The sequence below is a fragment of the Streptomyces albicerus genome (assembly GCF_008905045.1).
Taxonomy (GTDB): Bacteria; Actinomycetota; Actinomycetes; order Streptomycetales; family Streptomycetaceae; genus Streptomyces; species Streptomyces albicerus.
In genome coordinates this window covers 1-51,756 of the sequence record NZ_VWMY01000045.1, presented here as the reverse complement: position 1 = coordinate 51,756, position 51,756 = coordinate 1, and the positions used below count along the sequence as shown (strand labels likewise).

Below are 51,756 nucleotides of genomic sequence, written 5' to 3'. Positions count from 1 at the left end.
GGGGCCCCCCCCCCCCCCCCCCGGGACGGGAATGGGTAGGGGCGGCGGGGGCGAAACCCCCAAGCCTCACCCCCGCACCGCCCTCCCCACCTCCGCCCGCAACGCCACGAACTCCGGCAACCCCCGCGTCCCGATCTGATCCCGCTTACCCGGCAGGGCAACGGGCAGATCGAGCACCACCCGCGCCCCGGGCCCGGCCGAGAGAACGACCACCCGGTCCCCCACGTAAACGCTTTCGTCGATGTCGTGGGTGACGAACACGATCGTCGTCCCCTCCGCCCGGTGCACGTCGAGGAGGAGATCCTCGAGGTCCTCCCGGGTCTGCGCGTCGAGGGAGCCGAACGGCTCGTCCATGAGGAGGAGGGAGGGCCGGCACACCAGAGCGCGGGCGATGGCGACACGTTGCTGCATGCCACCGGAGAGTTGCCAGGGATGCCGGCGCCCCGCGCCGTGAAGGCCCACCTGTTCCAGCATGCGTTCGGCTTCGGAGCGCCGCTCGGCCCGCCCGAGGCCCCGTCGCCGCAGGGGAAGGGCGACGTTCTCCCGGACGGACAGCCAGGGGAAGAGAGACCGTCCGTAGTCCTGGAAGACCACGGCGAGCCGGTCCGGCACGCCGGTGACGGGCTCCCCGTCGATGCTGACGGCCCCCTCGCGCGTGGGCAGCAGCCCCGCGATCGTCCGCAACAGCGTCGACTTCCCGCACCCGGACGGCCCGACGACGCACAGGAGTTGACCGTCGGGCACGGTGAGGGTGATGTCGCGCAGGACGGGATGGTCGCCGTACCGCTGGCCGAGCGAGTCGAGACGGAGCATGCGAGGCGGTCACCTGTCCCCGGAGTCGGGCGGGCGTGCGGCGTCACCGTCGGCGACACGGACGTGGAGCAGGAAGGGGCCGTCGCGGTCGCCGTGCCCGGCGAGGGCATGGTCGAGGGCGGCGGGAAGTCCGGCGGGCCGCTCCACGTACGCCGACGGGCAGCCGAAACCCGCCGCCACCCCGGCGAAGTCGATGTCGCCGATGTCCGTGCCGGGTACGGGCGCGATGTCGATGCGGCGGCCGAGGGCGCGTACGGCGGCGTATCCGCCGTTGTCGAGGACGACGTACGTGACGGGCGCCCGGTGTCGCGCGGCGCTCCACAGGGCCTGCACGGAGTACAGCGCCGAGCCGTCGCCGACCACGCACACCACCCGCCGCCGGTCGGCCAGCGCGCGTCCGACGGCCAGCGGCAGCCCCCAGCCGAGCGCCCCGCTGCCGGTGGTGAGGAACCCGCCCGCCGATTCGATCCGCACGCGCGCGTGCAGCGCGTCGCGATGGCTGGGCGCCTCCTCGACGAGGACGCGTTCCCGGGGCAGCCGTTCCTGGAGCAGGTCGAGCACCAGCTCCGGCGTGATCGTGCCGTCGTCGGGAGCGCGCGGGGGGATGGGAGCGGGGCGCGCGGACGGCGGTTTGCGGTCCGACTCCCCCACCAGTGCGGCGAGTTGACCGACCGCCGGCTTCAGGGTCGTGACGATGCTCGTGCCCGTGGGCAGCCAAGCCGCCTGGCCCGGATCGCAGTCGAGGTGGAAGAGCTCGGTGCGGGCGGGCAGCGGCGGGCTCTCCGTGTGGAAGTGGTACGTGAACAAGGGCGCCCCCAGGGCGACCACCACGTCGTACGCCTCCAGGCAGGCCACCAGCCGGTCGGCCGCCGGCGGCAGGAAGCCCTGGAAGAGCGGATGCGACTCGGGGAAGCCGGAGCGCCCGGACATCGGGCTGATCCAGACGGCGGCGCGGGTGCGTTCGGCGAGGGCGCGGACCTCGGCCGACGCGCACTCGTCGTCGACTCCGGGGCCGACCACCAGCGCGGGCCGCTCGCAGCCGTCGAGGCGTGCCGCGAGGGCGGACAGGGCGCCCGCGTCCGCGGTGAACGAGCTGTGCACCGCGCGCGGCTCGACCGGCGCGGCCGGCCGGTCCCAGTCGTCCTCGGGCACGGAGACGAAGACGGGGCCACGGGGAGGGGCCATGGCAAGGCGGTGGGCTTCGGCGAGCACGGCGGGTACGTCGGCGGCGCGGTCCGGCTGGCGGCTCGACTTCACGTACGGGCGCGGGAACTGGACCGGGTCGTCGGCTCCGAGGAACGGCCTCAGCTGGGTCAGGGAGCGCGACTGCTGGCCGGCCAGGACGACGAGGGGTACGCGGTCGCGGTACGCGTTGAAGACGGCGCCCAGGGCGTGGCCTACGCCGCCCGCCGAGTGGAGGCTGACGAGGGCCGCGCGGCCGGTGCCCAATGCGTGTCCTGCGGCCATGCCGACGGCTACGGATTCCTGTAGTCCCAACACATAGGTGAAGTCGTCGGGCCAGTCGCGGAACATCCGTAACTCCGTGGAGCCCGGGTTGCCGAAGACGGTGGTCATGCCGGTGTCGCGGCACAGCCGGATGACGGCTTCCAGGACCGTTTCCGTCATGTGGGCCTCCCTCGGCCGAGCAGTCGCTTCTCGACCGCCAGCAGGCCGGTGTTGAGTACGTATCCGAGTGCGCCGAGCAGCACCAGCACGGCCCATACCGTGAGCAGGTCGGAGCGCGACTGGGCGTCGGTGAGTGTGAAGCCGATGCCGTTGGCCGTGCCGGGCAGCAGCTCCGAGAAGACCATGAGGATGAGCGAGAGCGAAAGGCTCAGGCGCAGGCCCGCGAAGATGCGCGGCAGGGCGGAGGGCAGGAGCAGGAGCCAGAGTCGTTCGGTCGTGGTCAGACGAAGTACGGCGGCGACTTCGAGGCGTAGGGGGTCGATGTTGCGGGCGCCTTCCGCCGTGTTGATCAGTACGGGCCAGATCGCGCTGAAGACGATCGACGCGAGTTGCATCTGGGTGCCGAAGTCGAAGATCACGACGAAGACCGGGACCAGGGCCGGGGGTGGGATGGCTCGGGCGAACTGCAGGACCGGGTTGCAGAGGGCGTAGGCGCGGCGGGAGCGGCCGAGGGCTGTGCCCAGCGCGATGCCAGTGGCCGCGGCCAGGGCGAAGCCGGTGGCCATGCGGGCGAGGCTGGGGAGGATGTTGTCAGTGGCTTCGGGGGTGAGGAAGGCGTGGGTGGCCGGTCCGGAGAACCACAAGTCGTGGGTGTGGCGGGCGATTTCGGCGGGTGGCGGGAAATAGACGCTGTCGTGGGTGCGGGTGGTGAGCTGCCAGGCGGCCACCGCTGCCGCGAGCACGGTCCAGCGGAGGAGTGCGCCGCGCGCCGGCGTCGCCCTGCGGGATTCGCCCCCGCCGCCCCTACCCGTCCCATCCTCGGGGGCTCCGCCCCCGAACCCCCGTATCGGCCTGAACGGCCTCGTCCTCAAACGCCGGACGGGCTTGAGGTCCCCCACCCACCTCATCGCCGCCCCCGATGTTCCGGCGTCCACGGGAACAACCGCCGCTCGCCCCACACCAGCACACTGTTGATGACCAGCCCCAGCAGGCCGGCCCACACCACCCCCGCCAGTACATCCCGCGTGCCGTCCGTCGCCAGGCCGGACTGGGCGATGAAGATGCCGAGGCCCTCGCCGAAACCGGCCAGGATCTCGGTGGCGACGGCGAGGATGAGGGCGATGGCGGCGGAGATGCGGAGGCCGGCGGCGATGAAGGGGGCGGTGGCGGGGAGTTCGACGCGGACGAGTACCGAGAGGCGGCCGAAGCCGAAGGCGCGCAGGGTGTCCTTGGCGAGTGGGTCGGTCTCGCCGAGGCCGTAGATGGTGTTGAAGAGGATCGGCCAGACGGACGCGTACGTGATCAGCGCGACCTTCGTCTCCGTCCCCGAACCCAGCAGCAGCGAGACCAGGGGGATCAGCGCCACGGACGGCAGGGGGCGGAGGAACTCGACGATCGCTCTCACGGCCTCGTCGACCAGCGGAACGCTGCCGAGCAGCAGACCCACGGGGACGGCGATCGCGCACGCGAGGCCGAGGCCGAGGGCCCACACGCGCACCGTGGCGCCGACACCCTCCAGGAAGACCGAGTCGCCCGCCAACTCCACCGCGCGCGCCAGGACTTCGGAGGCGGGCGGCAGATAGCTGCGACGCACCAGACCGGCCCGGCTGACCGCCTCGCACAGTCCGAAGGCGAGCAGCACTCCGAGCCCACCGAGCAGCAGCTCCTGCCGACGCCTCACAAGAGCCACCTCAACAGGAGCCACCTCGCACAAGCAACCTCACGCATGACACTTCTGACACTTCAGAAACGGCCGCCCCGCCGGGACTCCCTCACTTGACCAGCAACGTCGCCGGATCGATCGCCTTCTTCAACAGGCCCTGCTCCTTCATGAGTTCGGTGAGACGGCTCAGCTGGGACACGTCCGTGGTCGTCGGATAGGCCGGCAGCCGGATCGACTCGGCCTGGTCCGCGGTCACCTTCGTGTACTTGGGCAACTCCTCACGTACGGCGGTCTGGTCCTCCGTGGCGATCTTCGCGGCCGCGGCGATCGCCCGCTGGAAGGCCGCGGCCGTCTTCGGGTTCTCGGCGGCGAATCCGCGGGTGGTGACGTACCCGCTGATCGGTATGGACTGGACGGGTGAGGATCCGCCGTCGATGAGCACGCGCGCGTTCAGCTCGTTCTGTAGGGCGCTGTTGAAGGGCTCGGCCGCGTGCACGGCGTCGACCTGTCCCTTCTCCAGGGCGGGTCCCATCTGCGGGAAGGCGATCTGCCGGTACTCGGGCCGCCCGACATTCCGTTCGTCGAGGACCGCGTTGAGGGTCAGTGACTGGATGTTGTTGAGGATGTTGACGGCGACCTTCTTGCCCTCGAGGTCGGCGACGGTCTTGATGTCCGAGTCCTCGGGCACGAGTACGTCCATCATGTGCGGCGCGACGCGGGCCCCCTCGGCGAGGATGCGGAGGTCCAGGGTGCCCTTCTCGTGTGCCTGGAGGAAGGTGACGTAGTTCGCGCTCGCGATCACGTCGACCTGGCCCTTCGACAGGGCGGGCAGTGCCTGGATGCTCTGCTGGACGGGCTGGATGCGGACGTCCAGGCCCTCCTTCTCGAACAGGCCCCGGTCCTGCGCGATGTAGAGCGTCGCGTCGTCCGCCAGCGGGAGCGCGGCGACGGTGACGCTCGACCTCTCCGGTCCTTGGCCCCCGTCGTTGCCGGAACCGGAGTCGTCGGAGTCGTCGCCGCAGGCCGTCAAGGCCATCACCAGCGCCACCGCGATGGCGATCAACTGTCCCGTACGGAAACGGACTCGGCGCGTCAGCATGCGCGCATGATGGCCCTCACCTTGACGTGATCACTACACACTTATGCGCCGTTCCCGCGGCCGTTGGAAAAATGCGAAAGCACATTCGCGGCCACAGGACAGGCCACCGGACATCCCCCGGATGCCGCAGCTCTCCCCGCACGCCCTTGCCGCCCCGCCCCGGCAGGGCCACCTTGGTCGCATGACCTCCTTCGTGCTCCCCCATGAAGTGCACGGCGACGGCGCCCACCAGGTGTTCGCGGTGCACGGCTGGTTCGCCGACCGGTCCGCGTACGCGCCGGTGCTGCCCGATCTCGACCGCGAGACGTTCCGGTACGCCCTGGTGGATCTGCGCGGGTACGGGGAGGCCAAGGACGCCGTCGGCGCGTACACGACCTCCGAGGCGGCGGCCGATCTGGTCGAGCTGGCGGACCGGCTCGGCTGGGAGCGGTTCTCGCTGATCGGCCACTCCATGGGCGCCGGTGTGATTCAGCGGGTGCTGGCGCTCGTCCCGCACCGGGTGCGCAGGCTGGTCGGGATCTCGCCGGTGCCGGCCTCCGGGCTGCCGCTGCCCGCGGACCAGTGGGAGCTGTTCGCGGACGCGGCGCACAGGCCGGAGAACCGCCGCGCCATCATCGACTTCACCACCGGCGGCCTCCGCCCCGCGGCCTGGCTCGACCGGATGGTGTCCCGCTCCCTGGAGGTCAGCGACCCGAAGGCGTTCCGAGCCTGGCTCGACTCCTGGGCCGGCGAGGACTTCCACTCCGATGTCGAGGGGGCGACGGTGCCCGCGCTCGCCGTGACGGGCGGGCTCGATCCCGCCCTGTCGGCGGCCCTGATGGAGGAGACCTGGATGCGCTGGTACCCGCGCGGCGAACTCTCCGTGCTGCCCACGGCCGGGCACTACGCGATGGACGAGGCCCCGCTCGACCTGATCCGGATCGTGGAGCACTTCCTGCGCGAGGACAGGGCGACGACGGACGAGGGCGCGGCGGGGTGAGCCCACGAGCGACGCCACCGCCCGCCCCGGAACCCGTCCCTGAGTCCGTCCCGGAGCCCGTCCCCGACGTCTTCGACCCCCGCGAGTACGCCGTCGGAGTCCCCCACGCCTCGTATCGCGTCCTCCGCGACCACCACCCCGTGGCCTGGCAGCACGAACACGCGGTGCTCGGCTGGCCCGCGGGACCCGGCTTCTGGGCGGTCACCCGGCACGCCGACGTCGTCCGGGTCCTGAAGGACTCGGCGGCCTATTCCTCGTATCTCGGCGCGACCCAGATCAGGGATCCGGACCCCGACGACCTGCCGTTCATCCGTCGCATGATGCTCAATCAGGATCCGCCGGGACACGGCAGGCTGAGGCGGCTCGTCAGCCGCGCCTTCACCCCGCGACGCGTCGACCGCTTCGCTTCGACCGCCCGCGAACGGGCTCGCTCGCTCTTCGAGCAGGCGTTGGCAACTGCCCATAAGAACAACGGGACTTGTGACCTCGTCGCCGACGTGACCGACGACTACGCCCTGCTCAACCTCGCGGATCTGCTCGGCGTGCCGGAGGGCGACCGCGGGCTGCTGCTGCACTGGACCCAGCGCGTCATCGGCTACCAGGATCCGGACGAGGCGGGTCCGCCCGTGGTCGACGCCGCGGGCCGGCCGGTCAATCCGCGCTCACCGGCGGCGCTGCGGGACATGTTCGCTTACGCCCGCGAGCTGGCCGACCACAAGCGGCGGCAGCCCGGCGACGACGTCATGACCGCGCTCGCGGCCGACGGCGAACTCACCACCGCCGAACTGGAGATGTTCTTCTTCCTGCTCACGGTCGCGGGCAACGACACGGTACGCAGCGCGGCTCCCGGCGGACTGCTGGCACTGGCCGAGCATCCGAAGTCGTACGCCCAACTACGTGCAGGGGACGTCGGCTTGGACTCGGCGGTCGAGGAGCTCCTGCGGTGGCACCCGCCGGTGCTCACCTTCCGCCGTACGGCCGCGCGTGACACCGAGCTGGCCGGGGTGCCGATCCGCGCCGGGGACAAGGTGGTCGTCTTCCACGCCTCGGCCAACCACGACGAGCGGGTCTTCGCCGAGCCGCACCGGCTCGACCTGGCGCGTACGCCGAATCCGCACGTGGCCTTCGGGGACGGACCGCATGTCTGCCTGGGCGCGCACTTCGCCCGGTTGCAGCTGCGGATGCTGTACGAGGAGGCGCTGCGCGCGCTGCCCGCGCCGCCGTGTGTCGCGGAGCCTCCCCGGCGACTTGTCTCCAACTTCATCAATGGCTTGAAGTCGTTGCCCCTGCGGGTGGCCTGAGTCTCCCGGTTCTCCTGGGTCCGGCGGGGCACGGGTTGACGGCCCTTGAACAACAACTTAGGTTTGCCTTACCTAAGTAGTCTTCGCCTCCGAAAGGCCAACTACCCATGAGATCCGCCCTGTTCGGCCGCGTCACTCGCCGTGCCACCCGTATCGCCGCCGTCGGCGCCACCGCCGCCGCGCTGACGGTCGGGCTCGCCACCTCCGCCTCGGCCGCCACCGCCACGCGGTCCGTGACGGTGAGCGGGACGACGTACAACCTGTCGCTGATGGCCCCCGACAGCCTGTCGGCCGCCGGGCAGAACATCACCGTCTCCGGCAGCGGCTACAACACGGCGCAGGGCGTCTACGTCAGCCTGTGCGTGATCCCCGACGGCGTCGTGCCCGGGGACCCCTCGACGTACACCTCCCGGCCGACCCCCTGCCTGGGCGGCGCGGACCAGTCGGGCACGACGGGCGCCTCCCACTGGGTGTCGAACCTCGGCGGCGGCACGGTCGCGAACAGCTCCCCCTACGGCTCCGGCGGCTCCTTCGACGTCAGCATCCACGTGAACCCGAACATCGCCTCCGGCCAGGTCTGCGGCACGGACGTCGACTGCGCCATCGTGACGCGCGCCGACCACATGGCGAGCGGCAACCGCTCGTACGACGTCTACCTCCCGGTCACCTTCTCGTGACCGCGCCCTTCAGAACCCGGGGGCGGAGCGATGTGCTCCGCCCCCGGGCGGCGGTCGCCCTGGCCGGGATGACGGCGGTCGTCCTGACGGCCGTCGTCGTCAGCACGCCCGCCGCCGGCGCCGACGACCCGCCCGGGACGGACGCGTACGAGCAGACGGCCCGCCTCACGATCGTCGGCAAACCGCTCGATCTGCTGCTGCACCCCGAGTCGGGGAAGCTGTACGTCGGGTCCGACACCGTCGCCGGTACGACGGGCGGGAGTCTGGCCGGCGTCTACGTCGTCGACCCGGCGTCCGGAGGCGTACTGACCTGGGTGCGCAACTCGCCCGGCAGCACGGGGCAGTCCACCCAGCTCCCGGCCAAGCGCTTCGCCGGATCGCTGCCCGGCGACGGCGCGCACTATCTGGTCGGACTGCGCGGGATCGCCGGCGCGAAGGACGGGGATGCGGCGGGGCGCGGCGGCTGGCTCACCGGTACGTCGATCACGCAGGCCAAGTCCGGCGTGAAGGCCGGCACGGTCGTCGTCGTACGCGGGACGAAACTGGAGGAGGTCGCCGTCGGCGAGACGGCGGTGACCGTGGAGCGCTCCCTCACGCTGCCGGCCGCCGGCGGACCGCTCGCCGTGGACACGGCCGCCGGGCAGATCTGGGTCGCCGACAACGCCAACAGCCTGCTGCGCAGGGTCGATTCGGCCGGGTTCGCGCTGGACGGCAAGGAGATCCCGCTCGGCTCCGGCGCCGCGGTGTCCTTCCTGGAGTGGGACATCGAGCACGGGGTGCTGTGGGCGGGGCGCGGCAGCGTGCTGGAGGCGTACGACCTCGCTTCCGGCAAACTCGCCGCCACCTTCGAGGCGAAGCCAGGGGACTCCATCGCCGATGTCGCCTTCGACCCGCGGTCCGACCAGGCGTTCGCGGTGTGGCAGGACTTCGGCAATCCGCCGGAGGAGGGGGACGGGGTCGGGCAGCTCTCTGTGTACGACACGGCGACGCTCAAGGACTTGGACAAGGGTGCCGAACTGCCAGGCAACAACGGCCAGTTGGGCAACTCGTCGGTCGCGGTGACGCCGGGCGGCGGTTCGGTGTTCGTCGCGAGCCCGTCGGATGCCTCGCTCACCGTGTTCCGGGCTCCGGTACCGCCGTCGCCCTCCGCCTCGCCGTCGGCTTCGCCGTCCGAGTCGGCGTCACCGTCACCCTCGCTGTCGGCCTCGCCGACCCCTTCCGGGGGAACACCGGACCCGTCGCCCAGCGACACCGGTCCGGGTGGCGACCCGACCGACCCCGGCACGACGGTCCCCGTCGACGGCCCGACCGCCGACGGGGACGGCGCCGGCAGCACGGGCGGCGGCGCGCAGACCACGACCGGTGGCGGCTCGGTGACCACCACCGGCGACGGTTCGCTCGCCTCGACCGGCGCCGGCGTGCTCCTTCCCGCCGCGGCCGGCACCGCAGCGCTGCTCGCCTCCGGCACCGCCGCGGTGCTGTGGCGCCGCCGACGGGCGACGACGTAGGCGGAGCAGCGGACCACGAAGCAGGCGGGGCAGGCGGGGCACGCGCCTCAGAAGGCCGACAGTCACAAAAGGGCCCAACAAGGGCCCGTATCAGTGCTGTTGGGTCTTCTGGGGCGTCGCCTCGCTCGGCCGTACGACGACGTATCCCTCGCCCTGGAGCATCAACTGCACCGCCTCGCCGGAGCCGCCGCGGATCATCGAGCCGATGGACTGCGAACGGTGGAGTGAGGTCTGGAGGTTGGCCGTCCAGCCGACGATGGCGTCCGTGTCGACGTACACCGGCCACTGCGGTGAGACCGGGATGACCAGCGGGTTGCCCTCGCAGACGAGGCCGAGCCTGCCCTGTCCGGTGAAGACGCTGTTGAACAGTCCGCCGCCGGTGATGCCCGCGCCCTTCACCGTCTTGATCTCGTACTTCAGCGAGGCGTCGAAGCACAGGACGTTGCGGCCGTTGACCGTGAAGACGTCGCCGGGGTCGATGTCGACGATGAAGCAGTTCTGCGCCTCGTTCGCGAACCAGGCCTCCCCCTGTCCGCGTACCGCCATGAGCGGCAGCCCCTCGCCGGTGACGGCCCGTTTGAGCATGCCGCCGACGCCCTGGCCCTTGCGTTCGAACTGGAGATTGCCGCGGTAGGCGATCATCGCGCCCTGCCGGGCGAGCATCTCGCCGTTGACCGCGTACTTGATCGACTTGGCGTTCTGCACGCTCATGCCCACCGTGGCGGCCGGCTGCACCATGTACTCGCTGGAAAACAGATCACCCTTCATGCGGGCATCCTGTCCCGGACGCGCGGGTTCCACCATCCGGCGACGGGATGAAAGGCATGCGCCGAAGGTAGGCGTCCGCGGAACGAAAGGCGGGGCGGTGCAACGAAAGGCGGGGCGGCCGACGCCCGCTCGCGTCGACCGCCCTGCCGGGGCCTTTCGGCCCCACCCTGTGGGGGGTGGTTTTCTCAGCCGTCACCCTGTGGGGGACGGACTCTCAGCCGTCACCCTGTGGGGGGTGGGCTCTCAGTCGTCGTTCAACGGTCCTCAGAAGGTCAGCTTCCAGCTGTTGATCCTGCCGGTGTCCGCGGAGGCCACGTCCTGGACGCGCAGCTTCCACGTGCCGTTGGCGGTCTCGCTGGAGGCGTTCACCGTGTAGGTGGTGCTGACGTTGTCCGCCGAGTCCGAGGTGCTGGAGGACTTGAGGCGGTAGGCCGTGCCGTCCGGGGCGATCAGGTCGATCACCAGGTCACCGCGGTAGGTGTGGGTGATGTCGACGCCGACCTGAAGGGCCGAGGGAGCGTTGCCGCTGCGGCCGGTGACGGCGATCGAGGACTCGACGGCCGAGCCGGCGTCCGGGATCGAGACGGCGGTGGTGCTGGTGAAGGTGGTGCCCCCCGTGGAGCCGTCGGTCCCGCTCACCGCCTGCACCGTCTTGGCCGCGTCCGCCAGACCCGCACCACAGCCGCCCGAGCAGGCGCCGGGCAGAGCACGCGAGTTGGTCTTGATCGCGGACTCGATCTGGGCCGGGGTGAGCGAGGACTTCGCCGACTTGGCCAGCGCCGCGAGGCCCGCGATGTGCGGGGCGGCCATGCTGGTGCCCTGGTAGTAGGCGTACGACTCCGAAGCCGGGCCCTGCGTACCGGAGTTGAGCGTGGACAGGATGCCGTTGGCGGTGCCGGTGCTGGTCTGGCCGCCCGGGGCCGCGATGTCCACGACCGAACCGAAGTTGGAGTACGAGGCCTTGGCGCCGGTGCGGCTCAGCGCGGCGACGGAGATGACGTTGTTGCAGCTCGCCGGCGAGTAGTTGGCCGCGTTGGCGTTGCTGTTGCCCGCCGCGACGACGACTGTGGTGCCGCGGTTCACGGCGTTGTTGATCGCGGTCTGGGTGGCGGAGGTGCAGGCGCCGCCACCGCCCAGGCTCATGTTGATGACCTTGGCGACGTTGGTGTTCGCGGGGACGCCGGAGACGGTGCCGCCGGACGCCCAGGTGATGGCGTCGATGATGTCGGAGTCGTAGCCGCCGCACTTGCCGAGGACGCGCACCGGGGAGATCTTCGCGTTGTACGCGATGCCGGCGACGCCCTTGCTGTTGTTGGTGGCGGCGGCGATGGTGCCCGCGACGTGGGTGCCGTGCCAGGAGGAGCTCTGGCCTGCTGCCTGGCCGCACTCGCCGGCCGCGTACCAGTCGCCCGGGTCGGCCGGGTTGCTGTCGCGGCCGTTGCCGTCGACGGAGACCGCGGTGTCGGCGATGAAGTCGTAGCCGCCGACGATGTTGGCGGCGAGGTCGGAGTGGGTGACGTAGCCGGTGTCGATCACGGCGACGGTCACGCCGGTGCCGGTCGCGGTGTCCCAGGCACCGGGCACGCGCATGCCCGCGGTGGACTCGAAGAGGTCCCACTGCTTGCTGTACTCGGTGTCGTTCGGGTCTGCCAGCGGCTTGTTGAGGCGGTCCGGCACGACGTAGGCGACCTGAGGGTCTGCCTGGTACTCGGCGACGACGTCGGAGACGTCGGCCTTGCTGAGCTGCTCGCCCAGGTCGACCAGCGCGGCACCGGTGCCGAGGCGGCGCTCGAAGTCGAGGTTCTCGCCCGCCTCCTTGCCCTTGGCCTCGGCGTCGGCGGCGGCGGCCGAGTTCGACTTGGCCTCGGTGGCGCCCGACTTGTAGCCGACGATCAGCCGCTCGGCCGGGGCGGCCACGGCAGCGGCGGCGGTCTTCGCGGTCTGCTCGGCGGGGACCTCGGCGGTGGCGGGTCCGGCCAGCGCGAGGGACGTGGCGGTCCCGGCCAGCAGCGTCGCGGAGATCGCGGCGACGGATATCAGCTTCCGTCTCGCGGGTCGTTGAGTACGCAAGAGAGTGCCTTTCGTGGCCGGCTCCGGGCAGCGCGAAGCGGCGGTGCGGAGCAGCGGTTCGATTCGCTTCTTCGTCGAAGCGGCGGGGGGTGCACGTGGTGCGATCGAGAAGGCGCCGGGGCCGGCCATGCGCGAGCGACCATTCAGGGGTTACCTGTGGTTCAGCTGTGGCTCGAACAATAGGCGGAGCCCAGATCGCTCGGATACGGGGAAAACCCTCGATCCATGGCCGAGAACCCCCTATAGGGACTGGCCAGTTGGCGAGAGAGGACCCTTTCCGGGCGTTCGCCCCGTCTCACCGGGGAGGGAGTGCCGCCCACCGCATGACCGCATGCCCGCGCGACGGCGGCCCGGTGCGGGCGGCCTCGTGCGCGGGCGTCAAGCGCGGGCGTCGGGGTGCGGGCGTCGGGGTGCGGGCGTCAGGCTTCGACGGCCGTGAGGAACTGCGTGGCGGCGAGTTCGGCGTAGAGCGGGTCGGCGGCCACGAGTTCGCGATGGGTGCCGACGGCCCGTACCTCGCCCGCGTCCATGACGACGATGCGGTCCGCCATGGTGACCGTGGACAGCCGGTGGGCCACGACCAGCACCGTGGTGGTGCGGGCGACATCGGCCACGGTGTCGCGCAGTGCGGCTTCGTTGACCGCGTCGAGCTGGCTGGTGGCCTCGTCGAGCAGCAGTAGCCGGGGCCGTCTGAGCAGGGCGCGGGCGATGGCGACGCGCTGGCGCTCGCCGCCGGAGAGCTTGGTGCCGCGGTGGCCGACCAGCGTGTCCAGGCCCTTCGGCAACCGGTCGACGAGACCATCGAGACGGGTGGTCTTCAGAGCGCGGAGCAGATCGCCCTCGTCGGCGTCGGGATTGCCGAGCAGGAGGTTGTCGCGGAGGCTGCCGGAGAGGACGGGCGCGTCCTGCTCCACGTAGCCGATGGCGGACCGGAGCCCGTTCACATCCCAGTCGGTGAGGTCGCGGCCGTCCAGCGTGATGGTCCCCTCGTCGGGGTCGTAGAACCGCTCGATGAGCGAGAAGACGGTGGTCTTGCCGGCGCCGGACGGCCCGACGAAGGCGGTCATGCCGCGCGGCGGGACGGCGAAGGTCACACCGTGGTGGATGTACGGCAGGTCGTCGGCGTACCGGAAACGGACGCCCTCGAAGGCGATCGAGGCGGGTTCGGCGCCCGGCAGGGGCAGTGGCGCAGGCTCGGCCACCGGTTCGGCGGGCAGCCGCCGTGCCTCCTCGATGCGGGCCAGCGCAGCCGAGCCGGTCTGGTACTGGGCGACGGCTCCGACGACCTGCTGGATCGGTGCCATCAAGTAGAAGACGTACAGGAGGAAGGCGACCAGCGTGCCGATGTCGACGGCGCCGGTCGCGACCCGCGCGCCGCCCACGGCGAGCACGGTGATGAACGCGACCTGCATCGACAACCCGGCCGTGTTCCCGGCCAGCGCCGACCACTTGGCGGCCCGTACGCTCTGCCGCCACGATTCCTCGGCCGCCGCGTGCACCGCCTTCTCCTCGCGGTGCTCGGCCCCGGACGCCTTGATGGTCCGCAGCGCGCCGAGGGTGCGCTCCAGCGAGGCGCCCATCGCCCCGACGGCGTCCTGCGCCCGCCGGCTGGCCCGGTTGATGCGCGGCACGATCACCCCGATCACCGTGCCCGCGCCCAGGACCACGCCCAGGGTGACGGACAGCAGCACCGGATCGACCAGCCCCATCATCACGAGCGTGGCCACCAGCGTGAGTCCGCCCGTGCCGAGACCGACCAGCGAATCGGTGGTGACCTCCCGCAACAGCGTGGTGTCCGATGTGATCCGGGCCATCAGATCCCCGGGCTCGCTCCGGTCGACGGCGGCGATCCGCAGCCGCAGCAGATGCGACACCAGCCCTCGCCGCGCCCCGAGGACGACGGACTCGGCGGTGTATCGCAGCACGTACGAACCCAGCGCCCCGACCGCCGCGTTGACGACCACCAGCCCCGACATGGCCAGCAACGCGCCGGTGATGGCCCGGTCGTGCCCCAGGTCGTCGATCAGCGACCTGGCCACCAACGGCAGCGCGAGCCCCGCCGCCCCGGTCACCAGCGACAGCACGGCCCCGAGCAGCAGCGTCCACCGATACGGACGGACGTACGCGAGCAGCAGCCGCCACGGCGGCGCGGACGGTGAGTCGGACGGTTCGGGCTGCGGCACGGTGTTCCCCCCTTGCGCGTTCGGCTCCCGTCCCGCTCTCGGCCGAAGTGGGAGGAAGCCGATGTCGATGAAGTATCGCCGATGCCACTGACAACGCCGCAGGGGATTTCGGCGGTGGTCCCAGCCCGTGGACTTACGGTCGGACATCGAGGCCTGGGACTGTAGATCCCTGGACCTGTGGACGAGGTGTGTGGATGAGGACTGTGGATGTCGGAATTCTCCGGTAGGACTGGGGCCGCGTTCGTCGCGGGCGGAACCGGCGGTATCGGCGCGGCGATCGTACGGATGCTGGCCGAGCGGGGCAGCGATGTGGCGTTCTCGTATCGCGCCAATCAGATTGCCGCCGACGCTCTCGTAGGTGAGGTCAAGGGGCACGGGCGCCAAGTGGTCGCGCTGCGGCTCGACTTGAGCGACGAGTCGGCCACAGCGACGGCCGTGTCCGAGGCCGCCTCGGCGTTCGGCGGTCTCCATACGCTCGTGTACGCGGCGGGTCCGCACGTACCGATGGTGCATCTGAGCAAGGTCACGCCGAGCCAGTACCGTGCCCAACTCGACGCGGACGCCGGGGCGTTCTTCAACCTGGTCCATCCCGCGCTGCCGATCCTGCGCGAGAGCCGCGGCAACATCGTCGCCGTCACCACCGTGGCCACCCGCCGCTACCCGGTCCGCGACGGCCTTTCGTCCGGTACGAAGGGCGCGGTCGAGGCGGTCGCGCGGGCACTGGCTGCCGAGGAGGGGCGGTACGGCGTCCGCGTGAACTGCGTGGCGCCCGGCATGCTGAACGACGGCATCGCCGCCCGCCTGATCGACACCGGGGAACTGGACGAGGCGGCCCTTGAGATCACCCGGCGCAATATTCCGATGCGCCGGTTCGGCCACGCGACGGACATCGCCGAGGCAGCCGCGTTCCTGGCCTCGGACCGGGCCGGGTTCATCACCGGTCAGGCGCTGGGGGTGGACGGCGGATACAGCGTCTGATGTCCCGGAGATGCCACGGCTCACTCGGGGTCAGCGACCGCGCCGAGCGTCACGCGGCGTGCCCGGTCGGGGTGTCGCTCGGCACCAGGAACATCGCCCCATCCCGTGATGGTGAACCGTTCTACTAATGAGCGCAGTCCCCGAAGAACCAGCGTGGCGCCGGCGCGCCGTCGAGCGATCCACCCGTGCCGCGAAGCTGCGTGCGGAGCAACGCGTGCAGCGCTTCCTGGACTCGGCGCAGGAGCTCATCGCCGAGAAGGGCACGACGGACTTCACCGTCCAGGAGGTCGTCGACCGCTCCAAGCAGTCACTGCGCAGCTTCTACCAGCACTTCGACGGGAAGCATGAGCTGCTGCTCGCCCTGTTCGAGGACGCGCTCTCCAAATCGGCGACCGAGATCCACGAAGCCGCCTCCCCGATGAGCGACCCCCTGCAGGCGCTGCACCTGGCCGTCGACATGCTCTACAAGCAGTCGCACCCCAGCCCCGGCGTGCAGCGACCGCTGTTCAGCGACTTCGCCCTGCAGCTGCTGGTGAAGCACCCCTCGCAGGTGGCGACCGCGCACGTTCCGCTGCTCAACGTCTTCACGGAGCTCATCCAGCAGGCCACCGACGCCGGTGTCATCCCCGCCGGGAAGCCCCGCCGTCAGGCCGCGCTCGTCATGCAGACCGTCATGTTCGCCGCCCAGGCCCACGGCGTGCCCGCCGACAGCCACGCCCACCCGGTGACCTCCGAGGAGCTCTGGCAGTTCTGCCTCGGCGGAATCTCCGGTGTGCCCGCGACGACGGGCAGGTCCACGACCTTCTAGCAGACCCTCAGGCGCCGCAGCTGCCATGACCGCGCTACGGCACCCCGGCTGCCACTACGGCATCACGCCAAGGCGAGCGCAGCGCAACGGCCTGCCGCCACCCACGAATCGCCTTCGGCGGCATACCGACTCCAAGGACCCCGGTCAGGTGGTCCCCGGTGCGGTAGGCGACCACGAACCGACGTTCATCAAGGTCCCCTTCCACCACGGCAACCTCGTCATGACCGCGCAGATATCCGAACGCCTGCACCTTCATGTCGTACTGGTCGGACCAGAAGTATGGCACCGGAGCGAACGGCTTGCGCGCCTCCGGGCGGAGGAGGTTGCGGGCGACGGCCATACCCTGCTCGGCGGCGTTCGTACGGTGCTCGATGCGCATCGGCACCCCGAACAGCGGGTTGAACCAGCGGGCGACGTCCCCGGCCGCGTAGACTCCCCCAGCCTTCGGCCGGGGGGACCCCAGACGGCCTCGCAGTACTCGTCGCAGACCACCCCGTCGCCCACCGTAAGACCGCTCTCCGCCAGCCACTCGGTGTTGGGCAGCGACCCGATGGCCACCAACACCTCGTCGGCCTCGACCAGTTCACCGTCGGCGAGCCGCACGCCGGCCTCCGTCACCGCGGCCACGCCGACCCCGGTGCGCAGGTCCACGCCGTGTTCCAGGTGGGCCGCCGCCAGCACCCGCCCCACTTCGTTGCCGACCGCGTGGCCGAGCGGCACCGGCGCCGGTTCCAGGAGCGTGACCTCGGCGCCGAGACCCCGGGCCACGGCGGCGGCCTCGGCCCCGAGGAACCCGGCGCCGACCACCACCAGACGCCGCCCCTCCGCCAGCCGGTCCCGCAGCGCCAGCGCGTCGTCCAGGGTGCGCAGCACATGCGCGTCCCCCTCACCGGGCAGCCGCCGCGGACGTACACCGGTGGCCACGATCAGACCGTCGTACGCCGCCCGCGTCCCGTCGGCCAGCACCACCGCCCGCCCCTCGAGATCGAGACCGGTCGCGGCCGTGCCCAGCCTCAAGTCCAGGTCCAGGGCGTCCAGATCACCGGAGGAACGCAGTGCGAGCCGGTCGTGCTCCCACTCGGACGCCAGGATCTGCTTGGACAGCGGCGGCCGGTCGTACGGAGCGTGCGTCTCCGCACCGATCATGGTGAGCGTGCCGTCGTAACCCTCCCGGCGCAGTGTCTCGACGGCGGCCAGTCCGGCCGCCGAGGCACCCACGACGACGATCCGCCTCACTGGTCGACCAGCCGGATCGCCGCTGCCGGGCAGATCGCCACGGCTTCGCGCACTCCGTCGAGGAGTTCATCGCCGGGCTGCTCCGCGAGCAGGACCGCCACACCGTCGTCGTCGCGCTGGTCGAAGACCTCCGGGGAGGCCATGACGCACTGCCCCGACGCCACACATTTCGGTTCGTCCAGTTCTACACGCATGATCCCTTTCCTCAATCCTTCGGTACCTTCGGTACGTTCGCCGGTGAGGGCCGGATCACCAGGCGACGGGCAGAGAGGCGACACCGTACGTGGTGCCGCTATGGTCGAACTCGAGCTCGTCGACCTGGGCGGCCAGGCGCAGCGTGGGAATGCGTCGGTAGAGGGTGCCGTAGACGACCTGGAGCTCCAGGCGGGCGAGAGACTGGCCCAGGCACTGGTGGGGTCCGTAGCCGAACGCGTTGTGCCGGCGCGCGGGCCTGGTGACGTCCACCCGGTCGGAGCCGGGGAACGCCTCAGGGTCCCAGTTGGCGGCGTGCAGATCCACGATGAGGCCGTCGCCCGCGCGGATGACCCGGCCGCCGATCTCGATGTCCTCGGTGGCGACCCGGCGCAGGCCGACCTGGACGATGCTCAGGTAGCGCAGCAGTTCCTCCACCGCGCGGGCGACGATCTTCGGGTCCTCGGAGTCGCGTACCAGGGCGAGTTGCTCGGGGTTCTCCAGCAGGACCAGGGTGCCGAGGCTGATCATCGTCGCGGTGGTCTCGTGACCGGCGATGAGCATCGCGACGCCCATGTGGACGGCCTCGGCCCGGCTCATCTCACCGGCGTCGACCCGGCCCGCCATCTCGGACAGCACAGCTGAACGGCCCGTCGGCCGGAGCCCCGCCCCGCGTGAGTGGAGAGCGGGGAGGGGCCGCCCGCACCCTGCGGTGTTCCCGTGCCGTCAGACCGGTGCCGTCAGGCCGGGCGCGACGAGGCATCCTCGTCCTCGAGCCTGACTTCGGTGTGCAGGAAGTCGTCGACCATCCGGTGGAACAGCGTGGAGAGCTGCCGCAGTTCCTCCGGCGACCAGTTGGCCAGCGCGAGCTCCATGCCCCGGCAGCCCGCCATGCGGATGCGGTCGATCGCCTCCTGGCCGGCGGGGGTGAGCTCGATGCGCTGGGCGCGGCGGTCATCCGGGTCCGGGACCCGGGTCACGTAACCGCCCTTCTGCAGCTGCTGCACCTGCCGGGTGACATGTGACGCCTCCACGGCCAGCCGGGCCGCCAGCTCGCCGGGGCGCATGGGCTCCGAGTCGGCGATCTGCCGCAGCAGCGCCACGGCGGCACGATCCAGCGACACCCCCGCCATGGCCATGAGGCGGTCGTGCTGCCTGACCCGGCCGGTCAGATACACGATGCGGGTGAGCGCTCGCTCGATCTCGATCACATCCTGCGAGACGGGGGCGGAGGCGTCTTCCAGCCCGGGGCCGGGGCCGGGGCTGGGTGCGGGTGATGGTGTGGACATGGCCCCACTTTACCATCTGCTTGCCTGACTCAAGTAAATTCCGCATTAGCTTGCTTGACTCAAGTAAGGCACACATGTTTGCCTAACTCAAGTAAGTCGTCGGCCGCCGCGACGAGACCGGCCGGTCCCCTTCCTCCAGAACCGCGGGAGTTCCCATGTCACACACCACAGCCACGGCGGCCGAGCAGGGGCAGTACCGCCGTGCCCAGGGCCCCCGGGTCCGGCCTGACCCCGGTCGCCGTCGGCGTCGCCGGTCCGGTCGTGTCACTCCAGCGGTGGCACGGCCCGCGGCATCGCACCGAGACTGACGTTCAGCCGAGCCCGCGGCATCTCCGCCGCCGGCACCCGGACCGGGGCCCCTGAGCGGAGGCGGCCCCGTCGCGCCAGACCCGTGGGGACGGGGACCGGCGCGGTCCCGGGCCCGGCGGACGGACAACTCCCCCCGTTCACCGCCGGGCCCGGGACACCGACCCCGGTCGAAAAGGCCTCTCACCTGCCAGCCGAGCCGACGCCGTACCCGCGGTGCCGTCTCACCGACGCCTGGGCGAAGGCCCACGGCCCCGGCGTCATAAGTCCCTGCATCAGCCTGTGGGGCAAGGTGGCTGCGCCGAGGAGCAGGCCGCCGCCGTCGTGTTCCTCGCCTCCGAGGCCGCCGGCGACATCAACGGCGCGCCATCCTGCCCGTCGACAACGGCTGGTCCGCCCTTTGACCAGCCAACTGCCGGATCAGGTCATGCAGGCCATGGCGTCCATCGCCGCGAGGGCGGTCCGACGATCGCGATCACAGCCCGGCCGCCGCCCCCACCCCGCCGGCGCCGAACCCCTCCTTGAGCCACCAACTCATCAAGTCACCCAGTCACCCAGTCACCCAGTCACCCAGTCACCGACTCACCGAGTCACCGACCCATCAAGTCACTCAGCCATCCAATCGCCCAGGAAGTGAGCCACCAGCATGGCCACCATGAAGTCCGTCCGCACCGGCCCCGTCGGCAAGATCGACGTCGTCGACACCGAACGCCCCACCCCCGGACCCCGCGACGCCCTGCTCAAGATCCGCGCCTGTGGCATCTGCGGCACCGACACCTTCTTCCTCCACCTCGGCGGCGCCCCCATGGGCCCTGACGGCTCGATGGTCTCCCTGCCGCTGGGCCACGAACCCGCCGGCGAGATCGTCGCCGTCGGCCCCGAGGTCACCGGGCTGACCGTCGGCGACCGGGTGGTCGTCAACCCGCAGGGCGTGCCCTCCGGCATCATCGGCTGCGGCGGCAAGCACGGCGCGATGAGCGAATACCTCCTCATCGAAGACGCCGCGCCCGGCACCAACCTCACCGTCGTCCCCGACACGCTGCCCTACGCCGTGGCCGCCCTCAACGAACCCCTGGCCGTCGCCCGGCACTGCGTCAACCGCTCCAACGCCCAGCCCACCGACAAGGTCGTCGTGTTCGGCGCCGGCCCCATCGGGCTGGGCGCCACCATCTGGCTCAAACTCCGCGGCGTCGCCCGTGTCACCGTCGTCGACGTACTCCCCGAACGCCTGCACACCGCCCTGGCCGTCGGCGCCGACGCGGTCGTCAACTCCGCCACCGACGACCTCACCGCCCGCCTCACCAGCCTGCACGGCCCGGCCACCAATGCGCTGGGCCAGCCCCGCCCCGGCACCGACATCTACATCGACGCCGCCGGCGCCCCGGCGGTCATCCAGGCCACCGTCGACAACGCCAAATGGGGCGCCACCCTCGTCATGGTCGCCGTCCAGAAGAAGTCCGACGCCATCGACCTGGGCGGCATGCTGCGCAGCGAACTCACCCTGATCGCCTCCCAGGGTTACCCCACCGAGATCTTCGAGGTCACCCCCGAACTCGTCGAACACCACGAACGCTTCGCCCAACTCATCAGCCACCGCATCCCGTTCACCGACGTCGAGCACGCCTTTGACCTCGCCCTCACCCCCGGCGCCGCCGAAAAGATCGTCGTCACCTTCGACGACCAGGACTGAGCCGAGCAGTTCACCGAAAGACCCCCGCCCTCAGGCGGGGGTCTCGACGTCGGATGCGGCGCTTCGTTCGGATGCGGTTCCGGTACAGCGTTCGAAGTTTGTGCACTTTACACACACTATGTATCATGCACAGCACGTGTGAGGTGCATATTTGATGTCATGTCTCCTGTCCCGACCCTCAGGCCCAGGCTCGGGGCGAGAGTCCAGATCTGGGGAAGGACCGGCGGCATGGACAAGCCCACGCACTTGATCGAGTTCGAGACGATGCTGCTCGGGCGGCACCTCTACCTGAACTCGCCCCGGGCCCGGGCCGGCGGCCGTCTGGAGCGCAGCGCCTACATCCTGCTCAGCCGCATCCGTATGGAAGGCCCGATGTCCATCGGGCAGCTCAGCGACGCCTTCGGTCTGGACGCCTCCACGCTCAACCGGCAGACCGCCGCCATGCTGCGCGGCGGTCTCGTCGAGCGCATTCCGGATCCCGAAGGGGGCATCGCCCGTAAGTTCCGCATCACCGCCGAGGGCGAGCGCCGTCTCGACACGCACCGCTCGGAGGCCATCCGCGGGCTGGAGAAGGTGATGGCCGACTGGGATCCCGAGGAGATCGCCGCCTTCGCCGACTACCTCAAGCGTTTCAACACCGACATCGAGAGCCTCGACGAGCGTCCATGGCCCCGCCCTTGAAGAAAGGGCTACCTGGGCTGCCCCGCCGGGGGCCCCTCGTCCTCGTCACGGACTAACAGGACTCCGCCCGGCGCCTCGCGTAAGTCTCAACGCCCCACGTGCGTCTCGACTCCTCCCGTACGTCTCGGCCGCTCTCGTACGTCCGGTGCCTCGCATACGTCCCGGCTTCCCGGCTTCTCCTGTTACGTCCCGCTCCTCCCCTACGCCCCAGAGCCTCCACATCCGCCTTCATGCCGACCTCGGTGTCCTCCCGTCGTGCCCCCGGATGACGTGCCGGACACCGGCGTACTGCGTTCTCAGTAGTGCGGAGTGTCGGCAGGCGCACGACGACGTGGCGGTCCCCGGCCGGGAGTCTTGGCAGGAACCCGAGACCAGATGTGGAGACCTCCGTCCCGTGGCTACTTTTCTCTATCGACTGGGCCGTCTGACGTTCCGACGGCGCTGGATCACCACCTTCCTGTGGGTGGCGGTGCTGGCCGCGGTCGGCTTCGGCGCCGCCCAGGCGCCCGAGGCCCCCGAAGAGGGCAGCTCCATGCCGGGCATCGAGGCCCGGAAGGCATTCGACCTGATGGAGCAGCGCTTCCCCGGGTCCGAGGCCGATGGGGCGAACGCCCGGGTCGTCTTCATCGCGGAGGACGGTCAGAAGATCACCGCCGCCGACAACCGGGAAACCATCGACACGTTCGTCGAGCACGCGGCCGACGGGTCGCAGATCGCCGGCGCCGTGAACCCCTTCCAGGCGAAGGCCGTCAGCAAGGACGCCTCGACGGCGTACGCGACCGTCACCTTCAAGGTGAAGGCCGACGAGCTCACCGACGCCGCCAAGAAGCACCTCGAGGAAGCCATAGAGCAGGCCCGTGACACGGGCCTGACCGTCGAGGTCGGCGGTACGGCGCTGGCCACCCAGCCCGCGGCGGGCGCGGCCGCCGAGCTGATCGGCGTCTCCATCGCGGCCCTCGTCCTGCTGATGACCTTCGGCTCGCTGGCCGCCGCCGGACTGCCGTTGCTGACCGCCATCCTCGGCGTCGGCGTGAGCATGTCCTCGATCATGGCCCTGGCTGCGACGTTCGAGATGTCCTCGTCGACCGGCACGCTGGCCACCATGCTCGGCCTCGCGGTGGGGATCGACTACGCCATGTTCGTCGTCTCCCGTTACCGCGAGGAGCGGGCGAAGGGGCACACCCCCCAGGAGGCGACGGGCCTGGCCGCGGGCACCGCCGGCTCCGCGGTCGTCTTCGCCGGTCTCACCGTTGTCATCGCGCTGGCCGGACTCTCGGTGATCGGTGTCCCGATGCTGACCAAGATGGGCCTGGCCGCGGCCGGCGCGGTCGTCGTCGGCGTCCTCATCGCGCTGACCCTGGTCCCGGCCCTGCTCGGGTTCTGGCCCAACGCCGTCCTGTCCCGCAAGGCCCGCAAGCGCGGCCGGATCACGGAAGGCGGCGAGAACAACGGCGGCAGCCGCTGGGCCCGCTTCGTGCTCCGCCGGCCCGTTCCCGTCCTGCTCGCCTCCGTCGCCGGACTCGGTGTGCTCGCCCTGCCGGTGACCGACCTGCAACTGGGCATGACCGGGGACGAGGCCAAGCCCACCTCCACCACCGAGCGCCGCGCCTACGACGCCCTCGCCGACGGCTTCGGCCCCGGCTTCAACGGCCCGCTGACCATCGTCGTCGACGCCAAGGGCGCCCAGGATCCGAAGGCCTCGGTCCAGACCATCGAGGACAAGATCGGCGCCACCGAGGGAGTCGTCTCCGTCTCGCCGGCCCGGTACAACGCCGAGGGCGACACGGCGGTCTTCTCCGCCGTCCCGGCCGACTCGCCCACCAGCGAGCAGACCAAGGACCTCGTCAAGACCATCCGCGACGAACGTCCCGCGACCGAAGCCTCGACGGGCGCCGACTTCGAGGTCACCGGCACCACCGCGCTGAACATCGACGTCGCGCAGAAGATGCAGGACGCGCTGATCCCGTACCTCATCGTCGTGGTGGGTCTGGCCATCCTGCTCCTGATGATCGTGTTCCGCTCCATCCTGGTACCGATCAAGGCGGCCCTCGGATTCCTGCTCTCCGTGCTGGCGGCGCTGGGTTCCGTGGTCGCGGTCTTCCAGTGGGGCTGGGGCGCCGACCTCATCGGCCTCGAGTCGACCGGCCCGATCATGAGCATGATGCCGATCTTCCTGGTGGGCATCGTCTTCGGTCTCGCCATGGACTACCAGGTCTTCCTGGTCACCCGCATGCGGGAGGCGTACGTCCACGGTGACGGGCCCGGCCAGGCGGTCGTCACCGGCTTCCGCTACAGCGCCCGCGTCGTGGTGGCCGCCGCGCTGATCATGATGGCCGTGTTCTCCGGGTTCATCGGCTCCGGTGAATCCATCATCAAGATGATCGGGTTCGGTCTGGCGGTGGCCGTCCTCTTCGACGCGTTCGTCGTCCGTATGGCGTTCGTCCCGGCCGTTCTCGCCCTGTTCGGGAAGGCGGCGTGGTGGATGCCCCGCCGGCTCGACCGGCTCCTGCCCAAGGTCGACGTGGAGGGTGAGACCCTCAGTCGGCGGTCCGCCGTCGCCGCGCCCGCGGGCGGCGTGGACGAGCGGGAAGCGGCTCGCGTCTGACAGTGCTCGCCCGATGAGGGCCGCCCGAGTGGACACGGGCGGCCCTCATTGGGCGTTTTCCCACGGTGTCGCCCACCATGGGGCCCGGATCACAGTGATCGGAGAAGCCGATGATCTTCAGATGGCAGCGATTCGCGAAGAGCCATCCCTACGCCATCGACGTAGCGATCATCGTGCAGGTGTTCGCCGCCGCGGTCCTCGGAAGCTCGTTCAGCGCTCTGGAACCCTCCGGTGCCCGGAACGCCCTGTGGCCCGGCCTGCTCATGGCGGGCCTCGCCTGCGTGGCCCTGCTGTGGCACAGGAGCCATCCCCGCGCCGTCGTCGTTTTGACCGCGATCTGCGGCAACACCGCCGGTGCGATCGGCTATCTGCTCACACCGCTGCTGCTGGCCCCGGTCATGGCCGCGCTGTACTGGCTGGCCGTCCACACCAACCGGAAGACCGCACGCGTCTACTCGTTCGCCGTCACCGCCATGCTGGTGACCACGGCGTTGATCTCCGATCCGTACGACCATCCGCTGGCCCTCAAGACGATCGGCCCCGCCGCCTGGATTGTGATGCCGATCGCCTGGGGTACGGCGGTCCGGCTGCGCGTCGCCTACCTGAAGGCCGTCCAGGCCCGTGCCGAACACGCCGAACGCACCCGCGAGGAGGAGGCGCGCCACCGGGTCGCCGAGGAGCGCATGCGCATCGCCCGCGAGCTGCACGACGTCGTCGCCCATCACATGGCCCTGGCCAACGCGCTGGCCGGCACGGCGGCACATCTCGCGGCCACCCGCCCCGAGCAGAGCACGCGGATCCTCACCGACCTGGTCGGCACCACTTCCACGGCACTGCGCGAACTGAAGGCCACCGTCGGGCTGTTGCGCCAGCCGGACGAGCCCGAGGCACCCCTGGAGCCGGCCCCCGGACTCGGGCGGCTCTCCGAACTGACCGCCGCGTTCGCCTCCGCCGGGCTCACGGTCACCGTCACCACCGAAGGCAAGGAACAGCCGCTGTCGCCGGGGGTGGATCTGACGGCGTTCCGGATCGTGCAGGAGGCCCTCACCAATGTCACCAAGCACGCAGCCGCGCGGGCGGCGCGGGTGAGCATCGCCTACAACCGCGACCGGTTGACCATCACGGTCACCGACGACGGATCCGGGGACGCCCCGCTCGCGCCCTCCCCGAGCGGCGGCTTCGGCCTCATCGGTATGCACGAACGCGCCCAGTCCGTCGGCGGCCGCGTCCGCGCGGGGCGCCGCCCCGAGGGCGGATTCACCGTCACCACCCAGCTGCCGATTCACTCCTAGCCCCCGGAAGCGAACCGAAACAGATGACCATCCGCGTCCTCCTCGCCGACGACCAAGCCCTCCTGAGAGCGACCTTCCGGATCCTGATCGACTCCTGCGACGACATGGAGGTGGTCGACGAAGCCGCCGACGGCAAGGAAGCGGTCGAGCTGACCCACACCCACCGCCCCGACGTCGTCCTCATGGACATCCGGATGCCCGGCACCGACGGCCTGACCGCCACCACCGCCGTCTGCGCCGACCCTGACCTGGCCGGCACGCGGGTCCTCATCCTCACGACCTTCGAGACCGACGAGTACGTGGCCCAGGCCCTGCGCGCCGGCGCGAGCGGCTTCCTCGGCAAGGACGTCACCGCCGACGTGCTCCTCGGAGCCATCCGCACCGTGGCCGCCGGCGAGGCCCTCCTCTCGCCGCTGGCCACGCGCTCCCTCATCGCCCGTTTCCTCGCCGCCCCCACTCCCGCCGACCGGCTGGCGCCTCCCGAGCATCTCGCCAACCTCACCGCCCGCGAACGGGAGGTGATGGCCCTGGCCGCCGAGGGCAAGTCCAACGACGACATCGCCGCGGCCCTCTTCGTCAGCCCGCTGACCGTACGTACGCACGTGCATCGCGCCATGACGAAGCTGGGCGCCCGCGACCGTGCCCAACTGGTCGTCATCGCCTACCAGTCCGGCCTCGTCCAGGCTCCCCCGCCCGAGTCGTGAGCCCGGCCTGCGGGACGGTGCGGTCCCACAGGCCGGGTGAGGGTCAGCTGCCGGAGGCGGCGGCGCGGCGCTTCGTCAGCCACCACGCCCCGGCGCCGAGGACGAGTACCGCCGCGGCCACTCCGCCGACGACCAGGCCCGTGGACGAGCCGTCGTCCTTCTCGGCGTCGGCCTCGGCCGCCGCTGCCTCCGTCTCCGTCTCGGACGGGGTCGCGGTGACCGACGGAGTCGGGTCGGCCGTCGGGCTCGCGGCCGGGCTCGGACTGACCGGGGTCGCGCCCGGTGCCGCCGCCTTCAACTTCAGGAGCGGGGCGGGCTGCTCGGACTCCGCACCGCCCTCGGGCAGCTCGATCCAGCGGGAGACCTTGCCGTCGCTGTAGGTCTCCACCGTCTTGAACGCCACCTCCTTGGCGTCCGGGAGCTGCCGGACCTTGACCTTGTACTCGGCGTCGACGCCGGCTTTCAGGGCGGGACCGCCGAGGGCGTAGCCGTCGTCGGTGGCTTTGAACTGCCAGCCCTTGGGCGCCTCGTCGAGCGAGACGTCGGCCGGCGCGATGCCCTCGGGCAGCACGACCCGCACCTCGCGGAAGCCCCCGGAGTCGGACTCCGCCTCGGAGACGAAGGTGAGCGTGACGTTCTCGGCGAGGGCCTGCGGTTTGTCGGCCTCGACCTCGGAGTGGGCCGAGGCCGGTCCGGCCAGTGCGAGGACGGCCGCCAGCGCGGCGGCGCCGGTCAGCCCGATACGACGGTGATTCCTGGACAGGGACACAGAGGAGCTCCTTGCTGGTGGAACCGGGCGGGCCGAGGCCGGGCCCGGGTGAAGGGGACGACGGGGACGGGTGTGCGTCCCGGAGGTCCCCTGCGCACCAGCGCGTGTTCGAGGGTCTGTGTCCGCGCCCCTGGCGGGAGTTCGAAGGCGCCGGTGAGCGGCGCGGGCAGCGGGCCGTACGCGGTGGCGCCCGGCCCGCCAGGCAGGAACCGGGCCATGAGCGCCGCCGCGAGCGCGCGCAGCGTACGGCCGGTGACCATCGCCGCCGTGACCGCGGCGTCGGCGCGGTGGAACAGCCAGGCGACCACGAGGGCGGCGATGACATGGGCGGTCGTCATGGCCCCGGAGGAGTACTGCCAGGCGTGTCCGCCGCCCGTCGTCATCGCGGTGTGGCCGGCGTGGACCGCGTTTCCCGTACCGCCGCGGTGGCCGTCGCCCGCCGTCGCCAGCGCGAGATGCATCGCGCCCTGTGCCGCGAGGGTGCACCCGACGACCGTGAGCAGTCCGGGGCTGCGGCGGGCGAAGGGCCGTACGACGACGAACTGCGCGATGGCGAAGGCGGTTACGAGCCGCCACGGCAGCTGTCCCCCGTCGACCATGTCGTGGCCGACGGCCGCGAGCACACTGCCCACGAGGGCGAAGGCCGCGGCCCTGACCCGGGCGGCCGCGCGGCTCGGCCCCGGGAGCGGGTCCCGGCCGTCGCGCTGCGTCACATGGTCACCTGGCACGGTCGCCCGTCATCCTCCACCGCGTTCGCCTTGTCGCATACGTCTACGTGAGACGTGGTCGGGCCGTTCACATCGGGAGGAGGGCGCCGGCACGCGGGGGCGGAAACGGTTCAGCCCGCTGCGCCGAGGGACCACCGCGGAACGCTGCCGGCGAGGCGGCACGTGAGGAAGTACAGGGGGATCGGCGGGGTGTAGGGCGAGTCCCCCACCGGGCTGTGGATCAGGCGGGGCCGGTCGGCGAAGGGACCGCGGAGGGCTCGCGTCCAGGACGGGTCGGCCAGCCGGGCACCGACGGTGTAGGTGGTGGAGGACGGCCAGGTGACGCCTATCTGGGATCCGGAGGGGACGATCCACCACCATCGCTCATCGCCGTCGGAGTCGTCGGCGAAGACACAGCCGACGCGGGGCAGGCAGTCCAGGATGCGTTCGCCGTGTTCCCGGGACGTGCCCACGGCGTCGCACCCCAGGCCGGTGCGCAGCTGCGCGGGGATGACCAGGCGCCCTGGACGCTCGGACAGGAGCGTCGCGGACGTAGGTGGCCGTCGGTCGGACGTGGGCGATCGCCGCAGGTCAGGAGCGTACTTCGGTTCCATGAGGCAGGGGTCCTTCGGCCGAGTGGGGGGTGGGCCGGGTGAGGTGCGTGGTGGGCGCGAGCCCGGTGGAGGCGAATTCTCGTGACTCCGACGACGCGGATTCCGACGACGTCGACTCCGACGGCATTGGCTCCGACGGCGTCGGCTGTGATGTCACCGGCTGTGACGGCAGGACGGCCCAGACGATGCGTCCGGTCCCGTCCGCGGTGTCTCTGACTCCCCAGTCGCTGCTGAGCATGCCGACCAGCATGAGCCCGCGGCCGCCCTGCTCGTCGGGCCCCGGCCGGCGCTGTGCGGGGAGCGTCAGACCGCGGTTCTGGTCCTCGACCTCTATGTGGAGCCGCTCCCCGGCGGTGCGCAGCCTGCAGACGATCCACTCGCTCGCCGTGTGCGTGAGCGCGTTGGTGACGAGCTCGGAGGTCACCAACAGCGCGTTGTCGCAGGTCTCGGGGTCCGTGCCCCATTCGCTCAGCAGCTCGCGCACGTTCCGTCGGGCCACGCCCACCGAGGCGGGGGTCGGGGGTATCCCGAACACGCCTGCTCTGTGGGGGTGTTCGTCCGCGGGCAGTCGGCCCAATGGCTTGGTGAGGGAGGGCGGAGCCATCGCCGTTCGCCTTTCGTCTGCCTTCGCACCGGGGGTCAGGCCGGCGCCGGTACCGCACGGACCGGTTCACCGCGAGCCGCGTACTACTCCGTGCTGCTCGCTGTGCCACGTGACGCGTCGCGGCTCGGTCTCCCCCAACTTGGCCGCATCGTCTCGTCGTTCACTGGCCGGGACGGTACGCCCCACTGTGACACCTGCCAACAACACCCCGCAACCGACAAGTTGAAAATTGCAGAGTGCGAGGTGCATGCTGCCCCAGTCGAATGGATGATCGTGACAGACTGCGACCTCTGACCCGCTGTGAGGGGGTAAGGCGTGACCGCGGAGACCGACTGGGGCGGCGCGCCCACTGTCCTGCGCATGATCCTCGGCAGGCAGCTCGAGGAGCTGCGCACCCGGGCCGGGCTGACGTACGAGCAGGCGGGCGCGGCGATCGGGGTCAGCCACTCCACGATCCGCCGCATGGAAGCGGCCAAGGTGGCCCGGCTCCGGCTCGCGGACGCCGAGAAGCTGCTCCAGATCTACGGCGTGACGGACCAGCAGGAGATCGACACCTTCCTGAAGTCGGTCCGCGAGGCCAACAAGCGTGGCTGGTGGCACACGTACCGTGACGTACTGCCGGACTGGTTCTCCGCGTATCTGAGCCTGGAGCAGGCGGCCCTGCAGATCCGCGCGTACGAGGCGCAGTTCGTGCACGGTCTGCTACAGACCGAGGAGTACGCGCGCGCCCTGCTGGGCGCCGGCAATCCGCACGCCTCGGCCGAGGCGACGGAGCGCAGGGTCGCGCTGCGTATGCGACGCCAGGAACTGCTGTCCCGCCCCTCGCCGCCGCGTGTGTGGATCGTGATGGACGAGACGGTGCTGCGGTGGCCGGTCGGCGGGCCCGAGGTGATGCGCGCCCAGATCGACCATCTGATCGAGGTCAACTCACTGCCCCAAGTGACCTTGCAGATCATGCCGTTCAAGAACGGCCCGCACCCGGCCATGCGGGCCGGCGCTTTCCACCTGTTCCGGTTCCGGGCGCGCGAACTGCCGGACATCGTCTACCTCAGCGGCATGGTGGGCGCTGTCTATCTGGACAAGGACGACGATGTCGTGGTCTATCGCGAGGCCCTGGACCGGCTGGGCGCCCAGTCGGCGCCCGCCAGAAAGACCGAGGCTCTCCTCGGTGCGATACGCAAGGAGCTCTGACGTGCACCACCACATACGCAACGGAATGCCGTCCCGGGAACTCGGCGCGCGCGGCTGGCACAAGCCGTGGAGCGACGACGCGGGCGGCGCCTGCATCGAGGCGAAGAAACTCGGCGACGGCCGGGTCGCGCTGCGCCAGTCGACCGATCCCGACGGACCCGCGCTGGTTTTCACTCCCCGCGAGATGACGAGCTTCCTGGCGGGCGTGAAGGCGGGTGACGCCGACTTCCTGCTCTGAGGCGACCGCGGTCCGCCGAGGCACCCGCTGTTCCCGTTCCGCGACACCCCTGCTTTCCTGATCACTGCTGCTTTCCTGATCACTCCTGCTTCTCTGAACACCCTTGATTTTCCTGAGCGTTGACTCTGAACCGACGACTTGATGGGAGGGGCGACCTTGCCCGACAACGGATGGCCGGCCGACCGAATCGACACCGAGAACGCCCACTCGGCACGCATCTACGACTACATCCTGGGCGGTAAGGACTACTACCCCGCCGACAAGGAGGCGGGCGACGCCATGTCGCGGGAGTGGCCCGCCCTGCCGATCCACATGAAGGCCAACCGCGACTGGATGAACCGCGCGGTGGCCTATCTGGCGAAGGAGGCGGGCATACGCCAGTTCCTCGACATCGGCACGGGTATCCCCACCTCCCCCAACCTGCACGAGATCGCCCAGTCGGTGGCCCCCGAGTCACGGGTCGTCTACGTCGACAACGACCCGATCGTCCTCACCCTCTCCCAGGGTCTGCTGGCCAGCACGCCCGAGGGGAGGACGGCGTACATCGAGGCCGACTTCCAGCACCCGGAGGCCATCCTCGACTCCCCCGAGTTCCGCGAGACCCTCGACCTGGGCAAGCCGGTCGCGCTGACCGTGATCGCGATCGTCCACTTCGTGCTCGACGAGGACGACGCGGTCGGCATCGTCCGCCGCCTCCTGGAGCCCCTCCCCTCCGGCAGCTACCTCGCGATGTCCATCGGCACCGCCGAGTTCGCGCCGGAGGATGTGGGCCGAGTCGCCCGCGAGTACGCGGCCCGCAACATGCCGATGCGCCTGCGCACGATCGACGAGGCCCACGAGTTCTTCGAGGGCCTCGAACTCGTCGAGCCCGGCATCGTCCAGGTCCACAAGTGGCACCCGGACGCGACCAGTGGTGAGGGTATTCGGGACGAGGACATCGCGATGTACGGGGCGGTGGCCCGCAAGCCGTAGCGCTCCGCTGGGTGCCTGGTGATTTGCCTGCGGCCCGGTGGGGGTTGGTCGTTCCCTGCGGGCCGGTGGGGGCTGATCGTTCCCTGCGGGCCGGTGGGGGCTGGTCGCGCAGTTCCCCGCGCCCCTTACGGGGCGCGGGTTACTCGTCTTCTGCGGCTAGTGGGGCGTTCGACGGCGTGATTATTCGGGCCGTCAGGTCCGGGGGCTGCATCTCGTGGTCGAACGGGAACATCGGGCGGCGGATGCGGTGATGGCCCAGGCGGACGAGGTTCTGGTCGACGCCGCCCGGGGTGAGGGCCATCTTCCAGGCGGTCGCCATGGCGAAGAGTTCGGGCTCCAGGTAGCCGATCTTGACGATGACGATGTCGGCTGTGCGGGGGGTCAACTCCAGGTCGGTGAAGTCGTGTTCGTGGTGGTACGGCTTGCGGAGCGCGGTGAGGATCACGTACACGCTGCCGACCCGCAGTACCGCCTCCGTCTCCGCGTGCGGGTCGCCGTGGCGGATCGCGTGGACCACGCCCGTCATGGTGAGCGGACCGGCGTGCCGGTCGTCGATCTCCGCGCCCGCCGTGACCGTGACGGTCGCGCCCACGCCCGCCCGCACCGCCTCCGCCACCGCGGCCGGGCCCGGGAGCGAGGCGTAGATGACCGTGGGGCCGGTCAGGTCCTTGAACTCCGGTCGGGACAGCACTCGTTCGAGTCCCCAGGTGACGTCGCCCGCGCCGCCCGCCGTCGGGTTGTCGCCGGTGTCGCTGATGAAGTAGGGCCGGTTCGCCTCGGAGGAGGCCAGGGCCTCGTCCAGGCATCCGTCCAGTGAGTCCGTCGGGGCGACGAAGTCGAAGTCGTGCCGTGCCTCCCAGAAGCCGCGTGCCAGGCGTTCCGCGCCCGCGGTGACGGCGGCCTCGGACTGGCCCGTGACCACGACCGCGGCCCGGTTGCGCGGCTCGTCCGCCCACGCGTACCCGACCCAGATCGCCGCGTCCGTCACACCCTCGGTCGCCTCCACCTCGTCGACGGCCGCGTACACGCTCTTCGCGGGTTCGATGCGCGTCGAGGTCTGCTCGCCCGCGAGGAGTACGGGTACCGGGATCCAGGCCTTGACCGGGCGGGGTGCGCCGGTCGTCAGGAGGTCCACGAGGTTGCGGGCCGCCCGCTCCTTCGTCTCCATGGCGTCCTCGTGCGGGGCCATGCGGTAGCAGGTGATCAGGTCGCTCAGGTGGGCGAGTTCGCGCGAGACGTTGCCGTGCAGGTCCATCGAGGTGGACACGATCACGTCCGGGCCGATCGTCTCGCGGATGTGGGCCAGCAGCTCCGCCTCGGCGTCGTCGACGCCCTCCACCGTCATGGCGCCGTGGATGTCGAACCACAGGCCGTCGAGGTGTCCCAACTCCGCGAGACGGGCGATGAGTTCATCGGAGAGTTCGGCGTACGCGGCTGCCGTCACCGTGCCGCCGGGCAGCGCCTTGCCGACCAGCGCGCCGCGCCAGTCCGCGGCGGCTCCCAACGGTGTGCCGGGCGCGAGGAACTGATAGCGCGTCAGGACGTCCGCGCCACGCTGCGGGTGGAAGGCGGGCGCCTCGGTCCGTGCCGGCGAGAAGGTCGACGACTCGATGCCGAGCCCGGCGATGGCGATCACGGGGCGGGCGACGGGAGTACGGGATTGTGGCATGGCTCCTCGCACGATGATGACGGTGACGGGTGTCAGGGGTGGGCAGGGACGCTGCCGGTGGCCGCGTGCAGTGCATGCGCCAGGGCCCGTTGGAGCGCGAACTGGCCCGCGCCTACCAGCCCCGCGTCCGCGCCCAGGCTCGCCCGCTCGATCACCAGGTGCTTGGTGACCAGGGGGTGGCAGCCCTCGTACAACTGGCTGCGTACGGCGGCCACGAACGGTTCGAGCGTCGAGAGCAGGCCGCCGAGGTACACGGCGTCGGGGTTGAAGAAGTTGACGTTCGCGGACAGGACCATGCCGAGGTAGCGGCCGGCCTGCCGGACCGCGCGTGTCGCCTCCGGGTCGGCGTCGGAGGCGAGGCGTACGACGTCCTCGATGGACGCGACGTCGAGGCCGCGCTCGCGCAGGATCCGTACCAGCGCGGCGCCCGAGGCGACCGTCTCCAGGCAGCCGGTGTTGCCGCAGGAGCAGGGGGTGTCGTGGCCCGCCTCGACCCGGACGTGGGTGATCTCGCCGGCGGCGCCGGTCGCGCCCCGGTACAGCCGCCCGTCGGCGATGACACCGGCGCCGATGGCCGAGCCCATCTTCACCATGATCGACTGGCGGCGCTCGGCGGGCTGGACGCTGTGCTCGCCCACGGCCATGCAGTTGGCGTCGTTCTCGATCGCGGCCGGTACGCCGAACCGGTCCTCCAGCCAGTCCCTGACGGGGAATCTGTTCCAGCCGGGCATGCGCGAGGGAAGCGTGACGACGCCGGGCTCGACATCGACCGGGCCGGGGAGGCACAGGCCGACGCCGCGCAGCAGCTCCCGGCCGCGCCGCTCGGCGAGGGCTTCCAGGGTCTCGGCGAGTGAGGGAAGTGCCGTCTCGGGGCCCTCCGCCGTCGCGAACGGCACGGTGGAGACCTCGGTGGACCCGCCGCCGGGCAGTACGACTCCGACGCGCGCGTGCCGGCCGCCGAGGTCGGCCGCGACCGCGAACCCCTCGCTCCCGCCGAGCCGCAGCACCTTGCGGGGGCGTCCTCCGGTGGAGGACCGCGTGCCCTGCTCGGCCACCAGGCCGTGCGCCAGGAGCTGACTGACCGTCAGTGAGATCGTCGACGGTGCGGCGCCGAGCAGACCGGCGAGTTCGGTACGCGTGGTCGCCTGCCCGGAGGCGAGGAGTTCGAGAACGCGCTCGGCCAGCGAGGAGACGCCCGTGGCACCCCTCCGGTGCACCGCACTTTTTTCAGACATGGACGAAGTAACTTCCAGGGTCGAGGAAAGCCGGGGGAAATCCAGGGGTCGAGGCGACGAGCGTATGCCCGTATCCGCCTCACTCGACTTTTTCCAGAACAGCAGTAACAGACTTTTTACAGCGGCCCGCCTGTTTCTTCGAACACTCCGGTCGTTGACTGGCTCCGCCACGCGCCGTTGTCCGCCGTGCACCCCTGTTCACCCTGAGGAGAGCCATGTCCCCTGCTCGCACGACGCTCGTCGCCGGTGCCGTCGTCTCGGCGGGCACACTGCTGCTCGCGGGCTGCTCCGGGACGAGCGACACGTCGTCCACGTCCCGCGACTCCATCAACTACGCGCTGCCCGCGAACTTCACCCCGAACTGGATCCTGCCGATCGGCACGGCGGCGCACCTCAACACCAACAACAGGTCCATCGCCGACAGCCTCTGGGAGCGGCTCGTCGCGTACGACGGCTCCACGGGCAAGATCGCCTGGAACAAGCAGGCGTCCCTCGCCACCGCCGCCGACTTCGCGTCCGACAGCAAGAGCGTCGACATCACCCTGGGCGACCGCAGTTGGAGCGACGGCAAGCCGATCACCTCACGGGACGTCGAGTTCTGGTTCAACCTCATCAAGGCGAACAAGGCGGAGTGGGCGGGCTACAACCCCGGCAAGGCGCCGGACAACTGGACCTCGTTCAAGACCGTCGACGAGCGCCACTTCACGATCACCTTCGATCAGGCCTACAACTCCGAGTGGATGCTGGCCAACCAGCTGAGCGAGATCACCCCACTGCCGCAGCACGTGTGGGACAAGACCGACGCGTCAGCCAAGGTGTCCGACGCCGACCGCACGGCCGCGGGCGCGAAGAAAGTGTGGACGTACCTCAACACCGCCGCGAAGAACATCTCCGGCTACGACAAGGACGCGCTGTGGAAGACCATCAGCGGACCGTACTCGGTCAAGTCGTTCTCCACGTCCGGCAAGGTCGTGCTCGCCGCCAACAAGAAGTACGACGGCGGTGAGAAGGCGAACATCGCCACCGTGAACCTGCTCCCCTTCACGACGGCGGACGCCGAGAAGAACGCGCTGCGCTCCGGGAGCGTCGACTACGGCTACATCGAGGCGACCGACCTCGACCAGAAGGACCGGTTCACGGCACAGGGCTACAAGGTCGAGCCGTGGTCCGGCTGGGCGATCACGTACATGCCGTACAACTTCAACAACCCTGCCATGGGTGCCGTGTTCAAGCAGCTGTACGCACGTCAGGCGGTCCAGCGGTCGATCGACCAGACGAGCCTTGCGAAGGTCATCTTCAACGGCACGGCCGTGCCCGGCTACGGCCCGGTCCCGCAGGCGCAGGCGTCCGACTTCGTCTCGCCGGAGCAGAAGGACAACCCGTACCCGTTCTCGACGTCCGCGGCCAAGTCCCTCCTCACCAGCCATGGTTGGCAGGAGAAGGGCGGAGTCATGGTCTGTACGGAACCGGGGACCGGCGACTCGCAGTGCGGTGAAGGCGTCGCCGAGGGAACGAAGTTCGAGATGCAGGTGCTGTCGCAGTCCGGCTCGACCGTCACCGACAACATGATGAGCGCGATCCAGTCCTCGCTGGAGAAGACCGGCATCAAGTTCTCGATCAAGACCGCGCCCGTCAACTCGGTGCTTTCGCAGACCCCGCAGTGCACGTCGGACCAGTCCGTCTGCAAGTGGCAGCTGTCGTTCTTCGGCACGGCCGGCAGCTGGTACTTCAACGCCTTCCCGACCGGCGACTCGCTGTTCCAGACCAAGGGCGGCTCGAACTTCGGCAACTACTCGAACCCCGAGGTCGACAAGCTGATCACCGCGTCCACGACGTCGGCCTCGTCGCAGGCCGTACGGGACTACAGCGCGGCCGTCGCGAAGGACCTGCCGGTCATCTGGCTCCCGGCACCCGACTACCAGATCTCGGTCGTCAGGAACGGCCTCGGCGGCTTCTCGCAGGACTCGCTCGCCAACTTCCACCCGGCGCAGTGGAAGTGGACCAAGTGAGGACCGGCTGAGGACCGAACCCATGGAGACTTTCCTCTACTTGACCCGGCGGGTCCTGCAGGCCCTCGTGGTGATCCTCATCGTCACGGTCGTGGTCTTCTGCCTGCTGCACGCGCTGCCCGGGGGTCCCGCACGCGGGATCCTCGGCCCGCAGGCGACGGCCCAGCAGATCGCGGCGTTCAACCACGATCAGGGCCTCGACCGCTCGCTCCCCGTCCAGTACGTCTACTACCTGCGCACGCTGCTCCAGGGCGATCTCGGCACCTCGTACACGCTCAACGAGGCGGTGTCCCAGCTCATCGAGCAGCGGCTGCCGAAGACGCTCGTCCTGACCGTGCTGTCCGCGCTCGTCGGGCTGCTGCTCGCGATCCCGCTCGGCATGTGGCAGGCGGTGCGGCGCAACAAGCCGGTGGACTACGTCGTCACGACGCTCAGCTTCGTCGCGTACGCAACTCCCGTGTACTTCCTGGGACTTGTGCTCGTGCTCGTGTTCACGCAGTGGCTTCGCTGGTTTCCCTCGCAGGCGCCGCAGGGCGAGACGCTCGCGGACGTGTTCGCACAGCCGGGCGCCCTGATCCTGCCGGTGGTCGCGGGGGCCGCGTCGATGGTCGCCGTGTTCAGCCGGTACATGCGCGCGGCGACGCTGGAGAACCTCCAGGAGGACTACGTACGGACCGCGCGGGCCGGCGGTTCGCGGCCGCGCGCGATCCTCTGGCAGCACGTCTTCCGCAACTCGCTCACGCCCGTCGTCGCGATGCTCGGCTACTACGTCCCTGTGCTGTTCGGCGGCGCGCTCGTCGTCGAGCAGCTCTTCAACTACCCGGGGATGGGGCTGCTGTTCTGGAGCGCCGCGCAGTCCTCGGACTACCCGGTGCTGCTCGGCTGTGTGCTCGTCATCTCCGTCGCGACCGTCGTCGGCACGCTCCTCGCCGACGTCGTCCAGCGGATCATCGACCCTCGTGTGAAGGCGGGCCGGACATGAGTGCCGTACTCCAAACCCAGGCCCCCACGCTGGAGTTGGCCACCGGATACCGCCTGTCCGTGCGGCGGTTCGCGCGCAACAGGCTCGCGGTGGCCGGTCTCGTGGTCGTCGTACTCTTCCTGCTCTTCTGCTTCGTCGGCCCGTTGCTGTACTCGACCGACCAGACCCACACGCACCTCACGCAGGTGAACCTCGCGCCGAGCGGCGCGCACTGGCTCGGCACCGACGCGGTCGGGCACGACGAGCTGGGGCGGCTGATGTTCGGCGGGAAGACGTCACTGCTCGTCGGGCTCGCGGCCGGTCTCCTCGCGACGGTCATCGGGACGCTGTGGGGCGCGGTCGCCGGGTACGCGGGCGGCTGGGTCGACGCCGTCATGATGCGCGTCGTGGACGCCGGGATCGCCATCCCGGCGCTCTTCATCCTGCTCGTCGTCTCGGCGATCACGACCCCGGACAGCCTCGGGCTGATCCTCATCCTGGGGTTGGTGTCGTGGCTGGTGCCCTCGCGACTCGTACGGGCGGAGACACTCACCCTGAAGAGCCGCGACTACGTGCTGACGCTGCGCGCGATCGGCGGTACGCACGGCCGGGCGATCTTCCGGCACATCCTGCCGAACTCGGTCTCGACGATCGTGGTCGCGGCGACGTTCCAGGTCGCCGACGCGATCCTGCTCGTCGCGTACGTGTCGTATCTCGGCCTGGGTGTCCAGCCGCCCTCGACCGACTGGGGCGGGATGCTGTCGGCCGGGCTCACGGCCGCGTACTCGGGGCGCTGGTGGCTGATCGTGCCGCCGGGCCTCGCGATCATCCTCGTCGTGTGCGCGTTCAACGCGGTCGGGGACGGATTGCGGGACGCGTTCGACGTGAGGGGGCGGGGATGAGCGCGAACATCCTGGAGATCGAGAACCTGGGAGTCACCTTCTCGACGGAGTCGGGTGACGTGCCCGCCGTGCGCGGGGTGTCGCTCCATGTCCGTCCCGGGGAGACGCTGGCGCTGGTCGGCGAGTCCGGGTCCGGGAAGTCGACGGTGGCGCTCGCCGCGATGGGGCTGCTGCCGGGGAACGCGCGTGCGTCGGGCCGTGCCTCGGTCGACGGCACGGACGTCATCGGCGCCGCCGAGGCCGAGCTCACGGGTTTGCGGGGGCGCACGGTGTCGATGGTGTTCCAGGAGCCCGCGACCGCGCTCGATCCGCTGACCCGGATCGGCGCGCAGATAGCGGAGGTCGTACGGAACCACCGGCCGGTCTCCGCACGCGACGCCGCGAGCTCGGCGGTCGAACTGCTGGACCGGGTCGGCATCCCCGATCCGGAGAGGCGGGCTTCCGCGTACCCCTTCCAACTGTCCGGCGGACAGCGGCAGCGCGTCGTCATCGCCATGGCGATCGCGAACGCGCCCGGCCTCCTGATCGCCGACGAGCCCACCACCGCCCTCGACGTCACGGTCCAGGCCGAGATCCTGGACCTGTTGCGGGCGCTCGCGGCGGATTCCGGCACGGGGGTTCTGCTGGTCACCCACAACATGGGCGTCGTGGCGGACTTCGCGGACCGCGTCGCGGTGATGCTGGAGGGGGAGGTCGTGGAGACCGGGCCGGTGGAGGAGGTGCTGCTGCGGCCCTCGCACGAGTACACGAAGCGGCTGCTGGGGGCCGTGCCGCGGTTGGCTGTGGCGGGGGCGGGTGGCGGGGCGGAGCCCCGACTGGCCGCAGCCGCCGGCGGGACGGTGCCTCAGCCCGCCGATGCCAAGTCCCGCCGCGGCGTCCCGGAAACCACCGCCGTGGCCGGCGCTCCCGCCGAAGCCCCGGTGGTCGAACTGCACGACGTCTCCGTCCGCTTCGGCCGTGGTCCCCGGGCCGTACGAGCCCTCCAGGACGTCTCGCTCACCCTCCGAGCCGGTGAAACCCTCGGCCTGGTCGGCGAATCCGGTTCCGGCAAGTCGACCGCGGCACGGGTCGCGCTCGGGCTCGTACAGCCCGCCTCCGGCTCCGTCTCGCTCTTCGGTACCGGTCTCGGGCGGGCCCGGGGACGCAAGCGCCGTGCCCTGCTGGCCGGTGTCGGCGTGGTGTTGCAGGACCCGGTGGCCTCGCTGGACGCGCGGATGAGCGTGGCGGAGTGCGTGGCCGAACCGTTGCGCGTCCACCGCCGGGGGATGCCGGCGGCCGAGCGCCGGGCCCGTGTCGCTGAGGTGCTCGAACGCGTCCGGCTGCCAAGGGAGTTGGCGAACCGAGGGCCCCGCGAACTGTCCGGCGGGCAGCGGCAGCGGGTGAGCCTCGCCCGGGCGCTGGTGCTCGACCCCCGGCTGCTGGTCGCCGACGAGCCCACGAGCGCGCTCGACGTCAGCGTGCAGCAGACCGTCCTTGACGTGATCGCCGAGCTCCAGGCCGAACTCGGCTTCGCGTGCCTGTTCGTCTCCCACGATCTCGCGGTCGTCCAGCAGTTCGCGCAGCGCGTCGTCGTCATGCGGGCGGGCCGAGTCGAGGAGGAGGGCGCCACCGCGGCCACGCTCACGCACCCGGAGACGGACTACACGCGCCGGCTCATCGCCGCCGTACCCGTACCCGACCCGGTCCTTCAACGTCTGCGCCGTACGGAACGACAGGCCGCGCTCGCCGCCGCCGGAACGGAGGGCCGGGCGTGACCGCACCCCAGCCGCGCCCACCCGCCGATGTCTCCGCCCCCGCCTCTGTCCCCGAGGTGTTCGCCGGTGTCGACATCGGCGGCACGACCACCCAGGTGGTGCTCTGCACGCCCGAACTCACCGTCGTGGACCGCCTGGAGGTGCCCACGCCCGCGGCGGAGGGCGGTGCCGCGATGGTCCGTGCCGCACTCGACGCGCTGGACCTCCTCCTGGCCCACGCACCCGCTCGTCTGCGCGCGGTCGGAGTCGGCGCGGCGGGCGTGGTCGACGCCCGCGCCGGACGCGTCCTCGTGGCCAGCGACTCGTTCCGCTCCTGGGCGGGCTTCGAGGTGACGGCGACCATGGAAGCCGCGCTCGGCGTACCGGCGTTCCTCGACAACGACGTCAACGCGTTCCTGCGCGGCGAGGTCGCCAAGGGAGCCGTCGCGGGCGAGCCGCACGTCCTCGGCATGACGCTCGGCACCGGAGTCGGCGGCGCGCTGTGGCTGAACGGCGCGCTGTACGAAGGCCCGCACGGCGCGGCGGGCGAGACGGGCCACATCCCGGGCTTCGGGGACCTGCCGTGCACCTGCGGCGGCCGCGGCCACCTGGAGACGCTGGCCTCCGGCCGCTCCATCGGCGCCCGGTACGGCGAACGGACCGGGCGGACCCGTACCGCCGGCGCCGTCGCGGAGGCGGCGGGCCTGGGCGATCCCGACGCGCTCGCCGTGTACGAGGCCGCGGGCGCGGCGGTGGCCCGCGCGATCCTGATCACGGCGGGCATGCTGGACGTCACGACCTTCGTGATCGGCGGCGGTGTCAGCGGTGCCTGGCCTCTCCTGGAGCCGCCGATCCTGGCCGCGCTCGCCGCCGAACCCCCCGTCAGCGGCCACCCGGTCCGCGTCGTACGGACCGGACTCGGCAGCGCGGCCGTCGCGATCGGCGCCGCCTCCCGCGCACGTACGGAGTCCCAGGAGCCCCTAGGGCCTGTCTGACAATTCCCGTCTGCCCCGCGACGCCATGCACGCACTCTCGCCGCACCGGGCGCAGACCCAAGTACGTCCAGTACGAGGGTCTACGCCCGGCACGCCGAGAGCACGCACCTGACGCCGCGAGGCCGCCCTCCGGGCGACGACGGGAATTGTCAGACAGGCCCTAGCCCCGTTCCGGCCGCGTACCGAAGGCACTGGTACGGCCACTGCCAGGAGTGGTTGACCACCCTCACCCCCACCCCGGGATCAGCCGCTCACCCCGCCCCCAAGATCAAAAACGACAACTCAGGCCATGCGGGCACTCACTTGACTACCGGGCGTCACACACGATTGGCTCCGGCCAGCGAAAGTCAGACAGTCGGCACACACCCCCGCCGGCGGTCACGCGGACTTCACGCTCCCATCCGCTTGCCCGGCCGCACAGCGAGGTGCCGCACCGCCATGAACCCGACTCCCTCAGGTCACGTTTCGGCCAGATCCGCACGCGGCACGACCCTGGGCGCAGCCCTCGCCACCGTCTGCCTGCTCGCATCCGGCTGCTCCGGCTTCGGCGGGTCGGACTCCGGCGCGGACGCGGACCCGGCGGGCGAGGCGGGCACCGGCCCGCTCAAGGTCGCCCTGATCACCCACAGCGCCCCGGGCGACGCGTTCTGGGAGCTGGTGCAGAAGGGCGCGCGGGCGGCGGCCGCCAAGGACGACATCGAGTTGACGTACGAGAGCGATCCCGATGCCTCGGCTCAGGCGGACCTGGTGCGGGACGCGGTCGCCGACGAGGTCGACGGGATCGCGGTGACCCTGGCCAAGCCGGAGGCGATGAAGAGCGCGGTCGCCGCGGCCAGGGCGGCGGGCATCCCGGTGGTCGGCCTCAACTCCGGTATCGACGCCTGGAAGTCCGGGGGCCTCCTGGAGTACTTCGGCCAGGACGAGAGCGTCGCGGGCACGGCCGTCGGCGACAAACTGGACGATCTCAAGGCCAGGCACACCCTGTGTGTCATCCACGAGCAGGGCAACGTCGCCCTGGAGGCGCGCTGCGCCGGGGTGAAGAAGGCGTTCGGCGGCAAGACCGAGATGCTCTATGTGCAGGGCGCCGACACGGACGCGGTGACCGACTCCGTCGCGGCCGCCCTGCGCCAGGACCGGACCATCGACGAAGTCGTCACCAACGGGGCGGGGGTCGCGCTCGCGGCCGTGAAGTCGGTGAAGAACGCGGGCAGCAAGGCCCAGGTCTCCACCTTCGACCTCAACAAGGACCTGGTGAAGGCCGTGCGGAGCGGGGATGTCCAGTTCGCTGTGGACCAACAGCCCTATCTGCAGGGATATCTCGCCGTTGACTCGATCTGGCTCTACAAGACCAACGGCAACGTCAGCGGCGGCGGAGAGGCTCCCGTGCTCACCGGCCCGGCGTTCGTCACCAAGGAGAACGTCGCCGCGGTCGCGAGGTTCGCGGCCGACGGGACTCGCTGAACCGCCGTTGTGGGAGGCCCGATCCGCCGTCGTCGTGTAACGGCGTCGCCAAGCTTGGGGTACTCACCGTGCGTACGGTCACTTGTACGGATAGCATCCTGCGCACCCCCTGTGCCGTACCGGACACGCGGCCACCCACCGCGTTCGTCCCACTTTCCGCCCCCGCTGACCATTCCGCTCCCGTCAACTCCCCTCGACTCCCCTTCCGCTCACCGCTGATCGCCCTAGGACGACGATGTCTCCACGGACAGGTGCCCGACGCCGTCTCGGCTCCATACGTCTCTCGCTGATCCTTCTGGCGCTGGTTCCCAGCGTCACCCTCGCCGCCATGTGGGGTGTGACGACGATCCAGATGTTCTCCGAGGGGCTGCGGCTGCGGGACCAGACCGGGCTGAGCGAGTCGACCGGGGCCATGGGCACCGACGCGACACTCGCGCTGCAGCAGGAGCGAAGTCTGTCGGCCGTGCTGCTGGCCTCGCCGGACAGCTCCCGTACCGCCCTGGACGAGCAGCGCGAGCGTACCGACGAGGCGGTCGCCGAACTGGTCGGCCAGTCCGACGCGATCCAGCAGGCCCCCGAGCGGATCGGCGACCGGATGTACTCGGTCATCGCCTCGGTGGGCAGCCTGGAGTACTACCGGGGCCAGGTGGACAACCCCACCGACATCACCGCCGAGCAGGCTCTGGACCAGTACACCTCGATCATCGACGACCAGATACACGCCTTCCAGGAGCTCTCCCAGGTCGACGACGGGAACCTCACCTCGCAGGCCGGTCCGCTCGTCGCGCTCGAGCACGCGGCGGAGCTGGTCTCCCAGGAGGACGCCCAGCTCCACCTGGCCTGGCCGTCCGGGAAGCTCGACGAGGAGGCGTGGACCCATTTCGTGCAGCTGGTCAACACGCGGCGCTGGCTCGTCGAGGACCAGCTCCTGCCCTCGCTGCGCGGCACGGTGAAGACGCAGACCGAGCGGATCCTCCAAGGGCCGGAGTGGAAGGCGCTCGAGACCGTCGAGGACCAGGTGATCGCGGCCCGGGCCAAGGGCCTCACCGATGACCGGGAGATCGTCCTGCCGGACGCGCAGAAGCGATGGAACACCGCGTTCGACAAACTCGGAGACCAGTACACGAACCTGATCCGCCAGGAGACAGCGGCACTGCTGGAACGCAGCGACGACAGGGCACAGGAACTACTGGTCAAGGCGGCCTCGCTGAGCGCCGGCGGACTCGCCGCCCTGCTGCTGTGCGTGATCATGTCCTGGCGCATCACCCGCTCCCTGTCCCGGCGGCTGCGCGGACTGCGGATCGCCACCCTCAGCCTGGCGGAGGAACGGCTGCCCGACGTGGTCGCGCGACTCGACCGCGGCGAGAAGGTCGACGTGGAGTCCGCGACGCCCCCGCTGGACTACGGCAGGGACGAACTCGGCCAGGTGGCACAGGCGTTCAACACCGCGCAGCGCACGGCGGTCCACACCGCGGTGGAACTCGCCGACACCAGACGCGGCTTCCAGAAGGTCATCCTGGGCATCGCCCGGCAGAGCCAGAACCTGGTCAACCTGCAGCTCAGCAAGCTCGACGCACTGGAGCGCGAGCACCAGGACCCGAACATCCTCAAGGGCCTGTACGAACTCGACTCCACCGCGAGCCAGTTGCGCCGCTACGAGGAGAACCTCGTCATCATCAGCGGCGGGCAGCCGCGGCGCAGCTGGACCGAACCGGTCGCGCTGATCGACATCCTGCGCAGCGCCGTCGGCGAGGTCGCCGAGTACCAGCGGGTGGAGGTGCACACCGAGGAGGAGGTGTTCCTGACCCCGCCCGCGGTGGCGGACGTGATCCATCTGCTGGCCGAACTCATCGACAATGCGACCGTGTACTCCCCCGCGCCCAGTCCGGTCGGAGTGCGGGCCGGGATGGTGGCGAAGGGCCTGGCCGTGGAGGTCGAGGACCGCGGCCTCGGCATGTCCGACGAGGACTACGCGGCGTTCAACGCCCACTTGGGGCAGCCCCCGCAGTTCGACGTGGTGGCGCTCGCCGACGACCTGCGGCTCGGCATGTTCGTGATCGCCCGGCTCGCCACCCGGCACGGCATCGCCGTCACGCTGCGCTCCTCGCCGTACGGGGGGACCACGGCGATCGTGCTGATCCCGCACGACATCGTGGTGCGCGAGCCCCTCGAATCCCCTTGCCCGGGCGGGGAGTTGGCGGACTCGGCGGGTTCGGTTGGCTCGGAGGGCTCCCCGGCCCAGGAGCCGGTCGGGATCGTGAAGACCGCGGCCGCCCCGGCCGTCGCTGCGGACCGGCAGACGCACGAGCGCTCGCGGGAGGCGCAGCCCGTCGCCGCCCGGGCGCGGACGGCGGAGGCGCCCGCGTCACGCGCTGCCCCTGGCGCGTCCCACCCCGACCCGGGCGCCGCCGGGCGCGGGGGAATCGCTCCGCTGCCGCGCCGGGTGCCGCAGACGAGCCTGGCCGCCGAACTGCGGGAGGACTCCCCGGCCTCCGAGGCCGACGACTCCTTCGACGACTTCACCGCGGAGCGCGCCGCGTCATCGCTCTCCGGCTTCCAGCGCGGAACGCTCCAGGCGCGTGACAAAGACACGGACACGACGTACGACCAAGGGGAAGAAACCGCACCCGAGGACGCACCCGAAGCCGCATCCGTCACCTCGACTCCGCCCGCAGACCGCTCATGAAGGACAGAGAAATGACACGCCCCATCCCCGCCACGCACAGCCAGCTCGACCAGCTGCTCACCGGACTGGTGGACCGGGTCGCCGAGGTGAACCACGCCGTCGTGCTCTCCGAGGACGGACTGGTCGTCAGCAGGTCCACGGGGTTCCTACGCGATGACGCCGAGCGTCTTGCGGCGACCGCGTCCGGTCTGATGAGCCTCAGCAAGGGCGTCAGCATGGACTTCCGCGGCGGACCCGTGCGCCAGGCGCTCATCGAGATGGCCAACAGCTATCTGATACTCAGCACGGCCGGGCCGGGCGCCCATCTCGCCGTACTCACCAGTCAGGGCGCGGACGTGGGCGTGGTCGCGTACCAGATGAACATGCTGGTGAAGAAGATCGGCGAGCACCTCAGCGCGGCACCGCGGGCGGGCATCGCCGCCACCGACAACGGCGAGTGAGGTGAACGGAGGCGAGGCGAGCGGCCGTCTGGTACGGCCGTTCACGCTCACCGGCGGCCGCACCCGGCCCAGCCGCACCGACTTCACCCTCATCACGTCGGTCACCGCGGTGGACCCGCAGCCCGACCGGGGCGCCCGGCCGCAACCAGAGCACGCGCGGATCCTGCGGCTGTGCGCGAAGCCGGTCGTGGTCGCCGAGCTCGCCGCGCAGCTCGATCTGCCGGTGAGCGTGGTCTGCATCATGCTCTGCGATCTGCTGGAGGCGGGCCGGATCACCGCCCACGCGCCACGCCAGATCTCCCGCACCTCGGACATGGACCTGCTGCAGAAAGTGAGGGACGGCCTTGGCCGGCTCTGACCCCGTCATCCAGGGGACCTCAGCACCCGACACGGTCAAGATCCTGATCGCCGGGGGATTCGGCGTCGGCAAGACGACCATGGTGGGCTCGGTCAGCGAGATCGTGCCGCTGCGCACCGAGGAACCGCTCACCTCGGCCGGCCTGGGTGTCGACGACCTCAACGGCATCCCGGAGAAGCACGCCACCACGGTGGCCCTGGACTTCGGCCGGATCACGCTCAGCCAGGAACTCGTGCTGTACCTCTTCGGCACGCCCGGGCAGCAGCGGTTCTGGTTCATGTGGAACGACCTGGCCATCGGCGCCCTGGGCGCCGTCGTCCTCATCGACGTCCGCCGGCCCGAGTCCAGCTTCGCCGCCATCGACTTCTTCGAGCGGCGCGGCATCCCGTTCGTCGTCGGCGTCAACGGCTTCCACGGACAGCACCCGTACTCCCCCGAGGAGATCCGCGACGCCCTGGCCCTGCCGGAGCACGCCCACGTGCTGCTGTGCGACGCCCGGGACCGCGAGTCCTGCCGGGACGTACTGATCGCCCTGATCGACCAGTTGATCGCCACCTCGGCGCAGAACAACGGGAGCGGGCGGCCGAGCCGACGGGTGTGAGCACGGCCGCCCGGCCGAGCACGCCGGCCTCTGCCGTCGGCGGCTTGTCGGCTTGTCGACTTGCCCGTGGGGCGACGTGGGCCGACCGTGTCGCCCACCCGCCTACGCCCCTTCGGCTCCCGGACACCACGGCGTCACACCGGGCGGGCACGTTTCGGGCGTCCCCTCCTGCCTCGCCTTGTATCCGTCCGCCCCGCACCCACGCGGGGCGTGACGCGGAAGGACGACGTGCGCCGTGTCCCCGCTCCCGCTCGACACCGTCCCCCGGGCGCTCCCCACGCCCCCTGCCCCCGCCGCCTCCCCCGCCCGCTTCCCCTCCGCCGCGCGCCTGACCCGCTGGGCGCTGAGCCTGCTCCCCATCCTGGTGATCGGGGCGTGGGCGGTGGTCGACTGGCGCGCCGTCCGTGACGGAGCCGCCAGGCTGGCCTCCGCAGACCCCTGGTGGCTGCTGGCCGCGGCCCTGTTCACCTGCCTGGGCTGGGTGGCCGCCTCGGTGGTCCGGCAGGGCGCCATACCGGACCGGCTGCCGCCGGGACTGCTGCTCGCGTCGCAGTTCGCCGCGGGTGCCGCGAACCACGTACTCCCGGCGAGCATCGGCGCCCACGCCGTCACCCTGCGCTTCCTGCAGGGCCGCGGCATACCCCTGTCCCGGGCCACCGCCTCGCTCGCCCTGTACTCCCTGGTCAAACCGATCGCGAAGACGCTGGTGCTCCTGGTCTTCCTGGTGGCCTTCCCGGATCTGCTGCACCTCGGTGAACTCGTCCCGGACGCACGGACAATGCTGCTGGTCGCCGGGGCCGTGACCCTCGGGTTCGGCACGGCTGCCCTGCTCGTGACGACCGTACGTCCGCTGCGCCGCCCGGCCCTCGACTGCGTCCGCACCGCCCTGACCGACGTACGGCTGCTGCACACCCGGCCCGCCCGGGTCCTCGCCCTCTGGGGCGGGTCGGCCGCGACTCCGCTGCTGCAGGGGAGCGTGATCGCCACGGTCGGGTTCTCGCTCGGGCTCCCGCTGTCCTGGGCACAGGTGGTCCTCGCGCTGCTCCTCGCCAGTACGGCGGTCGGGGCCGTGCCCGCGCCCGGCGGCATCGGGCCCGTGGACGCGGCCCTGGTGTTCACCATGGTCGCGTTCGGCGCTCCGATGGGCCTGGCCACGGCGACCGTCATCGGCTACCGCGTCCTGACGGTCTGGGTGCCGCTGCTGCCGGGCGCTCTCGTCCTCTCGGCCCTGGTCCATCGCAAGGTGCTGTGAACCGCGGGCAAGGTGCTCTGAGCCGTGTGCAGGGTGTTCTGAGCCGCGTACACGGCGCTGTGAGCCTTGACCGCCGCCGCGGCAGGACTCGGCTACGGAACGGTCCTGCCGAGGTCGAGCCGTCCGACGCGGGCCACGTTCTCCCGGTCCTCGGCGTCCTCGCTGGCCTCGGCGGCGAACCAGGCGTCGAGGATCTCCTTGAGCAGCGGCTCGGACGTCAGCCGCAGGCTGAGCGCCAGCACATTGGCATCGTTCCAGCGGCGTGCGCCCTCCGCCGAGTACGCGTCCGTGCACAAGGCGGCCCGCACCCCTGCCACCTTGTTCGCGGCGATCGACGCGCCCGTGCCGGTCCAGCAGCACACGACCGCCTGGTCCGACTCCCGGCAGCGACCTCGCGGGCCGCCGCCTCCGAGCACACAGCCCACTGCGCGTCGTCCCCGGGGCTCAGCGCCCCGTGCGTCACCACCTCGTGGCCACGGCTGCGCAACTCCGCGAGAAGGGAGCGCGCCACGGGTTCGTCCATGTCGGAGGAGACGGAGATCCGCATGACTCGGAGCCTACTCAGCGCTCCGGGCTGACGCAGTACCACGGGTCCGCATGACGAACCGGCTGCGCGGGTCCGCATGACGAACGGGCTGCGCGGGTCCGTATGACGCGGGGGTGGTCGCACCCCCCCCGCGTGCGCGTACGGCTACTGCTCACCCGCGCTGGACCCACCACAGCAAAGCGGTGATTGCTGCCGCGCCGGCGGTGTAGGCGACTCCGCGGGCGAGTGCGAAGAGCATCGCATGTGTCAGTCGGCGCAGTGTCTTTCGGCTGTTCTTGAGCATTCGTTGTTCTCTTCTGTCGTGCGGGCTCGGGCTGTCCGGGCCGATTGGAATCCCATGGTGAAAGCTGCTGAAATTGGCCGCCACGACGAGGTGACAAGCACCAGGTGACGTGCGGACAACCCGAGTTGTCCGCACTGGGCGGGGGAGTCGATGGCAGGTCCCGGGCGTCCACGGCGACTGAACCCGGACACCGAGGAAGCCGCGGCACTGGCCGGTTTTCTGCAACAGCTCACCCAGGGCCTGGGCACTCGGGAACTGTCGGAGCAGTTCCCCGGCACAGCGGGAAAGTCCCAGTGGGCCCTGTGGCTGAAGGGGGACAAGGATGTGTCCCTGGAGGTGCTGCGGCAGCTCATCGAAGCCCGGCTGCCGGCCGGACACCGTGCCAAAGCGCTGAAGCGGGCCAAGGAGTTGTGCGCGAGTGCCGAGGCTGCCCGGGCCGGCCGTGGTCGCCCGGTGCCGGCACAGCGTCAGTCCGCCGAGGCGGAGACGACTCAGGCCTACAAGGAGCTCGCCGCCGCCCGTCAGGGGCTGCTGGATGCCAGAGAAGCCCTGCACCGCAGCAAGAACCTGGTTCTGATGCTGCTGTGGATGATCGAGTCACTGAACACGCGGATCGAAGCGCTCCAACTCCAGGCCCTGCCGCAGCAGCCGACCGCCTCGGGCACGGGCCGGTTCCAAGCTGAACTGGCCCGTGCCGAGGACCAGTTGAGCCGGTCCGAGACCGAGTTGACCCGGGCCCGGGCAGAAAGGGACCAGGCGCAACAACTGCACGCAGCCGCGCACCGACGGGCCGAAGAACTCGAGCGCCGCCTGGCCGAACTCGAACTACGGACCGCCCCCCTCACCCCGGCCCCGGCGACCGAGACGGCCGCGCCGCTCCCGGAACCGTCCGCGGACGAGTACGAACTCGCCCTGGAACGCGTCTCGTCCGGCTTGGACGCCAACGCGCGCGAGCTGCAACAGCTGCAGGAGCGCCTGGAGGGAGCCGAAGACCCCTCTCCTCGTGTCCCTGCTCCGTCCGTTGTCCACGAAAAGTCCGCGGACAACCTGGACAACGTGAGCAACGCGTGCATCGCGGACAACGCGAGCAACGTGGACAACCGCGTCGCAAGGACCAGCGCGAGGGCCGCTGACGAGGTGCGGACAGCGGAGTACGTCGTGCGAGGCGAGGTGTTGTCCCGGACAGTCGCGGACAACCCGGCCACCAGCCCGCTCCCGCTGTCGCCGACCCCTGAGCGGCACTCCATGGCGGCGCCCGCCGACGGCACAGTGGCGCAGCGGACAGCCGGTCGGGTCCGTCGCTCCCCGGCACATCCCCGGAAGCCGGCCGGGCACAGCGGGAGCGTGCGGGCGGTGGCCCTGCTGACGATCGGCGCGGCACTCCTGTTCGGCGTGACGTCCTCGCAGGGGGAACCGACCACACGGTCACGGAACTCCTCCCCGACCGCCGGCCCTTCGGGCGCCCCCGCCGGCCGTTCGGGAACAGGCCCTCGGGGCACGGTGTACCTCCGAACCGATACCGCGGTGACCGCAGTGGACAGGGCCACCGGCACCAAGCGGTGGAGCCTGCCCGCTACCCCGACGTCCGCGGTTCTCTCCGACGGGTTGCTCTACCTCTCCGACGGTGCCTTCGTTGAAGCGGTGGACGCGGCAACCGGCGACAAGCTCTGGAGCACCCCACTGAAGCAGGGAGATCTGGAGGTGTTCGCCGTCACCGCCGACGCGGTGTACGTGAACGGCGACGACAACCTGATCGCACTGGACGTCACCACCGGCGAAGAGCAATGGACCAAGCCCGGTATCTCCGGTTCCGTGGCCGGCAACGGGATGATCTACGGCTGGAACGCCGATGTGGATGCCGGGGAAACCGTGTACGCGGTGGACGCCGCCACCGGGGAGAGCCGCTGGAGCCGTCCCACCACTGGTTACCTCCGGGGCCTCACGGTCCACGACGGCACCGCCTACATCTACGTCGGCCCTGGGATCCTGCACGCCGTGAACGCCTCCACAGGTGAGGAGCGCTGGAGCTACACCACTCGTGGCGGGGGCGGCTGGTCGGATCCGTTGGTCGTCAAGGGCACCGTGTATGTCACCGCGGGCCGCAACCATCCGGATGTCGGTGGCCTGTTCGCGGTGGATGCCGCCACGGGCAAGAAGCGCTGGATCCACCCCGGAACAGACGACCGCGGCATCGGCGGCACCGCGGTGTTCGCCGACAACACCGTCTATGTCGACTTCGGTGATGACATGCTCGCTGTGGACGCGGCCGACGGGAAGGAAAAATGGAGCAGAGCCCTCGCGAGGTACGGCCCCGACCACCCGCAGGCCGCCGGTGACGTCGTGTACACCGGCGACTTCGAGATGACGGACGGCGTGCTGTACATCGGCAGATGGACGGGCGATTCGTCCGAGGTCGTCGCAGTCGATCCCGCCACAGGCAGGGAACACTGGAGTTATCCCGCCCTCGGCACCGTGCCCGTGGAGAACCTCTAGCGATCAGCCCTCGTCCGCCGCCGGCCGTAGCAGCGCGGTGTTGCCGGTGCGCGTATGTGCTTTTCGATATGTCGACGATATGCGCCGGCTTCTAGCATCGAGAGCATGCGTGTGTTGATCGTCGAGGACGAGCCCTATCTGGCAGAAGCCATCCGCGATGGTCTGCGCCTGGAAGCGATCGCCGCCGACATCGCCGGTGACGGCGACACCGCTCTGGAACTGCTGAGCATCAACGCCTACGACATCGCCGTCCTCGACCGCGACGTCCCCGGGCCGTCCGGTGACGAGATCGCCAAACGCATCGTCGCCTCCGGCAGCGGCATGCCGATACTCATGCTCACCGCTGCCGACCGGCTCGACGACAAGGCCTCCGGGTTCGAGCTCGGCGCCGACGACTACCTCACCAAACCCTTCGAGCTCCGGGAGCTCGTCATGCGGCTCAGGGCGCTCGACCGCAGGCGCGCCCACAGCCGGCCCCCCGTGCGGGAGATCGCAGGCCTGCGGCTGGACCCGTTCCGCCGCGAGGTCTACCGCGACGGCCGCTACGTGGCGCTGACCCGGAAGCAGT

Annotated in this window: 44 protein-coding genes and 3 pseudogenes; 27 read left to right on the top strand and 20 right to left on the bottom strand. The window is 70.7% G+C overall.

All coding sequences use genetic code 11. The annotated features are described in order from the left end of the window. Positions 1 to 66 precede the first annotated feature (66 nt). From GAS53_RS35105 to GAS53_RS35085, 5 genes are all read right to left on the bottom strand, one after another. Entirely contained in the window at positions 67 to 813 is a 747-nt protein-coding gene (locus GAS53_RS35105; RefSeq protein ID WP_151481809.1) for an ABC transporter ATP-binding protein, read from the bottom strand. Positions 814 to 822: 9 nt separating this feature from the next. Beyond that, the gene (gene mdlC / locus GAS53_RS35100) at positions 823 to 2,439 is read right to left on the bottom strand and encodes a benzoylformate decarboxylase (RefSeq protein ID WP_151481808.1); all 1,617 of its coding nucleotides are present in this window, start codon (positions 2,437 to 2,439) and stop codon (positions 823 to 825) included. Then, a complete protein-coding gene (locus tag GAS53_RS35095; RefSeq protein WP_225859276.1) occupies positions 2,436 to 3,182 on the bottom strand; it encodes an ABC transporter permease in 747 nt (248 codons plus the stop codon). Before GAS53_RS35095 ends, mdlC begins: the two co-directional genes overlap by 4 nt. Before the next feature lie 161 nt (positions 3,183 to 3,343). Beyond that, complete coding sequence (locus GAS53_RS35090; RefSeq protein WP_151481806.1) at positions 3,344 to 4,120, bottom strand: ABC transporter permease; 777 nt, start codon at positions 4,118 to 4,120, stop codon at positions 3,344 to 3,346. Positions 4,121 to 4,211: 91 nt separating this feature from the next. Continuing rightward, positions 4,212 to 5,201, bottom strand: a complete 990-nt coding sequence (locus GAS53_RS35085; RefSeq protein ID WP_225859275.1) for an ABC transporter substrate-binding protein — start codon at positions 5,199 to 5,201, stop codon at positions 4,212 to 4,214. A gap of 181 nt (positions 5,202 to 5,382) precedes the next feature. On the opposite strand from GAS53_RS35085, the gene GAS53_RS35080 reads away from it, so the two are divergent. The 4 genes from GAS53_RS35080 to GAS53_RS55465 all read left to right on the top strand — a co-directional run bounded on the left by GAS53_RS35080 (position 5,383) and on the right by GAS53_RS55465 (position 9,666). Further along, positions 5,383 to 6,180: an alpha/beta fold hydrolase gene (locus GAS53_RS35080; RefSeq protein ID WP_151481805.1), complete on the top strand. Its 798-nt coding sequence runs from the start codon at positions 5,383 to 5,385 to the stop codon at positions 6,178 to 6,180. Continuing rightward, on the top strand, positions 6,177 to 7,481 hold the full coding sequence (locus GAS53_RS35075) for a cytochrome P450 (protein ID WP_151481804.1): 1,305 nt from the start codon (positions 6,177 to 6,179) through the stop codon (positions 7,479 to 7,481). Before GAS53_RS35080 ends, GAS53_RS35075 begins: the two co-directional genes overlap by 4 nt. 107 nt (positions 7,482 to 7,588) lie before the next feature. Further along, the gene (locus GAS53_RS35070; protein WP_192583415.1) at positions 7,589 to 8,158 is read left to right on the top strand and encodes a hypothetical protein; all 570 of its coding nucleotides are present in this window, start codon (positions 7,589 to 7,591) and stop codon (positions 8,156 to 8,158) included. A 32-nt stretch (positions 8,159 to 8,190) separates the two neighbouring features. Further along, positions 8,191 to 9,666: a YncE family protein gene (locus GAS53_RS55465; RefSeq protein WP_192583414.1), complete on the top strand. Its 1,476-nt coding sequence runs from the start codon at positions 8,191 to 8,193 to the stop codon at positions 9,664 to 9,666. Positions 9,667 to 9,756: 90 nt separating this feature from the next. On the opposite strand, the gene GAS53_RS35060 is transcribed toward GAS53_RS55465, so the two are convergent. From GAS53_RS35060 to GAS53_RS35050, 3 genes are all read right to left on the bottom strand, one after another. Then, positions 9,757 to 10,434, bottom strand: a complete 678-nt coding sequence (locus GAS53_RS35060) for an AIM24 family protein (RefSeq protein ID WP_151481803.1) — start codon at positions 10,432 to 10,434, stop codon at positions 9,757 to 9,759. A gap of 264 nt (positions 10,435 to 10,698) precedes the next feature. Beyond that, positions 10,699 to 12,504: a S8 family peptidase gene (locus GAS53_RS35055; protein ID WP_151481802.1), complete on the bottom strand. Its 1,806-nt coding sequence runs from the start codon at positions 12,502 to 12,504 to the stop codon at positions 10,699 to 10,701. A gap of 419 nt (positions 12,505 to 12,923) precedes the next feature. Further along, on the bottom strand, positions 12,924 to 14,687 hold the full coding sequence (locus GAS53_RS35050) for an ABC transporter ATP-binding protein (protein ID WP_151481801.1): 1,764 nt from the start codon (positions 14,685 to 14,687) through the stop codon (positions 12,924 to 12,926). Between the two features lie 207 nt (positions 14,688 to 14,894). On the opposite strand from GAS53_RS35050, the gene GAS53_RS35045 reads away from it, so the two are divergent. Continuing rightward, entirely contained in the window at positions 14,895 to 15,665 is a 771-nt protein-coding gene (locus GAS53_RS35045; protein WP_151481800.1) for an SDR family NAD(P)-dependent oxidoreductase, read from the top strand. Between the two features lie 127 nt (positions 15,666 to 15,792). Further along, positions 15,793 to 16,473: a TetR/AcrR family transcriptional regulator gene (locus GAS53_RS35040; protein WP_151481799.1), complete on the top strand. Its 681-nt coding sequence runs from the start codon at positions 15,793 to 15,795 to the stop codon at positions 16,471 to 16,473. Between the two features lie 34 nt (positions 16,474 to 16,507). Here GAS53_RS35040 and GAS53_RS35035 read toward each other — a convergent pair. The 4 genes and pseudogenes from GAS53_RS35035 to GAS53_RS35020 all read right to left on the bottom strand — a co-directional run bounded on the left by GAS53_RS35035 (position 16,508) and on the right by GAS53_RS35020 (position 19,190). After that, positions 16,508 to 17,709: pseudogene (locus GAS53_RS35035) on the bottom strand (NAD(P)/FAD-dependent oxidoreductase). Beyond that, entirely contained in the window at positions 17,706 to 17,903 is a 198-nt protein-coding gene (locus GAS53_RS35030; protein WP_151481798.1) for a ferredoxin, read from the bottom strand. The pseudogene GAS53_RS35035 and the gene GAS53_RS35030 overlap by 4 nt, the downstream one beginning before the upstream one ends. A 55-nt stretch (positions 17,904 to 17,958) precedes the next feature. After that, positions 17,959 to 18,540, bottom strand: a pseudogene (locus GAS53_RS35025) (cytochrome P450); the annotation flags it as partial. Between the two features lie 101 nt (positions 18,541 to 18,641). Then, on the bottom strand, positions 18,642 to 19,190 hold the full coding sequence (locus GAS53_RS35020; protein WP_151481797.1) for a MarR family winged helix-turn-helix transcriptional regulator: 549 nt from the start codon (positions 19,188 to 19,190) through the stop codon (positions 18,642 to 18,644). A gap of 952 nt (positions 19,191 to 20,142) precedes the next feature. Between GAS53_RS35020 and GAS53_RS35015 the strand changes: the two genes are divergently transcribed. The 5 genes from GAS53_RS35015 to GAS53_RS34995 all read left to right on the top strand — a co-directional run bounded on the left by GAS53_RS35015 (position 20,143) and on the right by GAS53_RS34995 (position 26,468). Further along, a complete protein-coding gene (locus tag GAS53_RS35015; protein ID WP_151481796.1) occupies positions 20,143 to 21,186 on the top strand; it encodes a zinc-dependent alcohol dehydrogenase in 1,044 nt (347 codons plus the stop codon). A gap of 228 nt (positions 21,187 to 21,414) precedes the next feature. Next, positions 21,415 to 21,867: a MarR family winged helix-turn-helix transcriptional regulator gene (locus tag GAS53_RS35010; RefSeq protein ID WP_151481795.1), complete on the top strand. Its 453-nt coding sequence runs from the start codon at positions 21,415 to 21,417 to the stop codon at positions 21,865 to 21,867. A gap of 394 nt (positions 21,868 to 22,261) precedes the next feature. Beyond that, positions 22,262 to 24,472 (top strand): MMPL family transporter, encoded by a 2,211-nt coding sequence (locus GAS53_RS35005; RefSeq protein WP_192583412.1) that lies wholly within the window; start codon positions 22,262 to 22,264, stop codon positions 24,470 to 24,472. Positions 24,473 to 24,582: 110 nt separating this feature from the next. Then, on the top strand, positions 24,583 to 25,764 hold the full coding sequence (locus GAS53_RS35000) for a sensor histidine kinase (protein ID WP_151481793.1): 1,182 nt from the start codon (positions 24,583 to 24,585) through the stop codon (positions 25,762 to 25,764). A gap of 23 nt (positions 25,765 to 25,787) precedes the next feature. Further along, positions 25,788 to 26,468 carry a response regulator transcription factor gene (locus GAS53_RS34995; RefSeq protein WP_151481792.1) on the top strand — a complete coding sequence of 227 codons (681 nt, stop codon included), beginning with the start codon at positions 25,788 to 25,790 and terminating at the stop codon, positions 26,466 to 26,468. A gap of 43 nt (positions 26,469 to 26,511) precedes the next feature. On the opposite strand, the gene GAS53_RS34990 is transcribed toward GAS53_RS34995, so the two are convergent. The 4 genes from GAS53_RS34990 to GAS53_RS34975 all read right to left on the bottom strand — a co-directional run bounded on the left by GAS53_RS34990 (position 26,512) and on the right by GAS53_RS34975 (position 29,162). Then, the gene (locus GAS53_RS34990; protein WP_151481791.1) at positions 26,512 to 27,237 is read right to left on the bottom strand and encodes a DUF1775 domain-containing protein; all 726 of its coding nucleotides are present in this window, start codon (positions 27,235 to 27,237) and stop codon (positions 26,512 to 26,514) included. Next, positions 27,201 to 27,950 (bottom strand): hypothetical protein, encoded by a 750-nt coding sequence (locus GAS53_RS34985; protein WP_151481790.1) that lies wholly within the window; start codon positions 27,948 to 27,950, stop codon positions 27,201 to 27,203. The genes GAS53_RS34990 and GAS53_RS34985 overlap by 37 nt, the downstream gene beginning before the upstream one ends. 125 nt (positions 27,951 to 28,075) lie before the next feature. Next, complete coding sequence (locus tag GAS53_RS34980; protein ID WP_151481789.1) at positions 28,076 to 28,558, bottom strand: hypothetical protein; 483 nt, start codon at positions 28,556 to 28,558, stop codon at positions 28,076 to 28,078. After that, positions 28,536 to 29,162, bottom strand: a complete 627-nt coding sequence (locus GAS53_RS34975) for an ATP-binding protein (protein ID WP_192583411.1) — start codon at positions 29,160 to 29,162, stop codon at positions 28,536 to 28,538. Before GAS53_RS34975 ends, GAS53_RS34980 begins: the two co-directional genes overlap by 23 nt. A gap of 315 nt (positions 29,163 to 29,477) precedes the next feature. On the opposite strand from GAS53_RS34975, the gene GAS53_RS34970 reads away from it, so the two are divergent. The 3 genes from GAS53_RS34970 to GAS53_RS34960 all read left to right on the top strand — a co-directional run bounded on the left by GAS53_RS34970 (position 29,478) and on the right by GAS53_RS34960 (position 31,563). After that, entirely contained in the window at positions 29,478 to 30,353 is an 876-nt protein-coding gene (locus tag GAS53_RS34970) for a helix-turn-helix domain-containing protein (RefSeq protein WP_151481788.1), read from the top strand. A gap of 25 nt (positions 30,354 to 30,378) precedes the next feature. Continuing rightward, on the top strand, positions 30,379 to 30,591 hold the full coding sequence (locus GAS53_RS34965) for a DUF397 domain-containing protein (RefSeq protein WP_151481847.1): 213 nt from the start codon (positions 30,379 to 30,381) through the stop codon (positions 30,589 to 30,591). Between the two features lie 156 nt (positions 30,592 to 30,747). Beyond that, positions 30,748 to 31,563: an SAM-dependent methyltransferase gene (locus GAS53_RS34960; RefSeq protein WP_151481787.1), complete on the top strand. Its 816-nt coding sequence runs from the start codon at positions 30,748 to 30,750 to the stop codon at positions 31,561 to 31,563. Between the two features lie 139 nt (positions 31,564 to 31,702). Here the strand turns inward: GAS53_RS34960 and GAS53_RS34955 are convergent, their stop codons facing one another. Together GAS53_RS34955 and GAS53_RS34950 are read right to left on the bottom strand one after the other, a co-directional pair. Then, a complete protein-coding gene (locus GAS53_RS34955) occupies positions 31,703 to 33,232 on the bottom strand; it encodes a M81 family metallopeptidase (RefSeq protein ID WP_151481786.1) in 1,530 nt (509 codons plus the stop codon). 32 nt (positions 33,233 to 33,264) lie between these two features. Next, positions 33,265 to 34,467, bottom strand: coding sequence for an ROK family transcriptional regulator (locus GAS53_RS34950; RefSeq protein WP_151481785.1), 1,203 nt, complete (start codon positions 34,465 to 34,467; stop codon positions 33,265 to 33,267). Positions 34,468 to 34,682: 215 nt separating this feature from the next. Between GAS53_RS34950 and GAS53_RS34945 the strand changes: the two genes are divergently transcribed. The 11 genes from GAS53_RS34945 (at position 34,683) to GAS53_RS34895 (ending at position 47,865) form a co-directional block, all read left to right on the top strand. After that, a complete protein-coding gene (locus GAS53_RS34945; RefSeq protein WP_151481784.1) occupies positions 34,683 to 36,476 on the top strand; it encodes a peptide ABC transporter substrate-binding protein in 1,794 nt (597 codons plus the stop codon). A 22-nt stretch (positions 36,477 to 36,498) separates the two neighbouring features. Beyond that, the gene (locus GAS53_RS34940; protein WP_151481783.1) at positions 36,499 to 37,458 is read left to right on the top strand and encodes an ABC transporter permease; all 960 of its coding nucleotides are present in this window, start codon (positions 36,499 to 36,501) and stop codon (positions 37,456 to 37,458) included. Then, the gene (locus GAS53_RS34935) at positions 37,455 to 38,339 is read left to right on the top strand and encodes an ABC transporter permease (protein ID WP_151481782.1); all 885 of its coding nucleotides are present in this window, start codon (positions 37,455 to 37,457) and stop codon (positions 38,337 to 38,339) included. Before GAS53_RS34940 ends, GAS53_RS34935 begins: the two co-directional genes overlap by 4 nt. Continuing rightward, positions 38,336 to 40,093, top strand: coding sequence for a dipeptide ABC transporter ATP-binding protein (locus GAS53_RS34930; RefSeq protein WP_151481781.1), 1,758 nt, complete (start codon positions 38,336 to 38,338; stop codon positions 40,091 to 40,093). The genes GAS53_RS34935 and GAS53_RS34930 overlap by 4 nt, the downstream gene beginning before the upstream one ends. A 56-nt stretch (positions 40,094 to 40,149) precedes the next feature. Continuing rightward, positions 40,150 to 41,067 (top strand): ROK family protein, encoded by a 918-nt coding sequence (locus tag GAS53_RS34925; protein ID WP_151481846.1) that lies wholly within the window; start codon positions 40,150 to 40,152, stop codon positions 41,065 to 41,067. A gap of 438 nt (positions 41,068 to 41,505) precedes the next feature. Next, a complete protein-coding gene (locus GAS53_RS34920; protein WP_151481780.1) occupies positions 41,506 to 42,528 on the top strand; it encodes a substrate-binding domain-containing protein in 1,023 nt (340 codons plus the stop codon). Between the two features lie 235 nt (positions 42,529 to 42,763). Beyond that, a complete protein-coding gene (locus GAS53_RS34915) occupies positions 42,764 to 45,214 on the top strand; it encodes a sensor histidine kinase (protein ID WP_151481779.1) in 2,451 nt (816 codons plus the stop codon). An 11-nt stretch (positions 45,215 to 45,225) separates the two neighbouring features. Continuing rightward, positions 45,226 to 45,654, top strand: a complete 429-nt coding sequence (locus GAS53_RS34910; protein WP_151481778.1) for a roadblock/LC7 domain-containing protein — start codon at positions 45,226 to 45,228, stop codon at positions 45,652 to 45,654. Between the two features lies 1 nt (position 45,655). Continuing rightward, complete coding sequence (locus tag GAS53_RS34905; protein ID WP_151481777.1) at positions 45,656 to 46,012, top strand: DUF742 domain-containing protein; 357 nt, start codon at positions 45,656 to 45,658, stop codon at positions 46,010 to 46,012. Beyond that, positions 45,999 to 46,613 carry a GTP-binding protein gene (locus tag GAS53_RS34900; protein ID WP_151481776.1) on the top strand — a complete coding sequence of 205 codons (615 nt, stop codon included), beginning with the start codon at positions 45,999 to 46,001 and terminating at the stop codon, positions 46,611 to 46,613. Before GAS53_RS34905 ends, GAS53_RS34900 begins: the two co-directional genes overlap by 14 nt. A 235-nt stretch (positions 46,614 to 46,848) precedes the next feature. After that, positions 46,849 to 47,865 carry a lysylphosphatidylglycerol synthase transmembrane domain-containing protein gene (locus GAS53_RS34895; protein ID WP_151481775.1) on the top strand — a complete coding sequence of 339 codons (1,017 nt, stop codon included), beginning with the start codon at positions 46,849 to 46,851 and terminating at the stop codon, positions 47,863 to 47,865. 92 nt (positions 47,866 to 47,957) lie between these two features. Here GAS53_RS34895 and GAS53_RS34890 read toward each other — a convergent pair. Both GAS53_RS34890 and GAS53_RS57740 read right to left on the bottom strand, forming a co-directional pair. Further along, positions 47,958 to 48,412 (bottom strand): annotated as a pseudogene (locus tag GAS53_RS34890) (RpiB/LacA/LacB family sugar-phosphate isomerase). A gap of 151 nt (positions 48,413 to 48,563) precedes the next feature. Then, positions 48,564 to 48,695, bottom strand: a complete 132-nt coding sequence (locus GAS53_RS57740) for a hypothetical protein (RefSeq protein ID WP_263974190.1) — start codon at positions 48,693 to 48,695, stop codon at positions 48,564 to 48,566. A gap of 150 nt (positions 48,696 to 48,845) precedes the next feature. Here GAS53_RS57740 and GAS53_RS34885 point away from each other — a divergent pair, with 150 nt between their 5' ends. Both GAS53_RS34885 and GAS53_RS34880 read left to right on the top strand, forming a co-directional pair. Beyond that, complete coding sequence (locus tag GAS53_RS34885; protein ID WP_151481774.1) at positions 48,846 to 51,188, top strand: PQQ-binding-like beta-propeller repeat protein; 2,343 nt, start codon at positions 48,846 to 48,848, stop codon at positions 51,186 to 51,188. A 105-nt stretch (positions 51,189 to 51,293) separates the two neighbouring features. Then, on the top strand, positions 51,294 to 51,756 hold a 463-nt coding region (locus GAS53_RS34880; RefSeq protein ID WP_151481773.1), incomplete at its 3' end, for a response regulator.

Coding starts and splice junctions, on each gene's coding strand:
- GAS53_RS35105 (WP_151481809.1), bottom strand. CDS start 813: ATGCTCCGTCTCGACTCGCTCGGCCAGCGGTACGGCGACCATCCCGTC.
- mdlC (WP_151481808.1), bottom strand. CDS start 2,439: ATGACGGAAACGGTCCTGGAAGCCGTCATCCGGCTGTGCCGCGACACC.
- GAS53_RS35085 (WP_225859275.1), bottom strand. CDS start 5,201: ATGCTGACGCGCCGAGTCCGTTTCCGTACGGGACAGTTGATCGCCATC.
- GAS53_RS35080 (WP_151481805.1), top strand. CDS start 5,383: ATGACCTCCTTCGTGCTCCCCCATGAAGTGCACGGCGACGGCGCCCAC.
- GAS53_RS35070 (WP_192583415.1), top strand. CDS start 7,589: ATGAGATCCGCCCTGTTCGGCCGCGTCACTCGCCGTGCCACCCGTATC.
- GAS53_RS35060 (WP_151481803.1), bottom strand. CDS start 10,434: ATGAAGGGTGATCTGTTTTCCAGCGAGTACATGGTGCAGCCGGCCGCC.
- GAS53_RS35045 (WP_151481800.1), top strand. CDS start 14,895: ATGTCGGAATTCTCCGGTAGGACTGGGGCCGCGTTCGTCGCGGGCGGA.
- GAS53_RS35040 (WP_151481799.1), top strand. CDS start 15,793: ATGAGCGCAGTCCCCGAAGAACCAGCGTGGCGCCGGCGCGCCGTCGAG.
- GAS53_RS35030 (WP_151481798.1), bottom strand. CDS start 17,903: ATGCGTGTAGAACTGGACGAACCGAAATGTGTGGCGTCGGGGCAGTGC.
- GAS53_RS35020 (WP_151481797.1), bottom strand. CDS start 19,190: ATGTCCACACCATCACCCGCACCCAGCCCCGGCCCCGGCCCCGGGCTG.
- GAS53_RS35015 (WP_151481796.1), top strand. CDS start 20,143: ATGGCCACCATGAAGTCCGTCCGCACCGGCCCCGTCGGCAAGATCGAC.
- GAS53_RS35010 (WP_151481795.1), top strand. CDS start 21,415: ATGGACAAGCCCACGCACTTGATCGAGTTCGAGACGATGCTGCTCGGG.
- GAS53_RS35000 (WP_151481793.1), top strand. CDS start 24,583: ATGATCTTCAGATGGCAGCGATTCGCGAAGAGCCATCCCTACGCCATC.
- GAS53_RS34995 (WP_151481792.1), top strand. CDS start 25,788: ATGACCATCCGCGTCCTCCTCGCCGACGACCAAGCCCTCCTGAGAGCG.
- GAS53_RS34980 (WP_151481789.1), bottom strand. CDS start 28,558: ATGGAACCGAAGTACGCTCCTGACCTGCGGCGATCGCCCACGTCCGAC.
- GAS53_RS34975 (WP_192583411.1), bottom strand. CDS start 29,162: ATGGCTCCGCCCTCCCTCACCAAGCCATTGGGCCGACTGCCCGCGGAC.
- GAS53_RS34965 (WP_151481847.1), top strand. CDS start 30,379: ATGCCGTCCCGGGAACTCGGCGCGCGCGGCTGGCACAAGCCGTGGAGC.
- GAS53_RS34955 (WP_151481786.1), bottom strand. CDS start 33,232: ATGCCACAATCCCGTACTCCCGTCGCCCGCCCCGTGATCGCCATCGCC.
- GAS53_RS34950 (WP_151481785.1), bottom strand. CDS start 34,467: ATGTCTGAAAAAAGTGCGGTGCACCGGAGGGGTGCCACGGGCGTCTCC.
- GAS53_RS34945 (WP_151481784.1), top strand. CDS start 34,683: ATGTCCCCTGCTCGCACGACGCTCGTCGCCGGTGCCGTCGTCTCGGCG.
- GAS53_RS34940 (WP_151481783.1), top strand. CDS start 36,499: ATGGAGACTTTCCTCTACTTGACCCGGCGGGTCCTGCAGGCCCTCGTG.
- GAS53_RS34935 (WP_151481782.1), top strand. CDS start 37,455: ATGAGTGCCGTACTCCAAACCCAGGCCCCCACGCTGGAGTTGGCCACC.
- GAS53_RS34930 (WP_151481781.1), top strand. CDS start 38,336: ATGAGCGCGAACATCCTGGAGATCGAGAACCTGGGAGTCACCTTCTCG.
- GAS53_RS34920 (WP_151481780.1), top strand. CDS start 41,506: ATGAACCCGACTCCCTCAGGTCACGTTTCGGCCAGATCCGCACGCGGC.
- GAS53_RS34915 (WP_151481779.1), top strand. CDS start 42,764: ATGTCTCCACGGACAGGTGCCCGACGCCGTCTCGGCTCCATACGTCTC.
- GAS53_RS34910 (WP_151481778.1), top strand. CDS start 45,226: ATGACACGCCCCATCCCCGCCACGCACAGCCAGCTCGACCAGCTGCTC.
- GAS53_RS57740 (WP_263974190.1), bottom strand. CDS start 48,695: ATGCTCAAGAACAGCCGAAAGACACTGCGCCGACTGACACATGCGATG.
- GAS53_RS34885 (WP_151481774.1), top strand. CDS start 48,846: ATGGCAGGTCCCGGGCGTCCACGGCGACTGAACCCGGACACCGAGGAA.